Here is a 57,671-nt window from a genome sequence, read left to right as displayed (position 1 = left end):
TTCGTTTGAAAAAACTTCCGGGTTAAAACATAACCGCTCAGGACAAAGAAGATACAGACCGAAAAGTTACCTGCACCGATCAGACCGAGCGGCGTGGTAGAAAAAATATGGTCCAGGCTTCCGAAGTGTGAAGGATACTTATCGCCATAAACCATAGCCGGGGCTAATGCAACAAAAAAGTGCATTATCATGACATTTATTGCAGCTATACCTCGCAGTCCGTCAAGATAGGTTATTTTCCCGGTCATTTTTATCACTCATGATATAAGGGGATCAGGAGTATTATTATTAGATAGATTCTGCTCCTGAATAACGAGAGCCACAGATAAAATAAGTCTTTCCATTTGCTTCAGTACTTTATTAATGCGTGTTAATGGACGGTGCTCCGGGCCAAAGCAGACATATAAAAAATTTGTAATAAATAAGAATAAGAGAAGACAAAAATTAGATATTAAAAAAGCTCCGGGATTACTTTCATCCCTTTAAGACCTGGCTTTGGCTTTCAGTTTCTTCTTATTTTTCCGCACCCTTAGGTAGTATTCCCGCTGTCATTGTTGGCTATAAAAACCCCGTTATTTAGAATACCGCCAGGGACGTTCATTATTCTGTCTTCTACCCAGATTCTGCAGTTCTCAGAAATTAAACATCCTTCCTCTTTCTGGAAGATTGAAGTGTGTTTGTAATAGTCGAGTTTTACAATATCAGGGGTTTCCTCGTATATCCCGCATTCTTTGAATTTTTTATTCATATAAACGTCGAATGTACCGTCATCATGGAGGACGAAATGGGTTGTTTTATTGCTGTATTTTCTGGACATGTTGGATCACACATTTTAACTGTTAAACTGCTGCACGACCTGCTTTTTTAGCCATCTGTAACCATCTTTATCAATCTGTTTTTTCAGCCATTTTTTTCAATGTGCTTGTCCGGCTCACACTTTCAGCTTCGTGCACAGGGTTTTATTATTTAGGGGAGTTCTATTTAGGGAGATAGAACAACCTTTTTTATTATCCTTATAGCACTTAAAACGCAGCAGACCAAAAGATAATAATAAGTTTCAACCCGTCTAATCCTGATTTTTATTCGACCAGCATAATGTGCAGACAACAGATATGATTAATATAAAATTGAGGAAGCATAAAATTTAATCAATATGTTTACTAAAAGGAAAAAGGAGAAGAGCAACTAAAAAAGAACTAAAATAATAACTAAACGTGTAACTAAACAGATAATTAAAAAGTAATTAAAAAGTAATTAAAAAGTAACTGAGATAGCAACCAAACTAGTAACTAAAAGAAACTAAATAAGTGACTAAAAAGCAACTAAGATCATTACTAAACAGTATCTAAAAGAAACTAAATAAGTAGCTGAACATTTAAATAAACATGTAAGTAAACAGGTAACTGAAAAAATAACTATTATCTTAAATAAATGGCCCCCCCGACCCATTTATTTAATAATCAGCTATTTTTATGTTTATCCTGTTTCCGATGTACTTATTTCCTATCATCCCCGGAGGAACTGCTGGAAGCTTCACACCAATATCACAGTAAGAGAATGTATTTCCTGTAATGGTCGGGCAGGTCGCACCCTCGTAAATATAGAGTCCGATTCTGGCTTTTGTAATTGTATTGCCCTTGACCACGTTATCCCAGGTTTCACACAGGGTTACCGTTCCGTTAGTTATCTGATTATTCATAATAGTATTCTGGCTGCAGGTTAGCCCTGTGATGCTGACACCACAGTTATAGAAATAATTATTACGGACAGTATTATTATTGCCTGCACCCTGGAAATCGACCCCATTCTTCTGGATATTGAATCCGTTGATAACCGCTCCCCCCTGGGTTACCCTGAACCCGTTCATTTTTGGGTACCCTGTCCCATATACGTTGATGAATTTCCCGGAGATGGAAACATATTCATTATAGGTTCCACTTGCTACTTTGATCGTATCTCCGTCGCTTGCTGCATTCACAGCGCTCTGGATAGTCTTGTATTTGGCTGTACTGCCTACATAAAGGGTTGCAGCAGAGGCTGTCCCTATTAGCAGGGTTGTTATTAAGATCGCTAAAATTAGTTTTCTCAACATGTTAAGTACTCTCCTGTTAAATAAAGAAAGATGGGCTACAATTTAAAGTTATTGACGAAGTTCCCCTCCACATGCAAGTACTCTCCTGTTAGATAAAGAAAGATAGGCTGTAATTAAGAATTATTTTTATTATTCTGGCTAGAAAAATTAATTTTTTATATAAAGTGATCCTGCCCCCATTTCAATAAATAATCAGCCTTCCCATAATAAGGAAATATTGTGTTTCAATTTATATAATAACTGCTGTAGCACACAAAAGTTCTATATACAATTACCGTTAATTGAAAAACATGAAAGGATTTTCTATCAATATCGAAGATGCTACTCTGGAAAATGAAAATTTCCGCAAGGTTCTCTACACCTCAAAGCACAGCCAGCTGGTATTAATGACCCTTAAGCCAGGGGAAGACATTGGAATGGAAGTCCACGAAGAAAACGACCAGTTCTTCCGTTTTGAGGCAGGACAGGGCAAGTGCATAATTGACGGCAACGAATACGAACTCAGTGACGGAGTCGCAGTTATCGTACCCGCAGGTGCTGAGCACAATGTCATCAATACCTCAAACACTGAAGAACTGAAGCTCTACACAATCTATTCCCCGGCACACCACAAAGACGGGATCGTGCGCGCCACAAAAGAAGAAGCAGAAGCAAATGAAGCAGACTTCGACGGCGTGACCACAGAATAAGGCTTAAATTAGAATTTTTTAAGCATTAAATACACAGAATAAAACGCTTTCTAAAAATAAAGCGTTTTTACCTTTTTTATTTAGATTTTTTATTTATATATTTCTTCAAGCTTTTTCCGTAAAAAGAAGAAGTCAGACCCGTTCTCAAGCGCCATCCCTGCAATTGCAGTTGCGCCAGGGCTTGCAAAAAAGCCTGTTTTTGGGAATTGTATTAATCACTGTGCTAGTAGATCTAGCTCCCGAATCCCGAAAAACTGCAGATTTCAGGAGAGTAAAAATGGCAAACTGCTCCAGAAAACTGCAGATACGGAAAGGTTTAGAATGGCAAAATGATTCGGGGAGGAAAATGCCGTTTTGCGAACAAATCAAGTAAATTTGATTTGCTATTTAATAAAAATACGTTTTTATACATAAATATTTCGCATATAGTAGAGAATTTAGATAGAAAATAAGAAAAATAAAACAAGTAAAAGTGAAAACATAGTTATATAATAAGAAGAAAATAGCCAGAAATAAATAACTCTATTGTTGGGAGATTACCCAATATGTCACATTTAATAGTTCCAGAACACGTTCTGGATGATATTAATGAGTTTATACGTACAAATTATACGAATTTTCATCATTCTCTGCCACACTCCTTAATTATTTCTCAAGCTTTCTGTCTAAGGTTTAAAGAATATGGAAATGACTTTGGTGTATCTGTAATAGCCGATGCTGTAGAATATGTAAAAAAATCATCAATAGAAAACAAAAAAGTTAAGCCGGAAAAAGAAAAGCACGATTACTGAAATTGTTTTACGGATACAGGGAAATTACAGGGCAAGCACACTTTGAATCATTTGAAAAAGAAGAAGAAGAAGAAGAAGAAGAAAAAGAAAAAGAAGAAAAAGAAAAAGAAGAAAAAGAAAAAGAAGAAAAAATGGAAGAAATTAAAGAAATAATCCATAATTTTGCGCTGGAATTTTTCAGGGATGATCAAGGATAATTATATTGATTTGTGGCCTGGCAAAAAAGCGGATTGGTAAAAATGTGTTTCCTACGCCGTTTGAGACCAGAGCCATGGTCTTATCGGTTTTCACAATTCCTGTCCTGTATTTTTGCCCGTAATAAGAAGGCACATACGGCGCCCATAACCCGAAAAATGTAATCTGCCCGCCATGAGTGTGACCGGAGAGGACAAGATCGACTTTATCTGTAGTTAATTCTTCAGCCAGATCGGGTGTATGTGAAACAAGAATCACGAAATCATTTTCTTCAGCATCTTTTACCAGCGGGTCAACATAAGGCTCAGAGTTAAAATACCAGTCCGTACTCCAGTCTACGCCTGCAATTTTGATCTTATCTTCCCCAATCTCAAGCCATTCCGCTCTGTTGCTCAAAACAGTGATCCCTGCATTTTCCATGCATTTTACCGTGAGATTGTAATCTGTCCATTCATCGTGGTTTCCCGTAACTCCGAAAATCCCCATATCTGCTTTGAGTCTCGAAAGCTCTTCAAAACAGGGACCAATATACCCCACATCACCGGAAACATAATCGCCGCCCAGAATAATAATATCCGGTTCCAGATCATTTACTTTTCTTACCAGGTCTGCAACTCTTTCCCTTTCGAAATACGGGCCGTGATGGATATCGGAAATGAAGACTATTTTCTTGTCCTCGAAATTTTGCGGCACATCACTGTCGCTAATTGTGGTTGTTTTTTCGTTTATCCAGTAAGGCTCAATAAAAATATAAACGAAAAATGCTGCAAGACATACAAAAATTATTACGAAGATTTTTACAAGTTTCAGAAGTTTCTTTTTTAAATTTTTCATAATATAACACGTACCCTTTTGCCTGTTTGAAAGAAAGAATTTGTAACAACATTCAGAAGACAGAAAGAAGACGGAAAGAAAAAGGAAATAAGGTGGAAAGGCGGAAAGAAGACAGAGAGAAAACGGGAAAGATGGAAAGAAAGCGGGAAGAAGACGAAAAGAAAATGGAAAGAAAATGGAAAGAAAGCGGAAAGAAGACCGGAAGTTATGGGAAAAGCAAAAACACCCTGCCAGTGCTGTTAAATAATCCTGAACTGGAAGGTGAAACGATCCCTTGCATAATAATTCTCAATGGTTTTGCCCGGTTCACCCTCGAAATACGGGATTATTTTGAGCAAAACCATTGATTATGCCAGACGTTGATTATGCCAGACGTTGATTATGCCAGCTCCAATGCTTTATTCACGCATTCTTTATCATTTAATGTTTTATTCTTTCATGCCTTTTAACAGAACAACCACTACCGATAGGGCTACAACCACTATCACGATGCTCAGTATGGTATTTCTGTTCTTATCAGACCCGGCTTTTTTTGCGAAATCCCCCAGTTGAAATCCGTCAGTGGACCTGCTTTCAGAGGGGACCTGATCGCTCTCTTCTTCCAGTACCTCCTGGGTGGTATTGCCCGTTATCACAAACGAAGCATACCCTGGAACTTCTGAAGTGAAGTAGAGATATTCATCGCTCTCTCCTGTCAGTTCGGTGGATAGGGGAACCCAGACCTTTTTCTCATATCTGTTAAGCGTTATGGAAGCCGGGACTATGTCCATTTCCCGGACCCATTCTTTATTTACCCTGAAGCCCAGGGCACGGTTATCTATTTTGTTTGAGGTCGAATATCCTGCGTTTCCTACCCAGACATTAAAGGATTTGTAAACTTCGTCATCAGGCAGTTCCGATACAAGGACGGATTTTTCCTTTAACTGCTCAACAATGGTTGTGGTCCTGCCTGCGTTTTCAACTGCATGGAAGGCAACATAAACAACACAGGTTGCATTGTTTTTAAATTCAAACCTGACAGTTTCACCGCCTGAAATGGTTGCCCGGGAAATCTCTTTTGCTTCAACATTTCTCGGAGGTTCCGGAGAGACGCCGCCTCCGCCTCCACCGCTGCTACCTCCGCTGCTTCCACCACTACTACCTCCACTACTACCTCCACTGCTACCACCACTGCTGCTTTTATTGTCATCAGGTGTCAGAGAGGGACTAGGATCCGGGGTGGGAGTTGGTATAGGGGTTGGCGTGGGGGTTGGCGTGGGGGTTGGTGTAGGGGTTGGTGTAGGAGTTGGTGTAGGAGTTGGTGTAGGAGTTGGTGTAGGAGTTGGTGTAGGGGTTGGTTCGGGAGTTGGTGTAGGGGTTGGTTCGGGAGTGGGAGTGGGCTCAGGACCCGGAGTGGGAGTAGGTTCAGGGTCCGGAGTAGGAGTGGGTTCAGGGTCCGGAGTAGGAGTGGGCTCGGGATCCGGAGTAGGGGTCGGCTCGGGAGTAGGCTCGGGATCCGGAGTGGGCTCAGGATCCGGAGTAGGGGTCGGCTCGGGAGTAGGCTCGGGATCCGGAGTGGGGGTCGGCTCAGGCGTGGGTTCAGGAGCCGGAGTGGGCTCGGGATCCGGGGTGGGAGCCGGCTCAGGGTCTGGAGCGGGGTCTTGCTCAGGAGCCGGTTCGGGATCTGGTTCGAGAGTCGGCTCAGGATCTGTCTCGGGCGCAGGTTCTGAAGAAGGTTCAGGAGCAGGCGCGGTGTCATCATCTGAAACCGCCAGAGGCCCGTTATCAGCATAAAAAGCTGCAGCAACCGCACCGACGGCAATAACCTGAAGTGCAATGGCTACTGTAAATAAAATGGAGAATATTCTTTTTGCAGTCAGAATAACACCCCTATATTTTTGAATTCCGTTATGTTCGCACTATATAAATTAATATTTATTTTTTCCTCATATAACCGCTGGTTCCACTACATGGATTTTCACTTCCAGTGGTATGTAAAAAACGCTTCAGTTTATAGTCTTAATGGATGAAAAAACTGTAAATTTCTCAGTTAGATTTTTGATGTTAGTTGTTTTGTTTGAGAACCACTATCGATTAGTCTTAGTATATCAGTATGTTGTTTACTTTCAATCCTTGTTTTAATGGATCTTGCTCGCGAAAATTTGGGGACGAGTAATTATTTCGTTGAGTGTGAATGGACCCCCTGATGCGTATCAATCACCATGGATATCTGGCCATTTTTGCTTTTGCCTTTCTTACAGCTTCTGCCAGCCTTTCCATGCTCAGGAAACCACTCTGGCTGAGAACTGCACCGAGATATCCATCATTTTGATTGAACACAGGGTAATGTAATGGGTCCATTGTATACCAGCTAACATTTATTTCTTCTGGATAACCTGTCCTTTTTATGTTCATGCTTATTCACGTTTTATAGTTCACGTCCGTGAACTACCACTCAGCTAAAGACTGAAAGCTTCCTGTTTCATTCCTCCCTCTATCGAGGGTAAGTCTACAGGCTCTATTGGGGAGAAAATACGTTATTGAGTGATGGACATTTTTCGTCTAGCATAGGAAATGTCAAAGGAACCAGCAGAATATTATATACGGAATCAGGGTTTAAGTTGAAGCTTATATCCCGTGAGCTAAAGGCTCAGTGATTTTACGCGTCTTCACATAAATATGAGCAAAATCTGTGAAACAATTTTTCATAAAAATAAGAACCCCTTACCACTTTTTTACCTACCAATATACATATAAGGAAAGCATACCAAATTTTGCACCTAAGTGGTATTATGCTGGATATGCTCAGAGGTATTACGATTGATGACGTGACAACACGGGACATGGATGATGCAATCTGGGTGGAAGTCACGGAAAATGGGGGCTGGCACGTCGTGGTCATGATTGCGGACGTCGCAAAGGTCGTTCCGAAAAATTCAGAGCTTGATAGATTTGCAATGTCTCGGGTCGAGACCAGGTATTATGCAAACGGCAACAGCCCGATGTTACCCAGGCGGCTCGCAGACGGGAAGCTATCCCTATGGCCGGGAGAGGAGAAGTATGTCCTTGCCGTGGATATTATCCTCAATAGAGATTTGTCGATCCTCGAAACAGGGCTTTTACGGACTATAATGACAAGCGAAGCCCGGCTAGCATTCTCTGACGTCCCCCGTATTCTCTCTGATAGAGAGCACCCACAGCATGCTCTCATCAAGCTCATAAGCCAGCTCACAAGCGGCCTTTTAATGCAACGCCGTAGCCATGGAGCGCTCGCATTCTACGACCTGGGGAGGGGGCTGGTGACGAGTGAAGAAGGGTCGGTGCGGCAGTTGAGATGCAGAGGGGATACCATAGGCTACGTTATCATCCAGGAGCTGATGATTCTCGCTAACATGGCCATAGCAGAGTATGCGGTCAGAAATGACATCCCTATTCTTTTCCGTAACCATACAGCCCGGAGTGCCACCCCTGAGCGGGAGAACTTGCTGAAGTTGCTCGAAAGCATGGCTTTTATTCCTGAGGTAAACATAGCTGCCGTCAGGCATACCACGTACATGATGCTCAATAGAGCGGAATACGGCCCCGTAATCATGGGCCATTTCGGACTGAACCTCGGAGCGTATACACACTTCACCTCACCCATCCGAAGGTATGCTGATCTCGTGAATCACCAGCAGATCCGTGCATACATCCGAAAAGAGCCCTTGCCCCATTCTAAAGAAGAGATTCAGGCAATTGCATCGCATATCAACATGAGGCACATCGAAAACGACAGGGCTAAAAGCGAATACATGAAGGAAAAGGCATATAAAGAAGCTGAGTTGGCTATCCGGGGTAATCGGATCGAAGATGCAAACGATACAGACTTCGAGCGCATCACCAAAGTACTGATCCGGGAGGGTAAAGACTGCCCCGAGGCTTATTTCGATGCCTTTCTGAAACGCCTTGCCAAGCTGCCGGTTATCTGCGCAGGGCTGGTACTCCTGCAAGCTCCTGATGGCGAAAAATGGACTGAGCTTAAAATAGCGCTGCTGGAGGATATCGCAACCGCGCCTCAGAAAGCCGTCTCGGTCTTCGACATCGCACAACATATATCGGGCTGGCAGATGCCAGTATACGAAGTGACAGAAACTACGCGAAGCAACCTGCCTGCATTCACCGCCATAAGTGCAATTAGAATCGGTGACAGAGAGTACCGGTCCGCTGCATACGAAGACCTGACAAAAAAAGGTGCCATGCAGCAAGCGTCCGCAGGCCTTCTAGCAACTATTCTGGGCTTACCTGCTCCGAACTTGAAGATCAGGATAGAAGATTCGCCAGCCAGTCAGGAAGAAATAACAATTAATGCGTCAAAAGACCCAACAATTAACACGTCAAAAGACCCGATCTTTGCCCTGCAAGAATACTGTCAGGCAAAAAAACTTCCCTTGCCAGCTTATTCCTTTGAGATGGAAGGCGCAACCAACAGGCCAATCTTCACCTGTACCTGTACTTTTGGCTCCTCGACCAGCACCGGCCAGGCAGGAAAAAAGCAAAGGGCCAAAAGGCTAGCAGCCAGAGCAATGATATACACTTTAGTGACAGGAAGTTGATGCCGGTCTCGAGGTTGTAGTGAAAACTGCCATGGTTTTTTAGTTTCAATCCTTGTTTTAGTGGATCTTGCTCGCGAATAAAAAGTCTCAGCAGTTTGTATTGATTCACGGAACAGATTACAGTTTCAATCCTTGTTTTTGTGGATCTTGATCGGGAATAGGAATAGAGAAGAGATCTTGATCTACGGAAGAGCAAAAATAGTAAGAGCCGTTGAGATCTGCAAAAAGCGGAAATGAATTAAGCCATATCCACCTCTTAAAATAAGGAATGTCTCTTCTGCCAGATGTCACCGTAAACCACAGGTATTTATTGATGCAAATAAGTTATTAACTAATAATGATTTCTTACATAATGATTTCAAATCTATGGAAGTGAATAAATGGCAGAGGCATTAAATTCTGATAAGATAAAACCTTCTCCAACTCTTAACACTATTATTATGGTAGAAGATGCTATACAAAACAGCCCAAATAGTGTTATAACTATTCCGGAACTAAAAAAAGCGCTTCCTCGGCAGGTAAACCACAATACTTTAATGACTATTTTGGAATACCTGGAAAAAAGTAATAAAATAGCTGTTGGGTTAAGAGGGATAACCTGGATTCACAACACAAATCATAATTTAAGGAATGTTGCGATTTACGGACGCGAGCTATAAAACGTGAATAGCATGGAGCGTGTAAGTGTAAGATTAACTCCCGAAGCTGAGGAGGCATACGAATATCTGATAAGTAAGGCTTCGGACTCAAAGCAGGAAGAGACAATTCTTAATGCTTTTCATCAGAAAATAGAGTTAATAAAAAACGATGTTCATTATGGAAATCCAGTTGCTAAAAGATTAATTCCTTCAGAATATAAAACCAAATATGGAGTAAATAACCTGTTTAGAGTGGAACTCCCAGGCTTCTGGAGAATGCTTTACACACTTACAGCTGGTAATTCGGGCGTTGAAACTCTCGTAATAGTGATTGATATAATCGATCATAAAAAATACGATAAAGTATTTGGTTACAAGAAGTAAGTTTTTCCTTTTCTGCCGTCCTTCGGATCCGCTCCATGAAGACACATAGCAGGGTAAAGCCACAAGGAAAAAAAGGTTCCTTGTTTGGGCTCTGACCCGGCGAAAGGTACTTTTTTGGGTTTGGATTAATGAGACTGTTTCAATCCTTGTTTTAATGGATTTTGCTCGCGAATAACCCGTCCATCTGCGAGAGCTTGAATCCTCTCAAGTTTCAATCCTTGTTTTAGTGGATATGCTCTCGAATCTGTTTCTCAAATTAATAGTTTGCTTCTCAATCAGCGCGTTGGTCTCGTAAGACCAAATGAACAAAAACTTCAAAAGTTTTTTGAAGTCATATTATTTTCTAATGAATTTACGACTATTTTCAGGTAGCTTCAGATGGCGGAGACCAAGGTAATATTTCGCCAAATAAGATTAATGAATATGAAATCCCTCTCCAGCCTCTCACCATCCTAAAAAAATTGGGGAGGATATCGAAGCCGGGCGGATGCTCGTCGAGTACGCCAAAATGCTGATTGAAATTTACGGGCAAAAAACTCAAAAGAACATCGCCAAACTTTGGGCAGAATAATTAAAATGCTATGAACATCCAACCATAACAATATGCGAATCTATAAAATCATCTTTTTTGTCACAGCGGTTTCGCAGATTTTCAGCATTTTTTTCTCGTCTTTTAGCGGAGGCAGTAATTTCAATGAACTGCTCATCACCCCAGCCGGGTATACTTTTGCCATTTGGGGAGTGATAACCATGTTTTCAAGCATCTACGCGCTGCTGCATCTCTTTGGCACACGGACATTTTCAAGGCCGGTGTATCTCTGGCTCTCGTCGGTATACGTCTGTTTTACCCTCTGGCTCATGGCGGCTGAGCGGGAATTGCTGCTGTTGACGGTGCTCATTTTCCTCTTTATGTACTTCGCTTTGCTCAAGGCGTTTCCCCAACTATTGGAACAGGGTTTTGCGAATATCCAGGAGAAGCTATTCCTGCAGGGCGGAGTCGGGATGTATCTGGGGTGGTCAAGCGTTGCGGTGCTAGCTAATATCGGCGTGTATGCTTTTTCCTTTGGCATCCAGAGTAGCTCCCAGCTCGGAATCTATCTTCAAATGCTCCTCGTGCTTCTCGCGGCGCTCTCTGCGGGCTACGCACTCTATCAAAGCAAGCGCAACGCCGTGGTGTTCGCCACCCACTGGTGGGCCTTTGTCGGGATTCTCGTGGGACTTTTTTCGAGGGAGCAGACCGAACTCCTGATCGCCTAGACGCTCGTCTGCGTTGTCGGACTGAACGTGTTTTATTTCAAAAAGCGGTTGAGATCTATAAAAAATTAACAATTGAATAAACCAAAAACAAAAACCATTATTATCGCCATTATTTCCTTTTTTGTAGTTGCCCTGGTAGGTTTGTGGCTCTTCACTGTTTTGTGTGGGTTGAAAATAATTGCCTGGTTAAAATATGTTCAGATCAAATTGAGAACATCAAGCTTGAATGTGATTTTCAACAACATCTGTTCCTATATTTTGTGCATGCTACTTCTATACCAGGAAAATTTAAGTTAACCATTCGAAACATTGAAGAGCCGTTTTGGAGCAACTATCAGATTCAGGTCACGTTTCAATCCTTATTTTAGTGGATCTTGCTCGCGAATTATTACTTGTACCCTGTAAATCTCTTTGATTCGAGGTTATAGTATTTTTTCCGTATGTCGAATTATCCATTCTTTTATTTCTTCAATTGACATCTCATTTTCTGTTGTAGCCACTCTAATTATGAATTCTATCATCTCTTCATCTGTAGACGTAAACCTGTATCCTCCATCTTCAATAATAAAATTCATGGCTTCATAACCAGTTCTTTTATTTCCATTGAAAAACGGATGTTTTGCAACAATAGTGTAGACTATTACAGCGGCATTTTCGAAAATAGTATTGGATTCTTTTATCAAATATTCAAACATTAATTCTAAAGTAGCTAAAGAACGTATTGCGGGTGTATAATCATCCGGATCTTTAAATTTATCGTAATCTATAACCTTTTGATGAATTTTCAAAATCTCAATTAAGCTGATCAAAACATCACTTTCTTCCAAGTGCATCTAAAATGTTTTTATCTTCTACCAGCTTCTTTTCTAACCAGGCATCAAAATCATTTATATGAGATTCCTTATGTCCTTGTTTTTCTTCTTTTGGAAACATAGGACTGTAATCTTCTTTCTTTTTAACTTCCCCAATAAGTCTCTTAACTACTGAATTATAAGACTCTTCGGGAGCTAACTTTAACTCTTTAAGTGATTCCTTTACATCCGGATCTATAGCTATAGTAGACATGTATTATAATATGTTATAATAGAATAAATAAATATACCCACATTCCGCAGTAAAGTTTAGAATATTCACAATTGTTCTTGCTATCGATTTTCAATTAAAAGTGGATTTATTGGACTTTTATGCAGTAGGCAAAAGCAGGTAGTGTGTCAATTTTTCTGTAAAATTACAAATTTAAGAAGTTTTTGAGTCAAAAATTCGAGACCGATAGATTGGTTTTGCATACAGTCTCCTAAAAATTAACTTGGAATTACAGCAAATTCGCGACATTGCCCAGAAGTAATAATATGGTGTATTTAGAGACCAAAAAACGATATCATTCAATATTCGCCAAGTTCCATCATGGGCCAAAATTACTTTACTCTGTTTGAAAAACGCTGTCGGGAAAATCATTGATTTTTGAAAAAAATACCGCGGAATGTGGGATATACATTAAAGTTTGCTAATGTTGATTCTATTCAGGCCTGAAAGGCATCACCGGAAAACTGGTTTCAATCCTTGTTTTAGTGGATCTTGTTCGGGAATATCTCCGAATTTCAAAAATATCTGAGTTTCGGAGAGTTTCAATCCTTGTTTTAGAACCTATCCGAAAAGTCAGAATACACGTTGAAAAGCTATGACAGGCTTAAAATGTCTAAGTATTTACTCTATGTGTATATCCCTTACTGTGAATGGTACAATGGATCAAACATTTAATGATACAATGGATCAAACATTTAATGATACAATGGATCAAACATTTTTTGGGTAGACTCTCAACCCACTCTAAAAAATGAAGAGCCATCTTCTTTATTTATATCCCCAATATACTCACGGTATATTACGTACTTGCCATTTGCTTTCTTTATGCATCTAACCCCAAGCCCACTCTTCTTTATCATGGCTTTTCTTTTCTCGGCATCGGATTTATCAAGCCCAAAATAACTGAGTTCGTCGAGCATGTAGGTTTTACCGTTAAAGTTCCTGAAAGTTTTATGCATAGCGACACCGAAGCTATATCTTTTTTGAATGAAGAGTAAAGGCTGTCACTCACTTTCTTTAATCTGATATACAATTTCGCTTCCATCTTCCCCTGTTTTCCAGATACCGTCACTACCTATTATATAATCATCAGTTTCAGAAATGTCAGAATCGTGATCTTGTATTTCTTTAATTGCCTCACCAATTGTAATAGGTCCACTTGCATTATCCGGGATATGAATCAGTTCATCCAGTCCTTTTTTCGTGATTAATGCAAGTTTTTTCAGTGCTTCTATTAGAGTCATTTCTGTCATGGTTTTTATTCCTCCTTCCAGAAGTTCTTTTCTTATTCTGCTATAATACAGTTTAGGTCTCTTCCTGTATGTCTTGTATCTTCACACTTCCTTTCAGGATGTTATTACGCTCAAGATCAGGAAAAGAGTGACTTATCTTTTTTCAGCTCTCCCCTTTTCTCTTCCGGATGTCTCTAAGACTCTTTACCACACTTAGGATATACTATTGGCTGTTATAGAAGTTTCGATAAATATTAGTGTCGGACATCTACACAGGTCACAACACTTTTCGGATAGGCTCTTAATCTCTAACGAGTTTTCTAATCAATTGCAATCTATTAGTGCATTCATGCGTTCGTGTTTTACTTTAATGTTTCAATCTCTAACGAGTTTTCTAACCGATTGCGATTTTAAAAACAATCGGTTCGTAGTTTTCAGTAAATTCAAGTTTCAATCTCTAACGAGTTTTCTAACCGATTGCGATTTCCTCCTGTGGTTTCTAAAACTACATTACCATATAGTTTCAATCTCTAACGAGTTTTCTAACCGATTGCGATTATGTAGTAGGAGGGCAGGGCTTATTTGAAATTCCTGTGTTTCAATCTCTAACGAGTTTTCTAACCGATTGCGATTTGGATATACAGACGGCGCTAGGGAAAGGAATTGTAGTTTCAATCTCTAACGAGTTTTCTAACCGATTGCGATTATTCTCCCTTGTAAGTGGCCATGAGGACTCCAGAGGTTTCAATCTCTAACGAGTTTTCTAACCGATTGCGATCCTAGTATATTCCTCTCTTCTCGCGGATATTGCAAGTTTCAATCTCTAACGAGTTTTCTAACCGATTGCGATGTACTGGTATGCGGGGATTACAACGTTTGGTTTATTCGTTTCAATCTCTAACGAGTTTTCTAACCGATTGCGATATACCCCTTATGAATCCGTACCCCTTACAATAAAATAGTTTCAATCTCTAACGAGTTTTCTAACCGATTGCGATTGTTTTCTTTTTGGATCAAGAGGCCGAGTATCAAGGGTTTCAATCTCTAACGAGTTTTCTAACCGATTGCGATTTTCCCGTTTACCCTCTCGTACAGCACCCCTTTACTGTTTCAATCTCTAACGAGTTTTCTAACCGATTGCGATCTCAGAAATTCAGATATCTTTGAAATTGTCGGAGAAGTTTCAATCTCTAACGAGTTTTCTAACCGATTGCGATTATTATGTTTCTAATCTGCCCATCCTCAACCATGGAGTTTCAATCTCTAACGAGTTTTCTAACCGATTGCGATGTATGATGGTTCTAAGAACTGTGTAGTTTCAAATTGGTTTCAATCTCTAACGAGTTTTCTAACCGATTGCGATGGCAGATGTATACTGTTCAAAAGACTGCCAGGAGAAAGTTTCAATCTCTAACGAGTTTTCTAACCGATTGCGATGCGGCTGCTTTCAGATGATGAGTTAATCGTAGATGTGTTTCAATCTCTAACGAGTTTTCTAACCGATTGCGATCCATACAGTTTTTTCAGTTCTATCCATTTTTACGGAGTTTCAATCTCTAACGAGTTTTCTAACCGATTGCGATATAATTTTTTGATCGAAACTGTCATAACTTATTGTTCGTTTCAATCTCTAACGAGTTTTCTAACCGATTGCGATTTTCCTGTAATGCTTTTGTTATGTTCAACATCCGAAAGTTTCAATCTCTAACGAGTTTTCTAACCGATTGCGATCCTCTGCGCCGTTTTCGACAAGTCGAGGGAGGACAGGTTTCAATCTCTAACGAGTTTTCTAACCGATTGCGATCTTTCAGGCCCTTTCCGTAGTTATTGTCAGTTTCGTTTCAATCTCTAACGAGTTTTCTAACCGATTGCGATGAACCGAGTCATATAATGACGTGGCAAAATTAAGTTTCAATCTCTAACGAGTTTTCTAACCGATTGCGATTTGACAACTCACTTTTTTAAGAACATAGGGAAAAGTTTCAATCTCTAACGAGTTTTCTAACCGATTGCGATTACGCATTCGATCCGCGAGACGAGGACAATACAAAAGTTTCAATCTCTAACGAGTTTTCTAACCGATTGCGATTCGCTTAATTTGAGATCTTTATTATACCATGTTTTAGTTTCAATCTCTAACGAGTTTTCTAACCGATTGCGATCTACAAGCCGGACGTTTACAATCCTGATCATGATATGTTTCAATCTCTAACGAGTTTTCTAACCGATTGCGATTAAGCCCGCTTCGCTTGAAGACTTCCCCGAGAATGAGTTTCAATCTCTAACGAGTTTTCTAACCGATTGCGATAAACAAGGGCAATTCCTGTTACCGGGGTCACAATTTGTTTCAATCTCTAACGAGTTTTCTAACCGATTGCGATGGTGACGTTGAGACTATAGATAAGGACGTTTCATTGTTTCAATCTCTAACGAGTTTTCTAACCGATTGCGATATCACTACGGAATGTGTGCCAACATTGAGATTGACGTTTCAATCTCTAACGAGTTTTCTAACCGATTGCGATCTTGATAAGATCCTGGAAGTAGTTAGCGTTGAGAGGGTGTTTCAATCTCTAACGAGTTTTCTAACCGATTGCGATCAAACTGGGTTTTGTTCTGTAGAATCCTCAACTGAATGTTTCAATCTCTAACGAGTTTTCTAACCGATTGCGATAAGAAATAATACTTTTTATAAATGTGGTCAGATGAAAGTTTCAATCTCTAACGAGTTTTCTAACCGATTGCGATGCCCGAAGGAGGCAGTTTGATGGCAAGACTGCCATAGTTTCAATCTCTAACGAGTTTTCTAACCGATTGCGATATGCAGCAGAGCAGAATAATAATGTTCAGATTTTGGGTTTCAATCTCTAACGAGTTTTCTAACCGATTGCGATTTTCTGATTCATAGATATGAAAGTCTGTTAATTCTCGTTTCAATCTCTAACGAGTTTTCTAACCGATTGCGATTCTTCTCCCTGCGACTCCTGAATAATAACCTGATTGGTTTCAATCTCTAACGAGTTTTCTAACCGATTGCGATCTTGATAAGATCCTGGAAGTAGTTAGCGTTGAGAGGGTGTTTCAATCTCTAACGAGTTTTCTAACCGATTGCGATGGAATAATAACCATGCCCCCACTTATCCCTCCAATAGTTTCAATCTCTAACGAGTTTTCTAACCGATTGCGATACAGCCGAAATAATAGCCTGAAGATCGGAATCATTACGGTTTCAATCTCTAACGAGTTTTCTAACCGATTGCGATCCACGCGTACATTTCGCCAACCTGGGCTAATATCTCCGTTTCAATCTCTAACGAGTTTTCTAACCGATTGCGATCTGTCATGTCGGCGGTTGCCATTCCAACATCGGCCATGTTTCAATCTCTAACGAGTTTTCTAACCGATTGCGATTTTTCCCCATTAACATAATACCGTGCGATATCTATGTTTCAATCTCTAACGAGTTTTCTAACCGATTGCGATACAGCTACAGGAGGCACAGCAAGACAGTATCTATTGTTTCAATCTCTAACGAGTTTTCTAACCGATTGCGATTCTGAATATCCAGACAAAACATCGTTATATATAAAAGTTTCAATCTCTAACGAGTTTTCTAACCGATTGCGATACAGTAATAGTAAATCCACTTTCTACACTATGCGAGGAATTGTTTCAATCTCTAACGAGTTTTCTAACCGATTGCGATGATAATCCAGGAATTCCCAGATTCCACGACAGGTAGTTTCAATCTCTAACGAGTTTTCTAACCGATTGCGATACCCGTTATGGGGTTCTTCAACCTGATCAAAATCAAGGTTTCAATCTCTAACGAGTTTTCTAACCGATTGCGATAGTAATAAATTATCACAGGTTCCCATCACATCTTAAGTTTCAATCTCTAACGAGTTTTCTAACCGATTGCGATTCTGCAATGGGCGGTACGGTAGGCACTATTTTGTTTCAATCTCTAACGAGTTTTCTAACCGATTGCGATGGAACTAGAAATAAGCGTTCAGTCTGGCAAGTTAAGTTTCAATCTCTAACGAGTTTTCTAACCGATTGCGATATGGCTTACACCTTTTCGTGTGTGCTTCTTCATTATGTTTCAATCTCTAACGAGTTTTCTAACCGATTGCGATGTGATACGGGACAAGCCTAATCCTCAGAAGGATAAGTTTCAATCTCTAACGAGTTTTCTAACCGATTGCGATTAATTGAGTTCCTAGACAATACTAATTTTTTCCTTTGTTTCAATCTCTAACGAGTTTTCTAACCGATTGCGATATAACTAATTTTACCTACGTGAAAGTAATATATAATAGTTTCAATCTCTAACGAGTTTTCTAACCGATTGCGATGATACATGGACAGCGAAAACCACTCCTGAAAATAACGTTTCAATCTCTAACGAGTTTTCTAACCGATTGCGATTTTTCAATCCACCCGTAGCCTATCGCGGTTTCAATTTGTTTCAATCTCTAACGAGTTTTCTAACCGATTGCGATTTTGCCGGAAGCGGTACTGTAGGAGAAGTATGCAAATGTTTCAATCTCTAACGAGTTTTCTAACCGATTGCGATATCATTATACTTATCTAATCTATCTCTATTTGTATGTTTCAATCTCTAACGAGTTTTCTAACCGATTGCGATTTACTTTCCCAAAATCAAGAAGAGTATGAAATTTAGGTTTCAATCTCTAACGAGTTTTCTAACCGATTGCGATGGCATGAAAATAAGGGTTTTTTTTCGTAATAACCCTTTCTAAAACCTCAAAAAATAATCATTAATTCCCAAACCTCTTGCGTACAGAGAATATATAAACATCAATGTAAAAAGCTGTTAAACAATGTTTGACTTTTTATCTGGAGTCTTTTGGCCGATGTCTACAATATTTTTTACGCAACGGTCACAAAGGCTATAGATGCGTACTTTATCAGTAGACTCAATTTCTGTTTTGATTTCATCTTCCATTTCTACACGTTGCACTGCAGTAATATCAAGTTCGAATACGCTGTACTGTTTCCATGCACCGTATTTTTCAAGGATTCTATAAACCCTGTTACGAATCTTATTGTCGCTTATATCATATGTAACTACTAGCCTCATCTTTTAAACACCAGAGGATAATACATAGGAAGTTCGTTTGTGATAGCTTTTCGTAGTAATATTGCCTGCATCCTGACCGCTTTTCTTCGGGAAACCTGATACTTAAAATGAGGATGCATAAATTCTTCTTGCATATATTCATCAAACTTAGCGAGATATGTTTTAAACGGATGTTCTTTCAGATGGTTATCCACCTGGAAATCATCATGTGTCAATTCCTTACGGTTAATTAACCTTAACACAAATGCATCACAGAAAACGGGTCTAAACTCCTCCATCAAATCGAGTGCAAGAGCCGGCCTTCCATGTCTGTCAGCGTGAAAAATTCCCAGGTAAGGATCGAGATTGTACTGTCTAAGTGCACTCAAAACCTCATTTTTCATCATTGTATAAGTGAGTGACATGAGAGCATTGATATGGTCTTCAGGAGGTCTTTTCGTTCTTTTCTCAAAAGTCCAGCCGTCGATCAGGCAATTGTTAAGATGCCTAAAATAGAATTCAGCAGCTTCACCTTCGTAGCCTCTCAGTTCATCAGAAGTCTTAACTTCAGCAGTTTTTGATTCGATCTCATCTAATATTTTAAGTTCTTTGATACCTTTCCGACTCAAAAGAGTTCTTGAATTTCGGATTTTTCCGGATATTATCCTCTGGGAGATTGCAAGGCTCTGGAAATCTGTAAGTGCGTATTGCTTTCTTCGAACTTCAGCAATGGTATTACGCTCAGGTATAAAGCTGCCCCTGTATTTCCCGTAAAAATTAAAGTAATTCAGTGTAACCCCGTGTTCGTTTGCCTGGGAAACAAAAGGAGTGGTGAAATTAACATTCCCGAAAATATTGATTGTATTTACCTTTCCTATTGGATAGGAAGCCAGTTCTCCCTCTTCTTTCTGGTAAACAGAAATGCGCCCTCCGTCAATTCCAACAGTTGACCCCTGCTTTGTCACATAGATTACATCGTCGTCCAGAATCCCCTCACTCGCTTTCACTTTATCTTCTCCAGTATTTTTGTTTCAAATGGCATGCAGTACTGAATCACACTGCACTTTTTACACTTATTCAAATTATCTGCAAAATCAGGAATATTATTTAATTTCATATTCTGGATTGCTGAAATTGTATCCAGAACCGCTTCTCTGTGCCAATCTGTTATCTGAATTGCATAGCGTTCGTTAGTGCCAAAAAGATGTAAATATCCAAAAGTTACTGGCTCTTCCAGATAATCTTCCAAGAGCATACAGTAAGCAGCCAACTGAACCTCATCATTTTCATAGTAGGAATCGCCATGCTTACTTTCTACTGGAGTTAAAGTTGTTTTTCCTTCCAGTAAGTCAATTTTACCATGTAATTGGAGTTTTTCAGATCTAAGGTAAATTTCCTTATACCAACCGCCTCTCCTACCTTTGTTTTTATGTTTTGAACGGCCATCTGCAAGGTAAAAATTTATTTCCTGTGTATCATAAAACATGAGATAATAAAGGCGTCTAGCACAGTAAAGGTACTGGTTAAGGTCGGAAACATTGACCAAAGAGTCTTCATCCATAGAATCACTCACTTTGTAGAAAGTAAATTATGAATAACGCAGTCTACATAAATCGCATCAAGACCAATTGCCAAGCATCCATCCTTATAGTTTAAAAGTACAGTGTAGTCGTCAATATTGTAATAATTCTTTGAAATTTTAGAGGTATTTGACATGTATCTACAAAAAAATCCTTTTGACTTAATTTTGTTCACTATTGTAGACATGTCTAAAGAATCTTCAGAGTTGTTTTTTCCAACAACCGGCAGCAATCCATAAGCTTTTTCAGGTTTCCTTTCAGATTCCCCAAAATCTATTTGACTTAGGTTTCTACCAGCAATTTTCACATATCTTGGTTTTTCAAGAATATTCTTAATAATAACATAGCCTGCAACTCGTTCAGAGACATCATCTATTTTTTTGTGGTATTTATCAGGGACAGATCGCTTGAATTGTTTTTTTGGGAGAATATCCATTTCAGCCCATCTTAAAAGAAAAAAGACATCGTAAAGACCAAATTGATCATTTTCAGGATCATAGTACGCTATGTCTAGAGAGCTGCCTCTAAAACTCCCGAGTTCTTCGATAATATCCAGAATTTCAGATTTAGTCGTTTTCTCAAGAAATCCTACAGATTCTAGAATCTCGTGAGAAGTCCGACCTGTATGAATAAAAAAATGTTCTTTAATCAACTCAAGACCTTGGCGGAAATAATTTTCGTTCTTATCTGATGGTAAACCTCCTTTCTGTGGTTGAAATTGACATCCATTTTGACTAATTCTTGCCTCTTTTACACCAATTCCAAAAGCATTTTTGTATATATACTCATAAGCTTCAAGGTAACCATACCTCCATCTAAAGTTCTCAATAATTTTTGGATCATGCATTGAAGATTTTATGTTTTCTTCTAATTCGGCTCTTGATAAGTTCTCAAAACTGCCGAAGTGATTTACTACCTCAGAAGCTGCAAAACAAACTGACCTATATTTTACCCCACTAATTGGATTTCTGAGTCTACCGAAACGTTGTAAAAACTCACTTATACTGTGTGCTGAAAATATCAATCTTGATATTGCAGACTCTCCCTTAAAATCAATTCCAACTTCAATGGCTTTGTTCCCTACAAGAATATCAAATGAATCTTCCATTGAGTCCTTTCTAAAACCACTAACTTCACAAATCTTCCAGTTAGTTTGATTTCGAAGGGCTTCGGCTAGAACTGCAACTTCATGAGCACTATCTAGTGTCGTGTCACCGATGGGAAGTCTTAAGCGTTATATTGAATGATCTTCATAAGTATCATTCATGATTAAATATACTGTGACACTTACCGAAGATGAACGTAGATCTCTTTGTGAACTTGCTTCAAAGGGAAAACATAACTCTCAACAAATTCTCAATGCTCTGATTTTGCTTAATTGCGATAAAAGTGAATTGAATGTTAGCCATTCAACCAATGAAGAAATCTCACGTGTCCTGAATATTAGTATGAAAAAAATTGACCGTGTTAAGAAGAGATTTGTTGAAGAAGGTCTTGAAGTTGCCCTTAACGGGAAAGAAAGCGAGCGCATTTATAATAAAAAAGTTGATGGTGATCTTGAAGCCCATTTAGTCGCCCTTAGTTGCAGTCAACCCCCTGAAGGTTTTGCAAGATGGTCGTTAAGATTATTAGCCGATAAGGCTGTAGAACTTGGTTATTTCGAGGAAATTTCTCACGAAACAGTACGCCGTACTTTAAAAAAACGAAATCAAACCCTGGCAAAGGAAACAATGGGTAATTCCTCCAGAACAAAACAGTAGCTTTGTTGCGAATATGGAAATGGTTCTGGACGTTTATAAACGTCCATTTGATCCACGAAATCCTGTTGTGTGTATGGACGAATCCCCAAAACAATTGATTGCAGAAACCCGGATCCCTATCCCCTGCTCAACAGGGAAGCCAGAAAAGTACGATTATGAATACAAGCGAAATGGAATGTGCAATATATTCCTTGCCTGTGAACCGTTGACAGGGAAAAGAATGGTAAAGATCACTGAAAGAAAAACAAAGAGAGATTGGGCTTATTTTCTCGAAGAAATAGAAGTTCAACATGAAAATGCAGATAAAATTACGTTAGTAATGGACAATCTAAACACGCACATACCTGGATCTCTCTACGAAACATTTCCACCACCAAAAGCAAAGGCGCTATGGGACAGATTTGAGTTCGTCTACACGCCAAAACATGGAAGCTGGTTGAACATGGCAGAGATTGAACTGAATGTACTTACAGGTCAATGTTTAAAAAGGAGAATGGATAACATCGAGTTTGTCAGAAAAGAAGTTTTGGCATGGCAAAATTACAGAAACAACAAAAATTCAAAGGTTAAATGGCAATTTACAACAGATGATGCAAGGATAAAATTGTCACGTCTTTATCCGACTATTGAGGATTGACGCGACACTAGTATAATCGCCAGCCTTTCATTGCCCTTAAAATCCTTTATCCACTCTAAATCCTTTAATAAAAATTCTCCAGCCATAAAACGCGGTGCATGTTTAAACTCAAGCTCAACTTCTGGCATGATGGGACGCTCATCAATAATTAAACTATTGATATTGGTTTGAGCAGAGTCAATGAAATTGCCACCAATCACCTTTTTTATTTTATAGGAAATATTTTCATTCGGTGTTGCACTGAGAAATACAAATTTTCTCAGTGCAGTATCCTCGGTGATCAAAATATCGTGCAAAAGAAACAAAATAATATCTGACTGCTTTAAATCATATAAATGAAATTCATCAAAAACAACAGTATTTATATGATTTTTGAATACAGATTTCAGATACTCATTGAAAAAATATCCTTTAAGTGCATAAACAAATATATCAGGATTTGTAACAATTATGCCTCCACCATCGAGTGCCATTTTACGAACCATGTCTTCTAAAATTTCACCTTTTGTTATTCTGTACGAATACTTTTCCTGTTTCAGCCCAAGGGTTTCAGCTGTCACAAACTCAATTCTTTTATTCGAATTCAATGATTTTTTCAGATTATTTATGGACAAATACTGATCTTTTGCAAGTGCATTTGTAGGATATAAAGCTACAACTACTCCCAAATCATTTCCATTTAATGAGGGTACTGCCCATGAATCTGTTTTTCCAGACCCAGTAGGAGATGTAAGGAAAAGAAAAAATTCATCAAAATTGCGAATTGAATCTCTTGCAATTATTTGATGAGCATAAGGATAACGATCATTGTATAGAGGTTCCGCATTATACCTCGGAATACTGAGCTCCTCAACAATCAATTCCTTATCCTCCTTAAGAAGCGCACTTCAAATGGGAGTATTTCATTACTATCTATTTTTAAGTAATCCCCTGAGAACCTAGATTTCTTAATTATATCAAACGGCTGCATTCTCTTAAAAGAAATATCTCCCAATGGTATCAAATTAGTATCCTCAGCTAAAATTGGGTGTGTAGTTGTGTAAGTTCCATTTGAAACTGAAACATCAACCTCACTCCATTCAACTAAGGCTTTGCAACGTTTTTTGCCTAACCTGATATATGGAGGCATATCCGGTTCAGTGCCATCAAACGTTAGTACGTAAAATAAAAATCTTGCACCGGGTTGAATTTGTTTTCTCGCACCGTACCTAGGGATATTGGCATCACTATCAATTTTAGTAGGCACGTTTGATTGGACATAATCATCTGAACGTGAATTATAAATTTCAGTAGTAAGTTCTGCAAAGTTTATCAGCTTAGCAGGTGTAACATATACACTATTAACGAGTTCTTCGGTGTCTTCAATATAATCTGGATTTTGCTTTGCTGAACCCTTACCTTTTTTTATAGGACGATTTATATAATTTCCTTTTGCATAACCAAGGGCATAGTAAAGTGCAGTGTTTAATATTACAGGTTCAGTGGTATAATTATCTCCAGGTTCCAGGGAAGCAAAGAACAGTTCACTCATCAGTTCTATTATTCCCTTAAACGCTCGAACCTGAACTTGGGAAGGTAGCTTTTGAAGACTACCTACTAAATTTGCTTGAGCATTTCTGGACATTGTGACCCTTTAAGCGTTTACAAATGTTTTTATCTTACCAATTTGTGCTGTGAGTGCCTCTTTCACAACATCATCTGTTAATTCGCTGAGTACCTTCGAAACTTCAGCCTCTCCAACTTTATTACATTCTATTCTATGTTTCGTTGACAGTTCTTCGTATACCTTAATACTGAGACCTTTTATTTCATTAGTATCTAAAGTATCACTATACATCACATTTTTGAGTTCTTCTTCAATTTTCGTACCATTCTGTTCAGCTTTTCTTCCTGCAAGCTTAAGTGCAATCTCTCTGGTTATCTCTAAGCTTGAAGGGCCCTCTCTATGACTTGCATAAACTCCAAGAATGTGATTTTGGACTTTTCCAAAACGAGTACCTGTAGCACCGTATCGTGAATTTCGATCTGTTACATTCAAGAAAAACATTACTTCTTCAATAGTTGCATCCTTCAATGTAACTGCACAGGGAAACAGAGTGCCCTCCTTAAAGAAATCTGGTTCACGAATTGCAGAAGTTGGTTCCTTTGTATAATCGTCACCAGGAGCATTCTGAAAAAATTCTTCTACAATTGCACTTACTGCCCTGATAGTATAAGCTTCATCATACATTACCCTTGAAGTTATACTAACACTTTCTTCAGAAGCCGCACTTCCAAATAAAGCGCATTCCGGACACTTCTGGCACATCTCATTTACTTTCATAGTGCAGCCGTTCCAATCTTTTACAGCTTTTTTCATTTCCTCTGTGATAAGAGTACGCTGAAGTGCTTTAGCTTTTCTTCTATCACTTGCGACCTGTTTTCGGCCAAACAGTTTCCCCACAGTTTCCTCGGTGTTTCCAATTCTTATGGTTGCGGAGTTTGCTTGGGTTCCATCAGTAGTAAAACGAGCTGCGCTTTTTAGTTCTCTCAGTACCAGTATATTTACGTAGTTTTCTTTTGGCTTTTTTTCTAATGTTTCTACCACATAATTCTCCAAATCTTTTTTAAATGCAGTAATGCCATATTCTCCACTCATAATTTTGGCTCCTGTAATTTCTTTTCTAATTTTGCTTTTTCAATTTCTTCTTTTGTGGATTTAAATGCATCATCCCACTGGTATAGGGTTGCTGCATAGAATCCATCAGATAAATCATTCGCCTTTTGTTTGAGCTTTCCTGGATGACCGTCAGCAATTTTATAAAATACCAGATCTACGAACGCTTCTGCAAACATCTGAGTTTTTTGTGAATCATAAAGCCCTGAAACATAATAGAACTGGTCATTTCCAGCTCTTCTCATCATTTTTAGTAGTCTACCAGCAACTGCATCAACATAATCATCTTTTTCATACTTATCTTGTTTTTTAGCTAAAATTGCCTTCACTGATTCACGAAATAGTTTTTCCATGCGGTATGGTTCATATCCCTTGGGAATTGCAACTTTCAATCCAAGATTTGCAAGTTCATGAATCGAACTTACTGCAGTCATATTTCCTCCAAACTTGTCTAATTTTATTGCTTGTTCTATTAGTCCTATTGAATCATCATATACAATTTCATCTCCACTTTTGGAATAACCACGCGCTTTATTGACAAAAATACCAGTATGACCCTGATACTGGCGCTGGATATCTTTTAGCAGAGAACTCCCAGGAAACATATGGTTCCTAATTTTTTGAAGATATTTTGGCATTAAGCCGTCGTCTAATTTGTACTCGTATCCCATATTGATAACAAGTGAAGCAATTTCTATAGAAGTATAAAGTTTAGATAAGGGGATTCTGTCTCCAAATATTTTTTTTACAGGTGCATATGGTGATTCTAATTTTATGAGTTCTTTGAATTCCTCACCCTTGGTCATACAAATTGGGTTTTCACTGATTACCAGACGGCATCCTGTTGTTGCAGCTAAGATCATTCCTATGTAAGTACCCATAAACCAGTACTCGGTATCGTTTTCTCTTGATTTGTTAAATACGATATCATAAGTTGAAAACAGACTTTTAAAACCCTTTGCAGTATACCTTAACATTTTTTGGCCTTGGTCCGAAACAAGATGTTTTGCTAGGTGATGATAATTGGGTTCGTTCGATGACAATACACTTTTTGAAATACTTCCTACACTGGTTTGTGTATTTTCATCAAACATCCCAAGCAATTGAGAAAATATCTCACTCAGTATTGGTGTATAAAAGTGGTCTGGAATCAGTTTATAGTATAATTTATCCTCACCACTTTTTATAGAGTGGCCAATTCTCCTAAGACCCAATTCAATCATTACAGGCACTGAAACTTCAAGTTTTGGCTTTGTTTGAGGCGGACCTATTGGTAGACGATTTGAGAAAGTATATTTCAGCATGCTCATTGCCTGAGATGGAGCATTTAATGATTTTAAGTCATAAAGAGTATCATTTGTTAATTTACATACTCCATGACCTTTCAAATAAGATTCAAACTTAGTGGACCTATTCTTAAATGCTCCATAAAGCATTGAATTATTAAAATCAAGGTTTTCACAAATCCATACGAGCATTTTATCTCTATATGGGTATGAATAATTGGATTCAAGTTCATATAATTTTTCAGCAGGTATTCCGTTTAGATATTCAAATACTAATTTTTCGAGATATCTAACTTTTTCAAGATCAGTAGAGATATTCTTAAACAAAACACCATCGATGTTTCTCTCAAGGATATCATGTGCTATAACATATGAATAATTCCAGAAACCCCCAACAACATGATGATCATCTTTGTTTAATGAATGTTTTGCTAAATTTTGGGCAAGTTCTGGATTTACACCAAACATTTTACATGTCTCAATTACAGAATTCTTTGATTCAAGAGCTTTCAGACGAATAAGAGGGTCAATAAATAGCATTCTTATGCCTGAAATAGCTCTAGAATATGAAATAATTTCAGAACTCCAGCCAATGTCAATATCAAAATCCTGTTTAATATGAAGTCTATACCCTACTTGACTTGTCATCAACCCTGTGCCATTGATCTCAATTTTAGAACATTCTGGCTTTTTTCCATTGATTTCAACTGATTCAGGTATTAAAGTGTATTTTCCTTCTTTACGCTCCTCATTTTTGCATAGAATTGAAATGTCTTCAATACTTGTATCTTTGTCATCAGCTTTGATGCTTGAGATATATTTTGAAGGGACATCAATTACAGTTGCTGGTGGATACTTCATATCCGGCTCTTTACCGTCTACATAAATAGCATGGTCTTTGAGGTCCAGAGTGATTTTTCGATTTTTATTATCCTTTTCTAAAACAGCAGCTGTAATCAGGCCTCTTAATACGTTTTTTAAGCCAGAGTAAAAGAAATAAACATCATCATATTTGTATAAGCCTTTACTCCCATCAACATTTTTACTTTTATAAAGTTCCAGAGGGTCTGAAATTGCCGGATGTGCCTCTTCCAATTTGTTCTTAAATTGATCATATATTTCTTCAATATCGTGCACGTTGCTGAGTTTACACTCAATACCATATTTCCCAATATATAAGATTCCTTTTTCAAAAATTAAAAGGGGAATTAAACCCTTGGTTTCTGCCCACGATGCAACTCCACTATTAACAAGATTTGATAGTATTCCTGTGGACTCCTCAAAAGTATGGTAATAAAAATCCAATTCTTCATTGATACTATCTAACTGTTTTTGCATTGATTCCGAAGTTTGCGGGGTTTCTATACTTGCAAGTGTGTCTGCGAGATAAGTCCACGGTTTATACAATGTATATTTTGGTGAAAGATTTGAATGATAGCCCGTTTTTTGATGGTTTGCAACTGCTACAGACTGATAATCTCTTCCATTTATTCCAGGGGCAAATTCCAAAAGTCCAAATTTTTTCGCCCATTCAAGAGCTTCTATTTCTGAAATGTCAAATTGATCTTTCCAGTCTTTATTGTTTAGTTTATGAAGCTCATGAGCAACAAAAAGAGCCACTGTTTCTTTTAATGCATCTCTATTTAGACAACTATTTTGAAATCCAAGCTTTTTGAGTGCTTCGTTAAGTTCTATTATTGCCCATACACCATTTCTTATATGGCCGATCATCATCTGGTCTACTTTTCCAAATTCAATACTTTTTGCAGGGCCATATGCTACACCTGACTCTTGGAAGAAAGGATCAACCTGTAAGTAATACTCTTCTAGAATAGAATATGAATCAGAGTTCTTTAAAGCAAAATTTTTTTCTATTGCCTCATGTATTTCCTCTGCTGAAATTAAAGGTGTAGGTTTTCTTATGCTCATTTATTCACCTCTGATAATTCAACATCCACACATCCACATCCACGGCTCACAGCACTTCCAACTCCACTGTATCCTGCAAAAATAGATAGCATCAAAATCGCATTTCTTATATCTTGAGGAACATTTTTGGAAAAGGCGTAAGTACATTTTCCTGTAAATCCGAGATTGAAAATAGGTCTGAAATGACCCTTATTTTTGTCAAAAATGGTATTAACCATCACATTATGCGTCTGGTAAGAGTTTGCATCCGGCATTTCCAGAATATACCTTGAAATTTCGTCCCTTTCAAGATCCATTTTTAATTCACCTGGACAGACAGAATTCCACTTCGAAAGTAAAGAATTAAAAACTGCTGTCCGGTGAGGGAACATTTCAAAAGACTTGCTGTTTTTATACTGGATACAGGTGGGCGTCTTGAAGTTTATATTTATTGAAATTGCTTTACCAATCAATTCCGAAACTTTTCTTAAAATTTCCTCAAAACTTTCATCCTGAGATTGGCATTCGACTACTTCTAGATCCCCACCATCTAATTCGATTGAAATGCTCTCTTCAGAAATTGAGAAAATAAGTTGACTTATTAAAGATTTAAAAATGTCAGATTCCTTTGGGTCAATGATCCCTATTCTGGTTTCATATAAGTTTTCAGGGGTAATTATTCTGTAGTTTGGTCTTTCACCGTTTCGAAATCTGCCGTTTAGCCCACTTATTGAAATTGAACCTATGGATGAATCATGTACGTGTTTACTGATCTCCTCATTATTAGACTCAATTTTGGCCAAGAGAGCTGAGTATATCTGATAGCCATTGCTTGCAGGAATCTCAAATTTTGCTTTTGGCTTAAATTTTAGGGATATCTTCTGAGGCATCTATTGTACTTATTAACATTTAACAGATATAAGCCTTTCTATAAAATGCAATAGTTGCAAAATAATGCAAAATATATGAAGTATTTGCAGATAATTGATGCAAAAACTATTCATATGAAATAATATCATATAAAAGAAAGATGAAGACCTATGTTTCTTTACTCGGATATGATACATCACAATTTTATTCACTTATCGTAAAATACGGTATTGAGAAAAACGACAGAATTGTTTTAATAAGACCCCAGGAAGAAAGTGATGGGCAGGGAAAAAAATCGGTACGAGAAATTGAAGATATTGCGAATAAAATTGACAAGTCTATCAAAGTCGACGTCCATAGAGTTAATCACCTTGATTTTAACTCCATGTTGTTGTCGATAATCGATCTACTTGAAAGCATTGAGACAGAAATAATTGCCAATATTTCCGGAGGCTCAAGAGACATATTTTTAGCATTTTCAATTGCGTGCCTGACCCAAACTGGAAAAATAAGCAAGGTTACTAACTATAGTGATGTAGACCGTGAACTTCGAGAAATTCAATTGCCTCACATCGTAAATGCTCTGGATGAAAAACTAAACATATTGCTGGAAGATATTGTTAAACATGAACCCACTATAGCATCAGAAATAGCTGATCGTTTGCAGATTTCTGAAAGTACGATTTCCAGGAATGTAAATAAATTGAAAGGCTTGAGAGCAATTGACGTTGATAATCAAGGGAAAACAAGATATATCTCAACCACAACAACGGGAAAGATCTTTTTAAAAATAAAAAATTGAAATAAAATATTATTTCAGTGCTGACGGTTAGCATGTTGCTACCTCTAAATAAATTTTATAATCAGATTATCGAAACCCTGATCATCAAAATGACGTTTTTTACCTTCCCCTTCAAACTTACTAAATATTCACATTTGATTAATAATTTAAAACAGATAATCTCATCCATACCTCGCCATCGGAGAAGGCAAAGAAAATTCAAATAAAGGCTCAATGTTCTTACTAAAAATTAGACAGTGATAAATATTTATCATGTCTGGGTAAAAAGAAAAAAATACTTGTGAAGACATTCATTTAATTGGCAGACAGACAAAGCTTTCACAGTTGGATCCGCCCGCAGACAAGACTGCTGGCAAAAATATATGGGAATAAAAACCAGGGAACACGGGGGAGAAAGGGGCTCAAGATGCTCTATGGGGATACTGCATCGGAAAAACTCCTGCTCCCTTAACTTCCTTTAAAACAGTGACCTGCTGTAAACTATACCTGCCGTAAGCTAAAATACCCTAAGTTCAGTTTTCAGCCATCAAAAATTCAACCATTTAACCCTTTCTTTAAAACGCTGCAATATCTCCCTTCACAGGGTTGTTAAGATTTTATTGTTTCCTTTTTTATTTTTTTTTCATTTTTTCATAGCTTCAGCCCGGAGGTCAGGAGGGAATTTTTCGATAGCGTACCTCAGGGAGGTCCTGGGCATTTCTTTTTTGTTTCTCATGACGTATTCGAAGACTTCCTGCTGGTGGGGCTTGCTGGCTTCTTTCAGCATCCAGCCGTAGCCTTTCCTGACCAGGTCGTCTTTATCTGTCAGGAGGATGTTTGCAATCGCAAAGACTTCGGGAAGAAACAGGCCTTTTCTTGCAGGCAGGACAAGGGTTACGGCTGCTGCCCGCCTGAACCAGCGGTTGTCAGACTTCGCCCATGTCTTGAGGTTATCAACAAATTCAGGGAATTCTTCTATAAAAGAGCCAACCGCGTGGTTGCAGAGGGTATCGCATTTTGCCCAGTTGTTAACGTAATTTTCGATCCAGCGCTCAAAAACAGGAAAGTCGTCTTCTGTGTACTGGTCTCTTACCTGGTATGCCCAGTCGAAGGCGATATAGGCTTCCTCGCAGTAGTCCGATTTCAGGAGCTCTTCAGCAAGGGAGAACACGTTCTTTTTATCCGCCCTGCCTGACTTCTGCATCTCCTTAAAATAGTCTTTTGCTATCTTTCCGACAATAGAAGTCTTTATTCCGAGACACTTTACTTCCTCTTTAAAAAAACGGGAAGAGCTATTTTTGGTTTTCTCATCAGCGTTTTCGCTGAGGTCCTTTCTAATCCTGGATGTTATATCGGCTTGCACAGTTCTATATTTAATCAAAGGTGTTACTTATATCTTATTTTTCGGCACGTTAGCTGGTCCGGATGGAAGCAGTAAAAAGGTAAAATAACGAGGCAGGAGTTTAACCGGGCCTCCAGAAGTTTAACAGAGTCCCCCAGGGGTTTAACAGGGCTCCCAGGGGTTTAACAGAGCCCCGGCTAAAAAATTGGAAAGGTGTCAAAAGCTTTATTCAGGAAGGAAGCTCAATTTTCCATCATGCTTCAAGTAAAAATTCGCCCTCAGGAGATTTTTGACGCAGAACGCTTTTTTGAAATATTCACTCATCTGGACTACCAGTTTATAGAAGTCCCCATAAAAACCCTTGAGGACGAAAAAAGGTTCCTGAAGCTTAACGAAGCGAAACGGAAAACTAATTTTGAGCATAACTATTCAATCCTTTTGGAAGAAAAACTTGTGGGAGGCTGCGGGATCAGGATTGACCAGCACAGGCCGTGGACAGGGGAAATCGGCTATTTTGTGGATAAGGCTTACCAGGGTATGGGCATTGCAACCGAAGCTGTAAGACAGCTTGAGAAAATCGGTTTTGACGAACTGAAACTGCAGAGAATAACTATCCTGATGGATGTAAGGAACACTGCAAGCGAGAAGATTGCAGTGAAATGCGGATACGAAAAAGAAGGCATAGCAAAAAAGATCCACAGGATAGGGCAGGAGTATTATGACTGCTTTGTGTATGCAAAAACCAGGCAAATAACAGAGTAGAGAGGTCTGCCGCAGAAAAAGATATTAGAGTGGTAAAAGAGGAGCTATTGGAGGAATTTTTAAGGACTGTAAGAAGGACTTTTAAAGGGCTGTAAGAGAGAATTAAAAGGATTTTTAAAAGGATTTTTAAAGGGATTTTTAAAGGGACTTTTAAAGGGACTTTTAAAGGGACTTTTAAAGGGACTGGGAGACAACTATTAAAGGAGCTGTCGGAAGAGCTGCTAGAAGGAACTGTTGCCATTGATGAAAGGGTCAGATCAGCCCGAGAGACTCTATAAGACTGCTTCCGTACCAGACCACCATGAGGTTATTTATAGTGACAAGAATGCCTACGGATTCGATTATTCGTTTTGTAAGCTCCCACCGCCCTTTTGATGCCTTAATTATTGGAGCTACGTAAAAGAGCAGAAGAATGAATGCGAATTTTATGAGCAGTAGATGGTAAATTCCGTAATTTTCCAGAATCATTGCAGGAACAGGGTTATATTCCGTACCGAATGGCAGTGCGTAAAAGGTAGACGCCCAGTCCCCTATCACATAAAAAAGGATGATAAAACGAATATCGTACAGATACGTCCAGAATGAATTCCTAGTGTAACTAACTTCCAACAAAAGTCCTCCCTAAAATACCCTTCTGTTTTTCAGTAGATGCGACTCTATTTTTTAGGGTTATATAAACATAAGAAACTAAGATAGAGACTTAGAAATTTTAGTAAAGAAAGAGTAAAGATGATTAATAATATTTAAAGTGTTTATAAGCTGCCAAATACGAAATAAAGACATAAATAAACTTAAATGAGCAATTAAACAGTAAAATATTAATTTGGCAGATATTTTTGAGAAATATTATAAAAAAGAGATAATTAATGGCTTTCAATCTCGTTTATAGTTAAAATTTAGACATGATATCCAATACATAAACTAAGCTGGCTAAAATATATATTTTTTTCACTAAATAAAGACTTTAAAGCTTTTTTCTATTCAGAATTTTATGTAAGATAAAAGGACTATCTGAGAGATAGAAAAGTTTAAAAAGGGGAGCTTAAACCAAAAGGAACTCTCCGGCAAAAAATTTAACAATCCCGAAAAATCCAGAAATATCACTGATGTTAACCGGAAATATATAAGCCGAAAACATATGAGCTGGAAACTAATGAACCGAAAAAATATAAGCCGGATATATGAGTTGAAAACATATGAGCCGTTACGGTTGTCAGGAGAGGGAAAAAGATCCTCGACTCCGTATATCTTTCAAGAGAGAAAGGAGAACACGTGGCAATCATAGGGCCCAACGGTTCGGGCAAGTCTTCCTGATAAAAACCCTGACAAAAGAGTACCACCCTCTGGCAGGAGCCGAAGGGCTTGTGCTGAAAATCATGGGAAAAGAAACATGGCACGTTTTTGACCTCAGGAAACTTCTCGGGATAGTGTGATTGAAAAGAGGAAACTATTCCTTAATCACCTGGTAAGTCATGTAAGACTAATTGACTTAAAGTATCCGGATAAGGAATTAAATATATCTCGTTAAATTTGTTGCTACGATTGCCGAGCGGATTGAAACGGTTTTTACACTTTGCAGACAGATTCTATGACTCAGTTTACTAGTCGCGGAAACATGACTCTGCCTGCAGAAGAATTTCCATCAGATGAAAGCCTGATAGTAATCCCCTTTTTCCAGAACTTTTACTGGAAGGGAGAAAAGTTCTGAGAGGTTGGCATCTGTCAGTACTTCATCTTTTTTTCCGTCTTTGAGGATTTTTCCATCTTTTATAAGGATCACACGGTTAATTTCAGGAATAATATCTTCAAGGGCATGTGTGACAAGGATAACACTTTTTCCTGAATCTGCAATTTTCCGGACGCTTTCACGGAAGCTGTGGAGAGCTCTCAGGTCAAGGCTGGTTGTTGGCTCATCTAAAATAAGGGCTTCAGGGTCGTGCACAAGAGCTCTCCCTATAAGTACCCTCCTGGCTTCCCCTGAGGAGAGTTCGGACATCAGCCTGTCTGCAAGGTGGGAGATCTCAAGAAACTCAAGAACTTCCCTCGCTCTGGTCTCCATTTCAGGAGTAACTTCATGATTGTAGTAGATGCCTATGCTGCTGAAAAACCCGGAAAGTACGACATCCAGTACACTGACCTCGCGGCAGTATGTTTGCTGAAGGTCTCCGGAGACAATTCCCAGTAATTTCCTTAGCTCAAAAACATTCCAGGTTCCTTTGCCCATAATATTCAGAACCAGTCCGTCAACTGATGCAAGAGGATGATATTCCTTTGTAAAGGTTTTGATGAGAGAAGATTTTCCGGAGCCATTGGGCCCAATAATTGCAACATGCTCTCCCTGCTCAATTGAGAGAGAAACCGAATCAAGGATCTTTTTTCCACTCCTGATAACATTTACGTTTTTTAGTTCAAGCAGGAAAGAAGAATCGTTCTTCCCTGGGGAGATTATTTGGCGAGTCATTTTATCATCTATTCAGAAGCTAATCTAAGAAGCTATATTAAAATTAAACCATTTATACAATTGGAGATGGTCAATACTAACTTCAAATTCAGATACTAAATTTTTCTGAATTTAAGATTTACATATTGGCCTTACATGGCATCTCGCTAATAATTACGCATGTGACATGTGAACTACCACTCAGTCTTTAGCTGAGTGGCTTCTTGGTTCATTCCTCCCTCCATTGAGGGAAATCAAGGACTCACGGACAAAAACTGTCGGTCAAGCGTATACTAACTTTATCGTACTTTAGACTCTTACTTTAGACTCTTACTTTAGACTCTTACTTTAGACTCTTTATACTATATTATCTACGACCAGCTCTTTTATTCCCGATGAGAAAACTCTAGTAATCCGCAGGTGCCAGCGCGTACATTCGGATTCAGGTGTTTCAAGCTCAATCAGGTTATAACACTGAGAAGTCTTTCCTCGAATTTTGGAGGAGCAAACCGTTCCAGCACTGATGATAAACATATCGTTTAATCTCCACACCCAGGGGATATGCCAGTGCCCACAGAGTACAAGGTTTACACCCGAACGGTCCAGAAGTTCCAGGACGTCTCCTGCGTCTACAAGCACATTATTTCCTCTGCCAGTTTTTGGAATTGGAATAAGGTGATGGTGTAGAGCGAAAACCTTGAAACTGCCTGTTGAAAAAGTACTCTCTATCCAGCCGTAGTTTTCCCTTCCTATGTGTCCGTCATCAAGTTCCGGCTGAGACGAATCAAGCCCTATTACAGTAACATCACCAAAGTACCCAGAAGAAGACCTGGCCTTAAAAATATCCTCAAAGAAAAGATAACCTGCATTTTTGGAGTCATGATTTCCAGGAACTATTACTTTGTTTTTGCATTCAATCTTATCAATAAAGTTTTTTGCCCCATTATATTCGGCTGCAAACCCGTTTTCCGTCAGGTCGCCGGTAATTATTACTATATCCGGAGAACTTTCGTTTATGATTTGAAGCATGGAATCTGCAATCTCAGGCATATAGTATGCTTCTGAGAAATGAATATCGGAAAGATGTACTATTTTTATAATATCTGATTCCTCTGTCTGCTCATTTGCTATTCTGACTTTTCTCAAAATTAGAATGGATTGAGCCATATATAGGTTTATTCGATTTAGTCTATATTTATATCAGAAAATAAGGAACTAGGAGATTACCTATATAGTTAGTGCAAACAGGTTTCTTGTTTCTTAATACAAAAACCAAAAAATTATGCGGTAAAGGAAATTATATAAAAATGCAATGATTAGAGTTTCTATACTTTTCCTCAAAAACAATAGGCACACCCATTTTTAGAATTAGCCAGCAATTCAAGGACAAGCCTCCTGATAAGTCACGACCAAAAAACAGGAAAAGGGAAATAATCCCCTTTAATTAATTCAAATTTCAGGCAGGCTCTTCTCACTTCGGCTCTATTTACTTTTTCCCATTGACCAGTGAAAGCACTTCGGAAGGGATGTAAACTTTACCTGTCGCCGGAGCATAAACGACTATTCCTTCGAGCTCATAAGTTACGCCTTGTTTGATGAGAATATTTGTGCTTACCGGTAGTTCGGCATCTCCTATCCTCAGCACAGGGTTTAAGGAGCTTGTCAGGTCCAGCAGATATTCATTTTCATCCAGTTTCCCGTCTCCGTTGTCTCTGGAGAATACCTCACTCACTTCAACAAACAGGTACCTATTTGTTTCCTCCAGGTTGAAACCGGCTTTTTCAGCGATATATCCTGCAATTTCTGTGTTATCCAGGTGACCTGCAGGGTGGTCAGGACCATAAGCCCAGAGAGGGACATCTTCACCACAATGTCCATGAGTAGTCCACCCGATAACAGTATGATTTTGATTGATTACTTCGCTGATTGAATAATCGAGGGAAAGGCCCTCTCCATTGTTATAGATTTCAAGTATTTCAGTTACTTCATCATCGGTAGCATCAATTCCCCACCAGGTTTTTAGCTGAGCTTTAATATTTTCGGAGGAAACATCTGTTCCTATTTTTTCCGCAATACCTGCAGAGCTGAGCTTCATGCTTTTGAGAGGATCAATGACATCTTCTATGGTTGTAGAAGTATAATTAGAATCAGAATCACTACCAATGGTCATCCCGCCTGTATTGTGGTCAGGGAAAGCGAGGACAAGGGTATGTCCATCTTGTTCTGCAAATTCAACTGCAACCTTAACAGCTTCATCAAAAGCCAGGAAGTCCGTAACAGCATAAACAGGGTCATTAGCGTGATTTGCCCAGTCTACCTGGCTACCTTCCACCATAAGGAAAAAGCCATCTTTGTCCTGTGAAAGCAGTTCTAGGGCTTTTCCGGTCATTTCTGAAAGAGAGGGTTCTTCAGGTACAAGTTCGGTACGATCAATATCCGGTGCCATGTGACTGCTGGCAAAAAGGCCCCATGCTTTTCCGGATGACAGATTCAACATTTCATCTCTGCTGTCAACATACTGGTAACCCTTATCAAGAAGCACTTCTGTCAGGTTTTCTCTATCTGTCCTTTTTCCACCTTCTTCTTCAGGCACTAGATGGCGGGAACCTCCTCCGAAAACCACATCAACATTTTCATAGACCATCTGTTCCATGATCTCGTTTTCGTTATCCCTGTTATCCACGTGAGAAGCAAAAGCTGCAGGTGTAGCATGGGTGACCCGGGAAGTTGCTACAAGCCCTGTAGCCTTGCCTTCAAGCTTTGACCCTTCAAGCACTGTTGCAAGCGGTCTGTATTGCATATCTTCAGAAGGGTTTTCCAGTATACTTAAAACTGAAGCATTGCTCGGTCCGACACTTACAAAGCCGTTGGTTGTCTTGTATCCGGTAGCAAAAGCACTTGCAGCTGATGAAGAATCAGTAATAACTGAGTCTGTACTGTAAGTAGAGACCGTTCCTGCGACCATTTCATCAAGCATTAGAGGACTTCCACTGTACCATCTGGCAAGAGTCTGGACACTCTGAGAACACCCATCTGGAACCAGGATTATCACGTTTTTAATTTTAGCTTCCGATTCTGGACAAGATTTACATTTTACGGAATCAGTGAGACAGGTATAATTACCTGAAAAATCTTTGCTATTTGAATCATCTTCCACAGCTGCTGCAGAACCAGCATTTCCCAGTAGCAGAAGCCCTACGAGGAGGGTTAGTAGAACATTTGTTTCTTTAGTATCCATTAAAACTACCTCAAATTGAGAACATGCTTTTAAGAGCAGGCTCTATTTCGGACTATACTCAAATTTTTTATCTCAAATTTGAAGAGGTAGCCAGCCGTATTTGAATTTTTCACATATAAAATATATATTGGGCAGTATGTAATGGAGGAAAAGTAAAGCTATATAACCCTATTGTTCGGTATCTGCCGTTTTCCTGAATATTTACCTTATATATTTCCAGCCATACATGGATAAACTATACAAACTGTTCACAAAATAATGTTGTAGCCTGATAAGGATTTCGTCCAATAACTGAGAAATAGTCACTAAAAATATGAAATGACAGTAAACAATTGTGTAAAAGAAAGAATGATTTCACACAGAGTATATATTGAAGAAAGAAGTCCACCAGCAGAATTGCCTATATATTTATAAATTAAGTATATAGAATAGTGCGAAAAACTCTATATAACTTGAAAAATGATGAGTAGTGCAGTTGATATTAGGTGGAAGATATGGATAGTATACGATTATTCAAAAAAGCTACAGATACAATCAGTACAATCTTTCTTTATATATTGCTGCTGGCATTAATTGTGGGAATGGCAAAAACCTTACTTGACATTCGCTTTATTATTTTTGAGTCTCTTGAAAGCGGCTTCAATCACATGGTAACAAGTGTGCTAACGGTCTTCATTGTTATTGACCTTTTCAAAGCTTTTGTTGATTATCACGAAAATGACAGAATCAAGCTCACGGATATAACAGATGCTACAATTTTAATAGTCCTGCGTGAGATCGCTGTGGGCCTTTATTCCCAGGAATTAGGGTCTGAATTTATATTAAGTTTGTCTACCTTGCTGCTAGTACTGGGTATAATGAGAGTACTGGCTGTAAAATATTCTCCGTCAAAACCTCATACACCTTATATATTTGTACCGGAAGAAAGGCAACCTATAAAAGCAGACTTGAAAACCATAATTGATAACTTCAATCCTGTTTACGACAATAATTAATTTTTTGCATGTGCTATAACCAAATATGAAATAAGTAGTATTAAACCTGCATAATGATGACCACACATGAACGCGGCTCTATCCGGTACAACGCGGGAGAAAAAGAAATCAAAACAAATAATCCAATAATTTATAGAACATGATAAGATGGTGATAAGCATGACATCACAAGAAAAGAAGAAGGTCCTCTTTCTGTGCACCCATAACTCAGCCAGGTCCCAGATGGCGGAAGGCCTTTTGAGGGCTATTCATGGAGATAGATACGAAGCTTACAGTGCCGGCATCAAGGCCACAAATGTTGACCCTCGTGCTGTAATGGTCATGAAGGAGATAGGCATCGATATATCCAGTCAGCTCTCCAAAACTCCCAAAACACTCCAGAATATCATTTTTGACATTGAAGTCACAGTCTGTGATAGTGCCAGAGTGTCATGTCCGATATGCAGCACGGATCTGGACCTTCCGACAGAAATTCCCAGAGCAAGAGAAGTAATTCACAAAAGTTTTGAAGACCCCGCCACAGCCGTGGGATCAGAAGAAGAGCAGCTCGAAGTTTTCCGTCAGGTCAGAGACGAGATAAAATACTGGATTATTCAGACATTTGGGAAATGACCCGAAGTTAACGGATTATAGGAATAACTTTGAATAATATCTATGACGTGCTCCCAAAAAGATTTTAAATATCCAGCATAAAAAATAACACTTCTTGATTTTTTGCATCTTAACTTAATCAATATGACATGGCTTTTTATTTTTCAAACTCTAGAAAATAGCTTAATATTTAACTGATGCTATCGAATGTTTATGCATTTCTCGTTTAACTTTTTTACAGGAAATATATTAAATGGCAAAAGATTATAGAATTTCCACTGGAAATGAAGGGGTTTTGAAGTTGATAAATACTACCTATATACTTTCATCAATAGATCGTGTTTGTTGATTATAATATATACCAGCTCCCAATGTAAAAATCATATTAAGGGACATTATCTGTTCTTAGATATTATTGGCGTAGGCAGAAAATAATTAGACAATATAATAATCATCAGCTAAATTGAAAAAGATCTAACTTGACTGTAATTATTAAAGTAAACCATTTACTTTAATATCAGGAACTGGCCCAATATCCTTTTTACAAAAATCATATTTCTTTGCATTGAAAATATTCTTAAAACAAATACTGAGGAAAACAAATACTGAGGAAAACAAATACTGAGGAAAACAAATACTGAGGAAAACAAATACTGAGGAAAACAAAATACTGTGTAAATTATTTAAGAATACAGAAGAGAAGACTAAAGATAATGATTTTCAGAACATATTGCGTGATTTGGGTTTAAACGCAATATATACTTTCGTTAGCATCTTTGAGAAAAATATCTTTTAATATATTTGATGTTCTAAAGAACGAATATATGAATAAAAAAGATTATTGAATCCCAAAATTTTCAGGTTCAAATTTTCTTTACATTCATATTGATTGAAACTTCTGCGATATCGGCACTATATTCGGCTACCCTGCGCAGGCTCTCCAGAATCATGCTAAGTGCGATATTACGGGAACCTCCATCACCCCGGGACTCTAGAGAAATACCGAGCTGGGAAATATTTTTGGCATCCATAACAATTTTGTTTATAGCCCTGAGATCTTCTTCCTGCATCGAATGTATTGACCTTTCGAAAACCTTTCGTGAGAGTTCAGCCATTTTAAAAATTGGGTCATCAGCGTTTATATTTGCATCCATTTTCAGGGCATTTGTAGCTATTTTGACTGCGTGATCTCCCATACGCTCGATGCTCTTTGTAATAAGCCTGTAGCCCAGGCAATCTTGCGGATTCCCAATCTCAATTTTTTCAGCAATTTCGGCTTCATTAAGTGAAATATTGAGCTGGCGGACAGCAAGAAGATAAAAACGATCTACGCCATCATCTCTCTGGATCACATCTTTAGCAATTTCCACATTATGATCCCGAAGAGCTGCCATTGAATCCACAAGCATGGAAATTACAAGTCCATACATATTTTTGATTACTCTGCCAAGAGGAAGATCATTGTAATTAAGCAAGCACAGGAAGACCATTTCATTACTGGATTCTTCCACAAGCTCGAGACCTATGAGTTTCTGGCGCACAGAGTCTTTGATAAACTTGCGGTCATAAGCAGTGAAACCTTTGTCAGTAGCCAGTGTAATAGAATCATAACCCGCCAGATAATAAGAGATAAGAATCCTTAGATTGTTTTCCACACTATCCGGGAGAATATAGTCGATTGTTGCTTTGCGGGTAGTCTGTTCTCTTGAGATCTCACCGGGAGAAACAAGTATGGTTCTATTAGGCATGGTTATAAGATTAAGCGTGTCTCCGGCTTCAATCCCAACATCCCTTACCCATTTCATAGGGAGGGAGACTACATAAGAAGAATTTCCGGTAAACTGGACTTTTCTCATATCTTTAGTAATAAAAATCCCCCTGAAGAGGTTTTAACTGGTTTGTAAATATGTATAAAGAGCCGTTCTTAAAAACAGAATTATGTCCCTAAACCTGGATTTTTAGTTAACCACGCGATTTTCTGATAGGAGAAATACTTCTGAAATCCTTGCTGAGGCACTAACAAAGTTTTTTGACTCATCCCAAAAATAATTGAATTAGTAGACATCGGGCAACCAAAAAATCGGTTCAGTTAAGTTTGACATGCTCAGCCGTCGTGAGGTAAACCACGCTCTCACAAATATTACAGCAATGGTCAGCAATCCTTTCAATATAGCGAATCAGGAAAAGCAAATATGTGGCTCTGGAAATAATGCTTGTATCTTTTGCCATCATTTCTATCAGCTCAACCCAGACTGCATAAAAGAGTTTGTCTACCTCATCATCCCGGGCTGCTGTTTCCCTTGCGAGTCTGGGGTCATGATTTTTAAAAGCCTTAATGGAATTCTCAAGCATATATGCTGTAATATCTGCCATTTTTTTTGTGTCTATAAGAGGCTTTATATGGCCGCCTTCAATTTTTCCGGGTATTCTGGCAATATTGATCGAGAGTTCCAAGATTCTTTTAAGATCTGCTTCAATCTTAATTGCGGACACGACAAGGCGGAGGTCACTTGCCATAGGCTGCTGAAGCGCAAGAAGATCAAAAATAGAAGACTCAATCCCTTCCTCAAGTTTGTCCACTCCGGGCTCAAGGGCAAGAGTCTTATTGGCAAGCACAACATTGAGGTCCATAACTGCTTCCATTGAGTCTTTAAAGATCAGTTCAGACATTTCTCCTAAAGAAAGTATGGACCTTTTGAGGAGGTCTAACTGCTGAAAGTATTGTACTCTAATCATTTTAATCATCCGAACCTGCCAGTAATGTAATCTTCAGTGCTTTTTTCCCTGGGATTTTGAAAAGATTCGAGCCGATCTGAGGTTTCATTCCAGGTCGGGGCCGAACGAAGGCAACCTTCAATTGGAATTTCACCTTCGACCCTGCAATTTTTGATAAGATCATTCATCCTGTTTAAACAACGGATGGAGGTGGATTTACCGCAGCCGGAAGGACCTATAAGAGAACCGAAGAAGAGAAGCAATAATCCGAACTGCCTGTTAACTGGCGTTGGATACCAGAATTTTCCTGTGAGGAAGTCAAGAAGGGACGTTTCTTTAAAGAGAAGTAAACTGTTCCTGAACAAAAAAAGGCATATAAGGAAAAGGATGACGACCTTAAGGGCGCTTACTGAGAAAAGCGCCGACTCAATCGTCTTCTCCTTATAATTCCTGCTAAACATGTTTTACCTTAAAGTGGTTTTATTGTAACAGCTTGTAGGTTTTTATTACTGATCTGCAGGGAAGTACCCTACTTCAGTTACCAGGCTCTGTCCTGTTTCGCTGAGTACAAAGTCAACGAATTCCTTCGTAAGGCCTGAGGGTTCACCATTGGTGTAGAAGTAAAGAGACCTTGAAAGAGGGTATGCACCGCTAAGCACATTTTCAGAGCTCGGGACTACAGGACCATTTCCACCATCAAGGTTCAGAGCTTTTACACTTTGATCAAGGTATGCAATGCCTATGTAACCGATTGCATTGGTGTTTTGAGAAACCTCTCCGACTATTCCCCCTGTTGCAGGCTGGGTAAGTGCATCAGGTCTGTATTCATCTCCCTGTAAAACCTCTTCCTTGAAGTATTCGTAAGTCCCTGAACTGCTGTCCCTGGAAATTACCACAATCTCTGCGTCCTCTCCGCCTACATCCTGCCAGTTACTAATTGTTCCATTGTAGATGCCGCGCAGCTGGTCAAAGGTAAGTTCAGAAACAAGGTTCCCGGGGTTTACAACAACTGAAATGCCGTCATAAGCAATTGTTGTCTCCACAGGGGTGATGCCGTTAGACTGAGCAGCTTCTATTTCTTCAGCTTTAATTTCTCGCGACGCTGTAGCAATGTCAACCTCACCGTCAATTAGAGCTGTAATCCCAACACCTGAACCGCCGCCGGTGACAGTTACACTTTTGTCAGGGTTTTCAAGCATGAATTCTTCAGCTTCAGCCTGAGCAAGGGGGAGAACCGTATCTGAACCTTTCAGAGAAATACTCTGTGACTCGGTTGAGGAGGTTTCAGCTTCAGGGGCTTCGTCTGAGGTGACTTCAGCTTCAGTGGCTCCAGCGGAAGAGGTTTCCTCAACCTGGGACTCACCACTATCATTTCCAGTGCATCCAATTCCCAGAAATACAAGTCCAAACACCAGTAACGTAAGGACTGCGTATGTTTTTAATTTATTTACCATGTTACACATACTCCATTAAAAATACAACAAATCAACAATTTACATCCTAAATGATACAGTACACTACACAATTGAAAGTTCATATATAAAGATTCTCGACATAATCTATTTTGCACTAAATATGGATATAGGCATATATAGTAAAACAATATAACATATAGAAATTGTATAAAAAATCAACAATGGATGTACAGCATAAAAAAATAATTAATACTGTCCGGGATGAGAGATTCAAAAACCCATTTCTTAACATCGCACCTACAAAAGCTTCATAGCTACTTTTCTGATAAGTAGCTTTACTGTTCATTTCCAATGGAGCTTTAAAGAAATAGTTTATGAGTTTTGGATAAACTTACAAAACCCAGAGTTATAATATAACTCCCATATAACGTTATGATTTGAGTTTACACTTTACCAACCCTGGTAAAAACATATAAAATATCCAATCATAATAAGTACTAGTATTAAAACATATAGATAGTTAAGTAATATACAAATATAAGTAAAACTATCCAGTTATAAGAGAGAATAATTAGCCTATTATCACCCTCACCACATCATAAACCATTTAGAATTTTCTTCTTAAAATAATAATCTTCTTTTAAGTAATAGGCGCAAACAGGGCTTTTTTTATCAAGATATTTATCAAGATATAATAGTAACCTGTTGTTAGAGTTTTGATAACAAAAAATTTGAAGGCAAATTTCCGCCAAAAGAAGAGGAATTTTTCGAACCTGATTAGTAGACGCTGATTTCTTCGAACTAAAAACTTAAAGGCTCAAGAAGCTCACAGGCTTCAATTTGCAGGAGGCGATCTTAAGTTAAAAACTGACATACTTCCCATGCAAACTGCGGAGAAGCTTTTTCCCTGGCTGCACGCTTACTGAAGGCGTTACGAGCCAGGACTTTTTGAGGGGTATCAGTGCGCCCTTTCCCTGCATCTCTTTCTGCAGAGAATTGACCAGTATCTTTTGGCGTCAACGCTATATTAAAGGCAGCGTTGACATCGGCATGGTCAACGTGCCCGCAGCAGGGGCACTCAAACCGCTTGCTCTGTCGGTTGCCTGTATGTCCGCAGCGGCTGCACTTCTTGCTCGTCGCATAGGGATCAATATAGACTACCTCTACCCCCCCGCAACCTGGCCTTATATTCAATAAACTGCTGGAGCTGGAGAAAAGACCAGTTGTTCAGGGAATATTCATTTGAACAAGTAAGTTTTTTGTCTTTGTTTTGATCAGGCTTACCTTTTCCTGCACCATTGGATTTGCTATTGAGTTTCCGAATTCCTTTCAGGTTTTCAAGTTTAATTCCACTTCCATTATATAGAGCCAGGTCCACAATCTTCCGGCTTATTTTATGGTTCAAATCCTTTACAATGTTCTTTTCGCGTTTTTTGACAGCTTTTAGTTGTTTATTTTTACCGCTATTACTGAGACGGTTCATTATGTTCTGGTATTTTTGATGTATATGGTAACGCATTTTTCCCAGCTTCCAGACTTTACCTGAATCAGGGTCTGCTACAACTGCTATATGCCCCATGGTATTTCGATCGACTCCTATATAGTACCCGAAACTTTCTGGTTCTTCATCTGGAAATACCACTGCTACATAAGCATAGACATTGTCAATTTCTATCTGGGAGACTTTGTTAAAGTTGTTAGAAAAACGATAGTTTAACAGGAGTTTCAAGCAGGGAATAAAAAGGGTTCTTTCATTCCTGTCGACAGATACAGCCTTCGAAGGTATGATTAATTTCACATTTTTTATGGATCTGAGGTTCTGGTTCTGGGAATATTTCTTGATGATCTGGCCGGATATTATTGATTTCAATCCTATGTGCTTGACATCTTCTGGCGAAAAAGATCCAGAAACCGTAAGTGGATCAGGCATGGATAAAGAATCAAGAAACTTAGGAACAGAGAGAATAGTTGAGAATTCACGAAAAGACTCAGAAGAAGTAGAAAACGAGGATGATAGCGGAGATGAAAGAGGATAAATGGGAAATTGAGGATCAGAGGAGGCATTGTTTTGTACAGGGGAAGGATTCGGGCTGGTTTTTTGAGTTTGATGTTTGATACAGAACTCAACAACCTTTTGCGCCTTTCTTAATTCCTCTGAGAAATCTTGATTGTGCTTGACTTTATAGGTCAGTATCATCCAGGCTACTGCTCCAGTGTCAATATTTATTATTCATATTTCAATTTTGTAAGTACTATGGCATTCAGATTTTAAGAAATGAGCTATGCAATAAATTATACACATCTCCAGGCATCACGGATATGCATTGCATTAATTCCAAGACTTTGAGGGGCGTAGATATCATTTTCCGGAGTGTCTCCAATTGATAACACTTCCCAGGGTTCCAGTTTAAGACCATCGAGAGCCATTTTGAAAAGCCTTGTATCAGGTTTTTTAATTCTGTGGTCTGAGGACATGATAATAAAATTAAAACGATCATATAATCCCAGGAAGTGGAGTTCCTGTTCAGTAAAAACTCTCTGAGCATTTGAAACAATGCATTTAGGAACGTTCCGATATTTATCAAGCAGACGAAGGCTCTGGGGGTAAGCCTCAAGTTTCTTTAAAGATGAAGTCCTGAAAACCTTTGCAGCTTCAATACCGAGCCAGAATGGGTTGATTTCTCTAAAAGCATTTTCTGCACAAATTTCGGCAAAAATTTCTTCTATACGGATATCAGGGTATTTCTGCCCGGAGTTGCCCAGTCTACCTATTACCTTCCACTTGTATTCTTCTCTGAGCCTATCAGGTTCGATTCTTACTCCCTGATAGAGTAACCATTTGCTTACTTTTTCGTTTGTTTCCCAGCTTCCCTCATCAGTTCTAATATCAATGAGAGTTTTATAACAGTCAAATATTAAACCTTTAATTTTTCCATTTTGGAGCATGGAAATTCTCCATATTATTTTTAAATTTTATGGATGTTACTTTTGCATGTAAGAAACTTACATTACTACAAAGATCAGCCCTTAAGTATATAGATTTTGCCAATATATTATATTTAACACATATACCCCTATATATTTAAGAACTGGATAGGCAAAAAGAAAAATAAGGATTAAAATGTTGAAAAAAGAAGTTTTAGCTTAATAGAGTTGTTTAACATCCATCGTAAACAATTTTACCGGGCACTGACTTACAAGGCACTTACTTCTTTCTTTTCTTAGAAATAAAAAATGTATATAGGGTTTTAGCTCAATACTTTAATCAGATAGCTTTAGTCAGATAGGTCTTGACCAGTTTCCATACCTTATTTTCAGGAGATTTAATTTGGTAATAGCTTACACTGTCAGATTAACGATTTTTTCAATTCTAGAAACAAGAGGCTTTTCAGACCTCATATACATATAAGCGGGCAGCCCGGATCTGGAAAAGTTCTGAAAAAAGCTCATTGTCAGACTGTTAACTCTGGGAAATTTTCTAATTCTTTCATTTGCAAAGAGAGCTATCAGCCTGTCAAATGTCCTTACATTGGTGGTAAAACTTTTTTCTTCCCGCGCATTTCTATCCATAGAGAAAACCAGTTCAACCCAGGCGTTCAGCTCCTTAGTAAGGTGTCTCAGGGCTCCTCCTTCAACTACTATATATGACCGACCATTTTTGATATTATCAAAATATTCCCTGAAAGAATCCCCTTTTGCAAGAGTGTAGACTGCTCCCATGCCGCCTGTATGGCTGTCCGTGGTGGCGGCAAGCCCTTTCCCATATTTTCGAGCAAGTGCAGCCGTAATGAGGTTTTTTTCCGTTAAGTCCTGCATGTTATACTCTACTACAGGAAACTGTTTTATTAGTTCAGGCACAGGCCGGAGATTGGGTCGGTCTCCTGGAGCAAACCAGAAAGGATGGTTGTATACGTGCGGAAGATTGTGAGCTCTGAGGTAACGAATAAAGCTTTTGAAATCATGTTCCTGGTTGGCGATAGCCTCAAGTTCTCCGAACTCTTCCGGGTCAAGCTCAAAAACATTAACGTGAATAGTATGCCCTACATTTTCAGGGTCTTTGATTGAAATCTCAACGCCTGGGACAAGACCCTCCTTATCCCACCCCAGCAGATCATATGCTTCAACAGTATCATGATCTGTAAAGGTCACAAAATCAAGCCCCTTAGACTTCGCTTTTTCAAAAAGAACTGCGGGGTGCATTGCCTGTGCCGGAGGGACGTCATAGGAACAGGACGAGTGAACATGCAGGTCTACTTTTTTCCATCCCTCAAGGAGCAGAGTTTCTGCAAGCTCAGAACTTACCGTTGACTTAGAATTGTTTTCGGGTGTTTTTTGCATTAACAAACACGACCATTTTATTCCGCTCTTTTGTACGAAATTTTCTAGAAAAATTCTTATCCAGTGAAAAGAATGGAGACAAAAATATAAAGAGATTTCGCTGAAAAAGTATATTTTTTTAATAAATATAGACATTCAGAGTAAAATAAATTTATTTTCAAAAAATAATTATATGAAAAATATGAAATTGAAGGGGCATATGAAAGGAAAAGTAAGAAAAAAGAAGACAATAGGTATTTTCAGGGCAGAATATCCTGTAAAAATGCTTTAAATTTGAGAAGCTGAGATTAGAAGTATGTAGTTAAGAAGCAAATACCAGTAGATAAAACGATCATTACATAGAAAGAAGAAAACTATATATACAGGAGAAGACTATCAATAGTTGGTAGCGTGGGACCAGAAAAACGAACACCCAAAATATACGAACAGACCAGAAAACGTGCCATCAGTGAAGAGCTTATAAAAATCTCCCATGTTACTTCCTTCTAGATGGATTTTACCTCAAATCTCTTCTTTTTATTTTTCAAATTAGACAGACTGCTCGAAGCTTATAGGCTCATTTTCGAAGCTGCTATAAATCTACAGGAAAGGGTTTAACTTAAGAAAGTTTAACTTAAGAAAGTTTAACTTAATAAACATATTTATTTTTAGAGATTACGCCAGGGAAGGGCGATAAGAATATGAAAATCTTACTGTTCATATGCGGAGAAGGGCTTGGACACACAGGGCGTTGCCTCTCTCTGGGGAAAGAGTTCCTGGCAGCAGGGCATGAGGTTAATTTTGGAGCTTATGGTTACTCAAAGGGTCTGGTGCAAAAAACAGGTTATTCGGCTTATGAAATTCCTTCGGAAATAAAATTGGCCGGAGAAGCAGGGACCTTTGACATAAGGAAATCCATTAAAGAAACACTGAATAACCTTTCCCCTTCCGGGTTCAGAAAAATCCTGAGGTTGATAGAAAAACTGGATCCAGATGTAGTGCTTTCGGATGGGTACTATACAGGCATCCTTGCTGCGCAGAAAAGGAAAGTCCCTGTTTATTTCATAGGGCATCAGTTCAATATGGAAGAATTTTTTTGGAAAAAGGGACTCTTTGCAGGAATTGCAGGGATATTTGTCAAAAGGTTTTACAATTACGTATTCAGCAGTGTTGATGGGATAATAGTCCCTGATTACCCGCTCCCTTACTCTGTGAACCGAAAAAACTTCACTATCTCCAGGGCTGTCAATGATAATATATTTTTCAGCGGCCCTCTTATCCGGTGCAGATACCAGGAAGCTGGAGAAAAAGCTTTCAAGCGCCCGAATGTACTTTCAACAATAGGGGCTTTCGGGTACAGGGCCGCCGTATTCAGGAACGTACTTGAGGCTGCAAAACTGGACCCCAGTATCTATTATACCTTTATCTCAGGGCCTGAAATAGATCCGGAGCAGTTTTCAAAAGTTCCGGAAAACGTTGAATTCACGGGTTTTACAGAAAATCCTTTTCCTTATTATAAAGGCTCTGATCTTGTTATTACTGCAGGCGGGCACGGAACCATTATGGAGAGCCTTGCCTTTGGGCTTCCCATACTTTCCTTTCCGGACGAAAAACATGCAGAGCAGGAGAATAATGCCTCAGTCCTCGAAGAGGCGGGGTATGGAAAGAGGATGAGCTATCTGACACCCCCTGAGGTTATCCTGGCCTGTATCCGGGAAATCTTTGAAGATGAAAATTACAGTAAAAAAACCCGAAGGCTAATGGAACTTGCCGAAGTTCTGGACGGACCTGCCGCAGTCCGAAAATTTCTTGAAGAAAAACATAGAGGGTAACCCGCGAAAAAAAACCAGAGAAAGAAGAAGCCCTGAAAAAAAAGCAAATAGAAATAAACACATTAAGAAAAATGAAAAAATTTCCGTAAAAGCGTCCGGAAAATAGCCGGCTCGGGGAAAAATGTAATCCTTGTTACTCACAACCTTCAGGACGCTATCCCGGAAATAAGCCGTATGGTCCTTATAAAAGAAGGAAAAGTCTTCAGGGATGGAAAGAAGGAAGAGGTCCTGACAGACGCAAACCTCTCGGGGCTTTTTTCTTTACCGGTGAAAGTCCTGAAAAAGAAGGCTACTATCAGGCACGGAGCTAAAAGGAACAGGAAATTAAAAAACCTTGTTTTCAGCTAAGAGTTATTAGCTCTCCCGGTAAGGATATTTATTAATAGTCCCTGGTTGAGCCTGTATTATGACTGCAATGGGCATAATCGGCTGCAGGGTATTCGAGGACGAAATTGTCCACGTGCTTTCAGGTGACCCTGAAGTGGAAAGGGTTTACCTCGTAAAAAACAACGAAAATATAGGCTTACAGGACAAACTTAAAAATCAGGGTCTTAAACCTCTGGCACTGCCTGTCCATGAAATAAAATCCTGCCTCAAGAAAAGTGATGGGTTCAGTGTCATCGTCCAGCTTCAGGAGATAGGACTTCATTCAGACCCTTCCAGGCTCAAAAACAAAACATATACAAACCTGAGCCTTATGTCAGGTTTTACGGACGGAATTCTCCTTTTTTACGGGCTCTGTGGGCATGCTTTTTCAAAGATGCGGAAAGATTTTGCATATACAGGGTGCTCTCTACAGCTTCTTCAGGACAGAAGCACAGGAGGAACAGCCCGGCCTCTTGACGACTGTATTGCAGCAGCCCTTGGAGGCAATTCCCGCTATCGGGAAATTCTTAAAAGCTATAGTGATACCTTTTTTTTAACTCCGATGTGGGCAGTAAACTGGAAAAGCGCTTTCGGGACATTTGAAGGAATGATAGGGGGCTTTGAGTTCACCCCGGAAAACCTGAGAGAACTCGGGTATCGAAGAGTAGCACGAGTCAATACAGGGCTCTCCTACGAACCTGATTTTGAAAAAAAGATAGAGGAATTTGCTCTTAACTTCGGTTTTGAGATTATAGAACTTGAAGGCAGCACTGAAATTGCACAAAAATCATACAAAATGATGCAGAATATGCTGCTCAGGCCGCTTAAAACTTGAGAATGTTTCAGGCCAGCTTTGAAATTAGAAATTGTCCTGAAAGCATTATACCGGGTTATTGAAATATACCTGAGGATTAATCAGTGTATTTTTTTAACGCTCAGATATATAAGCAGTGCAATATATTTCTCATAGAGAGATATCTATTAAAAATAGGAAAATATTATTCCGGACACATGCTGGTTGCATGAATTGTTTCAGGGACCTCCCTATCAGTTTTTAAAAAAGAAATAGTAAGTTGCACGTGCCAGAGGAGCTTAAATGCCGGTAATAACCATATTAGGGTGCAGGATGTTCGAAGACGAGATAATGCACCTTCTGGAAAACGATCCCGAGATTGAAGAAGTGCTTGTAGTTGAAAATGAAGACTGCGTGGGCATAATGAAAAAGATGGCTGAAACAGGACTTGTATATACTGCTCTTTCCCCCGAGAAAATCCCCGAAAAGTCTTCAGAGGCAGGAAAAGGCCTGACCCTGATAGTTTATATGCTTGAGCTTGCCCTCCACGCAATCCCTGAAAACCTTAAAAAGACCGTTTACTCAAAAGTCGAGCTTATGTCTTCCTGTTCGGACGGGATTCTGCTATTTTACGGGCTCTGCGGAAACGTGCTCGGGAAAATTGAAGAGGATTTCAAAGACCTTGGCTGCCAGGTCTGCATACTGAAAGAAGAAAACGGAGAAATCGTTGACGACTGCATAGGCGCCGTTCTGGGTGGGAGGAAACAATACCTTGAAGTCCTGAAAAGCTGCAAAGGAGTGGGGACCTTTTTCCTGACACCCATGTGGGCTGTAAACTGGAGGGAAATGATAAGAACCTCAGGCCTGAGCCAGAACCCTGACGATATATCCATGTCAAAGTTCGTCTTTGATTACGCAGGCTACAAAAGAGTTGCAAGACTGGACACGGGACTTGCTTATGAAAAAGATTTTGATGCCTGCGTAAAAGAATTCTCAACACTCTTTGAGTTTGAAGTTACGGAACTTGAAGGGACTTTACACCTGATAGAAAACTGTTACGCAAAAACAAAAGCCTCGGTATTCGAAGCCTGCCCTCGCTCGCAGGCCTGAAGCCTCTTATCCGAAAAGCTTTTTCCCGGCTCTATTTTCCCGTCTTAGCCGGGCTTAAGTTTCCCGGCCCTTATCCTGTTTATTTCCTCCTTCCTGCTTATACCCTTCCTGCTTATACCCTGTTCCTGCTTATACCCTTCCTGCTTATTCCCCCTCCTGCTTATTACCTCTCCCTGTTCCTGCTTATTCTCCCTCCTGCTTATTCTCCCTCCTGCTTATTTCCTTAACTTCCCGTCTTCATCAGTTTCCTTTATCAATTTATAGAGATAATAAATATTAACAGCAAACTAAAAATTAACACAGAATCTAACAGTAAAAAGCCTGAGGGGGAATTCAGGAATTGGGAAACCATTTCATAATTATTGCAGGAGAAGAGGCAGGGCCTGCATCAAACAAAATGGGCGGGATCTGGAACGTCATTGACGAAGAAGCGCATACTCTGGCATCACTTTTTGATTCCGGAAAAATTAAAGCAAAAGAAAATACGGAAATCCTTGTCGCAGGCCCTTATTTCGGGCACAGGGGCGCAGACTGGAACCGTGGCCTGAACAGAATTACTGATATGGAAGGGCTTGCCCCTCTGAGTTCGGACGGGGAGCTGGAAAAATGCCTGAAAACTCTTGAAAGCGAAGGCATTAAGGTCTTCACAGGAGAGGAAATGGCAGGAAAGATCAGGATAGGCTACATGCAGTTCCAGACCTCGGATTATGGGAAAATTCGCTCATCATATATGGGAAAAGAGATGACTCTCGAAAGCCGCATCAAAGCCGAAGCCTATGAGCTTCTGGGGCTTGATTCCCTCAAATATGAAAGCCTTCCAAACGGTGCGGAATATACCCATTACCTTTCCCTTTCACACTCAATTTCAGAGCTTATCCGGCTTCTTATCGGTTCGGCTCCAAGAACTGCAGACACCTGGGCAGAAGAAGGTGCTGGCAAGGACCTTATTCCCTGTCCCGGGATTTCCCTTCACTGCCACGAGTTCGGGACATTTTATGCGCCTGCAAGACTTAAAAAACTGGGGATCCCGATAAATACCGTTGCGACTCTGCATGCAACCCTTCCGGGCAGGGCTGCAGGATACAGCTCCATCCAAAAAAGGAGAAACAATGACAGTACATGGCCTCCTGGTGTGCCTGAAAACCTTGCCTCACTCGAAGCCCTTGCCCTGTATGCGGATACCGTTACTGCGGTAGGGGAGTCTACCCGCCAGGAAGCCAGGCTTTTTTACGGGATAAACGGGATTGTCATCAGAAACGGGATAACCATTGAGTCCGAAAAAATAGACTGGAATAGAAAAGAACTCTGCCTCTCAGGGATCAGAAGCTTCCTCTCCGAAAACCTGTACAGGTATTACGGAGGGGAAAAAATCGAGCCCGAAAAGATCATCCCTATTTTCACAATCTCCCGCATAGAGGTTGAAAATAAAGGATACCCTGACCTTCTGGACTCCCTTGTGGCTCTTGAACACATAATAAGGAACAGCATTCTGGAAGGGCATATGGAAGAGAAAATAAAGGTCATCTGCTTCCTTGTAACAGCAGAAGGCCCGAAGGCTGACCTTCCCGAAGGATTTCCTGTGCACCTGCCAAAAGATGTGCTTGTGGGAAACGAACTCAGGCTTCAGCAGATGATAGAAGAAAGAGGGCTGGATTTCCCAAAACTTGTAAGAGGGAAGCATTCAGTTGCTGCTGTCCTCTACCCCCAGATAATCTCAGAAACAGACGGAGGGCTGGGTATGGGAGTAAGGGACTTTATGGCAGGCTGCTGTGCCGGGGTCTTCCCCTCTCGCTATGACCCTTTCCTGCTCACAGGGCTTGAAGCAGGAAGAGAAGGGACACCAAGTGTGGTAAGCCGGGTCTGCGGCTTCAGTGATGCCATAAAAACCATCGAGTCCCTGATAGAGGGCCTGGGTGGAGTGATAGTGGTGGACAACATAGACCTCTCCTATTACGAAACGGTCCTTGAATATGCCCTGGCAATCAGTTACTTTACCAGAAACTTCGTAGACGATAGAGTAAAATACAAACTGCTCTGCAGGGAGGCTTTTCTCCTTGCAAAGGACATGGATTGGAGAAAGCCAGCTGAGCAATATTATGAATTGATCAGCGGAGCTCGCTTCTGTATGCGGGAAAATGAAAACCCCGCAAAAAGCAAAAACTAAACAGGGACAGGCGGAAAAAACTGGCTGAAAGAAAAGGTTGAAGAAACTTATTTAGGACTTACGCACTTGAGGTAAAAACCACATTCAATTGGCTTTATGGTTAAATTTATGTTTTATACAGTTGAGGGTTTATTGCTATTGATTTCTCAGTTCAACTGCGTAAGTCCTATTATTGAAAAAACTGGCTGAAAGAAAAGGTTGAAAAAATTTATTGAAAAAAATGGATGAGAGAAGAGGATTAAAAAAAGATTGAAAAGCTGGCTGAAAGAAGAAGGTTAAAAGAAACAGATTGAAAACAGCAAGCCGGAAGGAAAAATTGAGATACATATATTGAGGTCTCAGGATGTCAGAAATAAGAAAGCATTATTTCCTCTGCGAATACTGTATAATTGCCGAAGAGAGGGCAAAAAGGCCTTCAGACTTTGCAGTGGCATCCGGGGGTTCCGGAAAAAACGGTTCTGGAAACTGTGTATTCTGCGGGGGAAATGAAGAAAAAACACCTCCTGCAACTGCTGTATATAAGAATGGGGAAATCTTTGCCGATACAGGGGAAAAAAGAATATCCGGCTGGGATTTCCGCTGTTTTCCAAACCTTTACCCTGCACTTTCTCCTTTTTCAACCCTGCCGGAGTCCCGTGAAAAAGACCCTGAAGTTATTCCGGGATTCGGCTTCCATGAAGTGATAGTTGAGTCTCCTGTGCACGGGAAAAGACTTGAGGACTTTTCGGATGCCGAAATCTCAGGTCTGATGAATGTCTACAGGGACAGGGTATGCCACTACGCGGCTCATGAGAAAATCTCTTACGTATCCCTTTTCAAAAACTCCGGAAAAGAGGCAGGCGCTTCCCAGGACCATCCTCACAGCCAGTTAATAGCCCTGCCGGTTTGCCCTCAGCTTGTTGAAAAGGAGCTGGCAGCCATAAGAGGTTTGAAAAACTGCCCTTACTGCACTCTCCTTGAAAAAGAAAGAGTTTCCCCGCGCTTTATCTTCGAAAACAGCGGTTTTATAGCTTTTGCCCCTTATTACTCAACCGTGCCTTTTGAGGTATGGATTCTTCCGAAAAAACACATAAATTTTCTTGGAGGGCTCGATTCGGGGCTCCTTTTTGCCCTTGGAGAGATTTTAAGGGATGTGATCGGAAGATATTCAAAAGTACTTGGAAACCTGTCCTATAATTATATGTTCTATCAGCTTTTTGAAACTCCGGAGTACCACCTGAACCTCAGGCTTCTTCCCAGGCTTTCCACAGCTGCGGGATTTGAACTTAACACAGGGATTTACATTAATACCGTTTCTCCGGAAAAGGCAGCTTCATACCTGAAAGGAAATGAATGAGCCATCTGAAAATAAGTTCAGAATATATAAAAACGGGGTGAAAGGCTCAAACCCTAAACATGTAGAAAAAACCAGAGATATGTTTATGTATAATAAATAAGGAATAAAGTTAGGGAAATATAGAGATTACATCTTTAACAGGAAAAATTGCCCTGTAACAGGTAGTTATATTTAGATAAAATTATTTAGATAAAATTGGTTGGACAAAATCTTTTGGACAAAAATCCTGTTACAAATAGAGTGCGAGAAGGATTTTTTAAGAGGGGAATGCGCACGGAAAAATTAAGTAGGAAAAGGCACAACCTGAGTTTACCAATCCGGAAAATAAGTCTGTTCCGGTAAACTGGAAGGTTTGAACAGGACGGGCTGGGGGAAGCCTGTAACTTTTGAAAAACCGTGGTATCCTTCACTTAGACAAAAAGGAAAAAGTGAGTTTATGAAAAAAATTCGAATAGGAATGTTTAGTTGGGAAAGTTTGCATTCAATACGTGTTGGAGGGATCGCCCCTCACGTGTCCGAACTCTCCGAGGCCCTTGTAGCTGAGGGGCATGAGGTTCACCTATTTACCCGAGGTCAAGAAAATAATGATGATATAATTAACGGAGTCCACTATCACAGGATCGCATGCGACCGGACTGGAGGAATAGTGGAACAGATGAACAGGATGTGTGACGGCATGTACTGCCGTTTCCTGGATGTCCGGGAAAAGGCAGGAGAGTTTGATGTCCTCCACGGGCACGACTGGCATCCTGTAAATGTTCTCTGCAGAATTAAAGCCCAGTTCGGGCTGCCATTTGTCCTGACCTTCCACAGCACGGAATGGGGGCGCAACGGAAACCGCCACGGAGACTGGTGGGAGGCAAAAGAGATCTCACACAGGGAATGGCTTGGAGGCTATGAAGCTTCCGATGTAATTACGACTTCCAGAGTTTTGAGAGAGGAAGTCCAGCACATATACAAAATTCCCGATTACAAGATGTGGGAAATCCCTAACGGAATAAATGTGGGAAAAATAAAAAGACAGGTTGACCCTGGAAAAATAAAAAGAAACTATGGGATACACCCCTGTCTCCCTGTGGTGCTTTTCACCGGGAGGATGTCCTATCAGAAAGGGCCTGACCTGCTCGTTGAAGCCGCAGCAAAAGTCCTGAGGAAGCGCGATGCCCAGTTTGTTCTCATAGGAGAAGGAGAGATGCGGACCCATTGCGAATACCAGGCTCAAAAGCTTGGGATTGGGAATTCCTGCAATTTCCTCGGCTACGCACCAGACAATACCCTTATAGACTGGTACAATGCCTGCGACCTTGTATGTGTCCCGAGCCGGAATGAACCCTTCGGAATAGTTGTGCTTGAAGCATGGGACGCACAAAAACCGGTCGTTGCGAGCGATGCAGTCGCTCTTGTCGAAAACTTCAGGACAGGAATCATTGCTCATAAAGAGCCATCTTCCATTGCCTGGGGTCTCAACTACGTACTTGAAGGACTCGGCCGCAACAGGATGGGAGAAAAAGGTTACGACCTCCTGAAAAAGAGATACAATTGGGAGACAATAGCCAGAAAGACCATTGAAGTATATGAAAAAGTTATGGAAAAAATGAGTATTTAAAGAATTATAAAAAATTTAAATTTTCGGAAAAAATTAAATACTGAAAACTCTGAGCATTTTAAATCTGGAATATTTAATATAAGTAATTGAAAAAAGATTTAAAATGTTTGAAGAAAAGTGTAAGAGGAAGATGTGGTGTAAAGAAAGAAGTTATATTGCATCGTCCTCATCATCTTCATCGAATTCTTTATAACTGTCGCTGCCTACCATTGCTGCTGAGATAGAATCAATCCCGTCAAGCCATTCTGCAACAATTCCGTATGGAAGATCAGCCATTACCTCTTCCGGCAGGGTCTGCCCTTTGAGCACGATTGCACCG

General features: G+C 39.4%; 56 protein-coding genes, 2 pseudogenes and 1 CRISPR repeat array (2 of these 59 only partly in view). Of the genes and pseudogenes, 23 read left to right on the top strand and 35 right to left on the bottom strand.

All coding sequences use genetic code 11. From position 1 onward, the window contains the following. The 3 genes from MSMAS_RS04090 to MSMAS_RS04080 all read right to left on the bottom strand — a co-directional run. On the bottom strand, positions 1 to 248 hold the 5' end (the start) of the coding sequence (locus MSMAS_RS04090; RefSeq protein WP_048046333.1) for an acyltransferase family protein. It extends 928 nt beyond the left edge of the window; the window shows 248 of its 1,176 coding nt (coding positions 1–248); it begins with the start codon at positions 246 to 248; its stop codon lies off the left edge, out of view. 281 nt (positions 249 to 529) lie between these two features. Continuing rightward, positions 530 to 817: a hypothetical protein gene (locus MSMAS_RS04085; RefSeq protein ID WP_048037955.1), complete on the bottom strand. Its 288-nt coding sequence runs from the start codon at positions 815 to 817 to the stop codon at positions 530 to 532. Positions 818 to 1,453: 636 nt separating this feature from the next. Continuing rightward, on the bottom strand, positions 1,454 to 2,092 hold the full coding sequence (locus MSMAS_RS04080) for a NosD domain-containing protein (protein ID WP_048046332.1): 639 nt from the start codon (positions 2,090 to 2,092) through the stop codon (positions 1,454 to 1,456). A gap of 290 nt (positions 2,093 to 2,382) precedes the next feature. On the opposite strand from MSMAS_RS04080, the gene MSMAS_RS04075 reads away from it, so the two are divergent. The 3 genes from MSMAS_RS04075 (at position 2,383) to MSMAS_RS18620 (ending at position 3,769) form a co-directional block, all read left to right on the top strand. Next, a complete protein-coding gene (locus tag MSMAS_RS04075; protein ID WP_048046921.1) occupies positions 2,383 to 2,781 on the top strand; it encodes a cupin domain-containing protein in 399 nt (132 codons plus the stop codon). Between the two features lie 545 nt (positions 2,782 to 3,326). Beyond that, positions 3,327 to 3,572, top strand: coding sequence for a hypothetical protein (locus tag MSMAS_RS04070; RefSeq protein ID WP_011032490.1), 246 nt, complete (start codon positions 3,327 to 3,329; stop codon positions 3,570 to 3,572). A gap of 2 nt (positions 3,573 to 3,574) precedes the next feature. After that, the gene (locus MSMAS_RS18620) at positions 3,575 to 3,769 is read left to right on the top strand and encodes a hypothetical protein (protein WP_048038962.1); all 195 of its coding nucleotides are present in this window, start codon (positions 3,575 to 3,577) and stop codon (positions 3,767 to 3,769) included. On the opposite strand, the gene MSMAS_RS04060 is transcribed toward MSMAS_RS18620, so the two are convergent. Continuing rightward, entirely contained in the window at positions 3,750 to 4,601 is an 852-nt protein-coding gene (locus MSMAS_RS04060; protein ID WP_080929488.1) for a metallophosphoesterase, read from the bottom strand. The genes MSMAS_RS18620 and MSMAS_RS04060 overlap by 20 nt on opposite strands. A gap of 92 nt (positions 4,602 to 4,693) precedes the next feature. Here MSMAS_RS04060 and MSMAS_RS04055 point away from each other — a divergent pair, with 92 nt between their 5' ends. Further along, entirely contained in the window at positions 4,694 to 4,948 is a 255-nt protein-coding gene (locus tag MSMAS_RS04055; RefSeq protein ID WP_048037950.1) for a hypothetical protein, read from the top strand. Positions 4,949 to 5,029: 81 nt separating this feature from the next. Here the strand turns inward: MSMAS_RS04055 and MSMAS_RS18060 are convergent, their stop codons facing one another. Together MSMAS_RS18060 and MSMAS_RS19400 are read right to left on the bottom strand one after the other, a co-directional pair. Next, positions 5,030 to 5,638, bottom strand: a complete 609-nt coding sequence (locus tag MSMAS_RS18060; protein WP_175413402.1) for a PGF-pre-PGF domain-containing protein — start codon at positions 5,636 to 5,638, stop codon at positions 5,030 to 5,032. Further along, positions 5,521 to 5,790: a hypothetical protein gene (locus MSMAS_RS19400; protein WP_048045580.1), complete on the bottom strand. Its 270-nt coding sequence runs from the start codon at positions 5,788 to 5,790 to the stop codon at positions 5,521 to 5,523. Before MSMAS_RS19400 ends, MSMAS_RS18060 begins: the two co-directional genes overlap by 118 nt. A 29-nt stretch (positions 5,791 to 5,819) precedes the next feature. On the opposite strand from MSMAS_RS19400, the gene MSMAS_RS19160 reads away from it, so the two are divergent. Beyond that, on the top strand, positions 5,820 to 6,374 hold the full coding sequence (locus MSMAS_RS19160; RefSeq protein WP_162009644.1) for a hypothetical protein: 555 nt from the start codon (positions 5,820 to 5,822) through the stop codon (positions 6,372 to 6,374). A gap of 423 nt (positions 6,375 to 6,797) precedes the next feature. On the opposite strand, the gene MSMAS_RS04035 is transcribed toward MSMAS_RS19160, so the two are convergent. Continuing rightward, positions 6,798 to 6,995, bottom strand: a complete 198-nt coding sequence (locus MSMAS_RS04035) for a hypothetical protein (RefSeq protein WP_011032495.1) — start codon at positions 6,993 to 6,995, stop codon at positions 6,798 to 6,800. Between the two features lie 98 nt (positions 6,996 to 7,093). On the opposite strand from MSMAS_RS04035, the pseudogene MSMAS_RS19905 reads away from it, so the two are divergent. The 4 genes and pseudogenes from MSMAS_RS19905 to MSMAS_RS04020 all read left to right on the top strand — a co-directional run. Further along, a pseudogene (locus MSMAS_RS19905) lies at positions 7,094 to 7,205 on the top strand (IS200/IS605 family transposase); the annotation flags it as partial. Positions 7,206 to 7,372: 167 nt separating this feature from the next. Continuing rightward, complete coding sequence (locus tag MSMAS_RS04030; RefSeq protein ID WP_015411176.1) at positions 7,373 to 9,172, top strand: RNB domain-containing ribonuclease; 1,800 nt, start codon at positions 7,373 to 7,375, stop codon at positions 9,170 to 9,172. A gap of 380 nt (positions 9,173 to 9,552) precedes the next feature. Then, the gene (locus MSMAS_RS04025) at positions 9,553 to 9,831 is read left to right on the top strand and encodes a hypothetical protein (protein WP_048039367.1); all 279 of its coding nucleotides are present in this window, start codon (positions 9,553 to 9,555) and stop codon (positions 9,829 to 9,831) included. 12 nt (positions 9,832 to 9,843) lie between these two features. Then, positions 9,844 to 10,194 carry a hypothetical protein gene (locus MSMAS_RS04020; RefSeq protein ID WP_015411177.1) on the top strand — a complete coding sequence of 117 codons (351 nt, stop codon included), beginning with the start codon at positions 9,844 to 9,846 and terminating at the stop codon, positions 10,192 to 10,194. A 611-nt stretch (positions 10,195 to 10,805) separates the two neighbouring features. Here MSMAS_RS04020 and MSMAS_RS19155 read toward each other — a convergent pair. Continuing rightward, positions 10,806 to 10,958, bottom strand: a complete 153-nt coding sequence (locus tag MSMAS_RS19155; RefSeq protein ID WP_015411178.1) for a hypothetical protein — start codon at positions 10,956 to 10,958, stop codon at positions 10,806 to 10,808. On the opposite strand from MSMAS_RS19155, the gene MSMAS_RS04015 reads away from it, so the two are divergent. Further along, a complete protein-coding gene (locus MSMAS_RS04015) occupies positions 10,945 to 11,451 on the top strand; it encodes a hypothetical protein (protein ID WP_155395332.1) in 507 nt (168 codons plus the stop codon). The genes MSMAS_RS19155 and MSMAS_RS04015 overlap by 14 nt on opposite strands. A gap of 422 nt (positions 11,452 to 11,873) precedes the next feature. On the opposite strand, the gene MSMAS_RS04010 is transcribed toward MSMAS_RS04015, so the two are convergent. The 8 genes from MSMAS_RS04010 to cas3 (MSMAS_RS03975) all read right to left on the bottom strand — a co-directional run bounded on the left by MSMAS_RS04010 (position 11,874) and on the right by cas3 (MSMAS_RS03975) (position 21,651). After that, positions 11,874 to 12,284: a type II toxin-antitoxin system death-on-curing family toxin gene (locus MSMAS_RS04010; protein WP_230628143.1), complete on the bottom strand. Its 411-nt coding sequence runs from the start codon at positions 12,282 to 12,284 to the stop codon at positions 11,874 to 11,876. After that, positions 12,265 to 12,516 carry a DUF7557 family protein gene (locus MSMAS_RS04005; protein WP_011032502.1) on the bottom strand — a complete coding sequence of 84 codons (252 nt, stop codon included), beginning with the start codon at positions 12,514 to 12,516 and terminating at the stop codon, positions 12,265 to 12,267. Before MSMAS_RS04005 ends, MSMAS_RS04010 begins: the two co-directional genes overlap by 20 nt. A gap of 752 nt (positions 12,517 to 13,268) precedes the next feature. Beyond that, positions 13,269 to 13,493 carry a hypothetical protein gene (locus MSMAS_RS04000; protein WP_011032503.1) on the bottom strand — a complete coding sequence of 75 codons (225 nt, stop codon included), beginning with the start codon at positions 13,491 to 13,493 and terminating at the stop codon, positions 13,269 to 13,271. Positions 13,494 to 13,538: 45 nt separating this feature from the next. After that, complete coding sequence (locus MSMAS_RS03995; protein ID WP_011032504.1) at positions 13,539 to 13,787, bottom strand: hypothetical protein; 249 nt, start codon at positions 13,785 to 13,787, stop codon at positions 13,539 to 13,541. 277 nt (positions 13,788 to 14,064) lie between these two features. After that, positions 14,065 to 18,490: a CRISPR direct-repeat array (repeat unit 37 nt; unit sequence GTTTCAATCTCTAACGAGTTTTCTAACCGATTGCGAT). Between the two features lie 116 nt (positions 18,491 to 18,606). Further along, positions 18,607 to 18,873, bottom strand: a complete 267-nt coding sequence (gene cas2, locus MSMAS_RS03990) for a CRISPR-associated endonuclease Cas2 (protein WP_048041808.1) — start codon at positions 18,871 to 18,873, stop codon at positions 18,607 to 18,609. Continuing rightward, a complete protein-coding gene (gene cas1d / locus MSMAS_RS03985; RefSeq protein WP_048041809.1) occupies positions 18,870 to 19,859 on the bottom strand; it encodes a type I-D CRISPR-associated endonuclease Cas1d in 990 nt (329 codons plus the stop codon). Before cas1d ends, cas2 begins: the two co-directional genes overlap by 4 nt. Further along, positions 19,856 to 20,413, bottom strand: a complete 558-nt coding sequence (gene cas4, locus MSMAS_RS03980; protein ID WP_050035455.1) for a CRISPR-associated protein Cas4 — start codon at positions 20,411 to 20,413, stop codon at positions 19,856 to 19,858. Before cas4 ends, cas1d begins: the two co-directional genes overlap by 4 nt. An 8-nt stretch (positions 20,414 to 20,421) precedes the next feature. Continuing rightward, the gene (cas3, locus tag MSMAS_RS03975) at positions 20,422 to 21,651 is read right to left on the bottom strand and encodes a type I-D CRISPR-associated helicase Cas3' (protein WP_080942065.1); all 1,230 of its coding nucleotides are present in this window, start codon (positions 21,649 to 21,651) and stop codon (positions 20,422 to 20,424) included. A gap of 46 nt (positions 21,652 to 21,697) precedes the next feature. Between cas3 (MSMAS_RS03975) and MSMAS_RS18050 the strand changes: the two genes are divergently transcribed. Beyond that, positions 21,698 to 22,829 (top strand): IS630-like element ISMma9 family transposase gene (locus tag MSMAS_RS18050; protein ID WP_076611411.1). Its coding sequence is split into 2 segments (ribosomal slippage): positions 21,698 to 22,131 and positions 22,130 to 22,829, totalling 1,134 coding nucleotides; the frame shifts between segments, so codons are not numbered across the junction. On the opposite strand, the gene cas3 (MSMAS_RS03960) is transcribed toward MSMAS_RS18050, so the two are convergent. The 5 genes from cas3 (MSMAS_RS03960) to cas6 are packed head-to-tail and all read right to left on the bottom strand — an operon-like array spanning position 22,808 to position 29,569. After that, positions 22,808 to 23,689, bottom strand: coding sequence for a type I-D CRISPR-associated helicase Cas3' (gene cas3 / locus MSMAS_RS03960; protein ID WP_048046329.1), 882 nt, complete (start codon positions 23,687 to 23,689; stop codon positions 22,808 to 22,810). The genes MSMAS_RS18050 and cas3 (MSMAS_RS03960) overlap by 22 nt on opposite strands. Further along, a complete protein-coding gene (gene cas5d, locus MSMAS_RS03955) occupies positions 23,686 to 24,453 on the bottom strand; it encodes a type I-D CRISPR-associated protein Cas5/Csc1 (protein ID WP_050035458.1) in 768 nt (255 codons plus the stop codon). The genes cas3 (MSMAS_RS03960) and cas5d overlap by 4 nt, the downstream gene beginning before the upstream one ends. 9 nt (positions 24,454 to 24,462) lie before the next feature. Beyond that, positions 24,463 to 25,467: a type I-D CRISPR-associated protein Cas7/Csc2 gene (gene cas7d, locus MSMAS_RS03950; RefSeq protein WP_048041818.1), complete on the bottom strand. Its 1,005-nt coding sequence runs from the start codon at positions 25,465 to 25,467 to the stop codon at positions 24,463 to 24,465. Then, positions 25,464 to 28,700, bottom strand: a complete 3,237-nt coding sequence (cas10d, locus tag MSMAS_RS03945; protein WP_048041820.1) for a type I-D CRISPR-associated protein Cas10d/Csc3 — start codon at positions 28,698 to 28,700, stop codon at positions 25,464 to 25,466. Before cas10d ends, cas7d begins: the two co-directional genes overlap by 4 nt. Continuing rightward, positions 28,697 to 29,569, bottom strand: a complete 873-nt coding sequence (gene cas6 / locus MSMAS_RS03940) for a CRISPR system precrRNA processing endoribonuclease RAMP protein Cas6 (RefSeq protein ID WP_048041821.1) — start codon at positions 29,567 to 29,569, stop codon at positions 28,697 to 28,699. Before cas6 ends, cas10d begins: the two co-directional genes overlap by 4 nt. 140 nt (positions 29,570 to 29,709) lie before the next feature. Here cas6 and csa3 point away from each other — a divergent pair, with 140 nt between their 5' ends. Further along, positions 29,710 to 30,351 carry a CRISPR-associated CARF protein Csa3 gene (gene csa3 / locus MSMAS_RS03935; RefSeq protein ID WP_048041823.1) on the top strand — a complete coding sequence of 214 codons (642 nt, stop codon included), beginning with the start codon at positions 29,710 to 29,712 and terminating at the stop codon, positions 30,349 to 30,351. A gap of 622 nt (positions 30,352 to 30,973) precedes the next feature. On the opposite strand, the gene MSMAS_RS03930 is transcribed toward csa3, so the two are convergent. Beyond that, positions 30,974 to 31,693 carry a DNA alkylation repair protein gene (locus tag MSMAS_RS03930; RefSeq protein ID WP_011032517.1) on the bottom strand — a complete coding sequence of 240 codons (720 nt, stop codon included), beginning with the start codon at positions 31,691 to 31,693 and terminating at the stop codon, positions 30,974 to 30,976. 234 nt (positions 31,694 to 31,927) lie between these two features. Between MSMAS_RS03930 and MSMAS_RS03925 the strand changes: the two genes are divergently transcribed. Further along, positions 31,928 to 32,434 carry a GNAT family N-acetyltransferase gene (locus MSMAS_RS03925; protein ID WP_011032518.1) on the top strand — a complete coding sequence of 169 codons (507 nt, stop codon included), beginning with the start codon at positions 31,928 to 31,930 and terminating at the stop codon, positions 32,432 to 32,434. A 252-nt stretch (positions 32,435 to 32,686) separates the two neighbouring features. On the opposite strand, the gene MSMAS_RS03920 is transcribed toward MSMAS_RS03925, so the two are convergent. Further along, complete coding sequence (locus tag MSMAS_RS03920) at positions 32,687 to 33,043, bottom strand: hypothetical protein (RefSeq protein ID WP_011032519.1); 357 nt, start codon at positions 33,041 to 33,043, stop codon at positions 32,687 to 32,689. A gap of 587 nt (positions 33,044 to 33,630) precedes the next feature. Here MSMAS_RS03920 and MSMAS_RS19985 point away from each other — a divergent pair. Further along, positions 33,631 to 33,867 carry a hypothetical protein gene (locus MSMAS_RS19985; RefSeq protein WP_011032520.1) on the top strand — a complete coding sequence of 79 codons (237 nt, stop codon included), beginning with the start codon at positions 33,631 to 33,633 and terminating at the stop codon, positions 33,865 to 33,867. A gap of 209 nt (positions 33,868 to 34,076) precedes the next feature. Here the strand turns inward: MSMAS_RS19985 and MSMAS_RS03910 are convergent, their stop codons facing one another. The 3 genes from MSMAS_RS03910 to MSMAS_RS03900 all read right to left on the bottom strand — a co-directional run bounded on the left by MSMAS_RS03910 (position 34,077) and on the right by MSMAS_RS03900 (position 38,112). Beyond that, complete coding sequence (locus MSMAS_RS03910) at positions 34,077 to 34,895, bottom strand: ABC transporter ATP-binding protein (RefSeq protein WP_011032521.1); 819 nt, start codon at positions 34,893 to 34,895, stop codon at positions 34,077 to 34,079. A 336-nt stretch (positions 34,896 to 35,231) separates the two neighbouring features. After that, positions 35,232 to 36,041 carry a metallophosphoesterase family protein gene (locus MSMAS_RS03905; protein WP_080503020.1) on the bottom strand — a complete coding sequence of 270 codons (810 nt, stop codon included), beginning with the start codon at positions 36,039 to 36,041 and terminating at the stop codon, positions 35,232 to 35,234. Positions 36,042 to 36,360: 319 nt separating this feature from the next. After that, entirely contained in the window at positions 36,361 to 38,112 is a 1,752-nt protein-coding gene (locus MSMAS_RS03900) for an alkaline phosphatase (RefSeq protein WP_048046328.1), read from the bottom strand. A 494-nt stretch (positions 38,113 to 38,606) separates the two neighbouring features. Here MSMAS_RS03900 and MSMAS_RS03895 point away from each other — a divergent pair, with 494 nt between their 5' ends. Then, positions 38,607 to 39,107 (top strand): phosphate-starvation-inducible PsiE family protein, encoded by a 501-nt coding sequence (locus tag MSMAS_RS03895; RefSeq protein WP_011032524.1) that lies wholly within the window; start codon positions 38,607 to 38,609, stop codon positions 39,105 to 39,107. Positions 39,108 to 39,266: 159 nt separating this feature from the next. After that, positions 39,267 to 39,719, top strand: a complete 453-nt coding sequence (locus MSMAS_RS03890) for an arsenate reductase ArsC (RefSeq protein WP_048046327.1) — start codon at positions 39,267 to 39,269, stop codon at positions 39,717 to 39,719. A gap of 842 nt (positions 39,720 to 40,561) precedes the next feature. On the opposite strand, the gene MSMAS_RS03885 is transcribed toward MSMAS_RS03890, so the two are convergent. From MSMAS_RS03885 to MSMAS_RS03855, 8 genes and pseudogenes are all read right to left on the bottom strand, one after another. Further along, the gene (locus MSMAS_RS03885) at positions 40,562 to 41,554 is read right to left on the bottom strand and encodes a phosphate signaling complex PhoU family protein (RefSeq protein ID WP_011032526.1); all 993 of its coding nucleotides are present in this window, start codon (positions 41,552 to 41,554) and stop codon (positions 40,562 to 40,564) included. A 229-nt stretch (positions 41,555 to 41,783) separates the two neighbouring features. Further along, positions 41,784 to 42,443 (bottom strand): phosphate signaling complex protein PhoU, encoded by a 660-nt coding sequence (gene phoU / locus MSMAS_RS03880; protein ID WP_011032527.1) that lies wholly within the window; start codon positions 42,441 to 42,443, stop codon positions 41,784 to 41,786. Between the two features lie 104 nt (positions 42,444 to 42,547). Further along, positions 42,548 to 42,874 (bottom strand): annotated as a pseudogene (locus MSMAS_RS19145) (hypothetical protein); the annotation flags it as partial. Between the two features lie 45 nt (positions 42,875 to 42,919). Beyond that, on the bottom strand, positions 42,920 to 43,867 hold the full coding sequence (locus MSMAS_RS03870; RefSeq protein WP_048046326.1) for a PstS family phosphate ABC transporter substrate-binding protein: 948 nt from the start codon (positions 43,865 to 43,867) through the stop codon (positions 42,920 to 42,922). 816 nt (positions 43,868 to 44,683) lie between these two features. Then, complete coding sequence (locus MSMAS_RS19390; protein ID WP_230633340.1) at positions 44,684 to 45,022, bottom strand: transposase; 339 nt, start codon at positions 45,020 to 45,022, stop codon at positions 44,684 to 44,686. Further along, entirely contained in the window at positions 44,976 to 45,758 is a 783-nt protein-coding gene (locus tag MSMAS_RS19385; protein ID WP_230633339.1) for an IS200/IS605 family accessory protein TnpB-related protein, read from the bottom strand. Before MSMAS_RS19385 ends, MSMAS_RS19390 begins: the two co-directional genes overlap by 47 nt. A 362-nt stretch (positions 45,759 to 46,120) precedes the next feature. Then, on the bottom strand, positions 46,121 to 46,774 hold the full coding sequence (locus MSMAS_RS03860) for an HAD family hydrolase (RefSeq protein WP_011032531.1): 654 nt from the start codon (positions 46,772 to 46,774) through the stop codon (positions 46,121 to 46,123). Between the two features lie 393 nt (positions 46,775 to 47,167). Beyond that, positions 47,168 to 48,166 (bottom strand): PHP domain-containing protein, encoded by a 999-nt coding sequence (locus tag MSMAS_RS03855; RefSeq protein ID WP_011032532.1) that lies wholly within the window; start codon positions 48,164 to 48,166, stop codon positions 47,168 to 47,170. A 680-nt stretch (positions 48,167 to 48,846) separates the two neighbouring features. Between MSMAS_RS03855 and MSMAS_RS03850 the strand changes: the two genes are divergently transcribed. The 7 genes from MSMAS_RS03850 to MSMAS_RS03825 all read left to right on the top strand — a co-directional run bounded on the left by MSMAS_RS03850 (position 48,847) and on the right by MSMAS_RS03825 (position 57,352). Then, positions 48,847 to 49,977 carry a UDP-N-acetylglucosamine--N-acetylmuramyl-(pentapeptide) pyrophosphoryl-undecaprenol N-acetylglucosamine transferase gene (locus MSMAS_RS03850; RefSeq protein ID WP_048039823.1) on the top strand — a complete coding sequence of 377 codons (1,131 nt, stop codon included), beginning with the start codon at positions 48,847 to 48,849 and terminating at the stop codon, positions 49,975 to 49,977. Between the two features lie 174 nt (positions 49,978 to 50,151). Further along, positions 50,152 to 50,325, top strand: a complete 174-nt coding sequence (locus MSMAS_RS19380) for a hypothetical protein (RefSeq protein WP_226987682.1) — start codon at positions 50,152 to 50,154, stop codon at positions 50,323 to 50,325. 58 nt (positions 50,326 to 50,383) lie between these two features. Then, positions 50,384 to 51,178 (top strand): DUF1638 domain-containing protein, encoded by a 795-nt coding sequence (locus tag MSMAS_RS03845; RefSeq protein ID WP_048037918.1) that lies wholly within the window; start codon positions 50,384 to 50,386, stop codon positions 51,176 to 51,178. Positions 51,179 to 51,439: 261 nt separating this feature from the next. Continuing rightward, on the top strand, positions 51,440 to 52,246 hold the full coding sequence (locus MSMAS_RS03840) for a DUF1638 domain-containing protein (RefSeq protein ID WP_048046325.1): 807 nt from the start codon (positions 51,440 to 51,442) through the stop codon (positions 52,244 to 52,246). A 340-nt stretch (positions 52,247 to 52,586) separates the two neighbouring features. Further along, on the top strand, positions 52,587 to 54,410 hold the full coding sequence (locus tag MSMAS_RS03835; protein WP_080927454.1) for a glycosyltransferase family 4 protein: 1,824 nt from the start codon (positions 52,587 to 52,589) through the stop codon (positions 54,408 to 54,410). Positions 54,411 to 54,753: 343 nt separating this feature from the next. Further along, positions 54,754 to 55,746, top strand: coding sequence for a galactose-1-phosphate uridylyltransferase (locus MSMAS_RS03830; protein WP_048046324.1), 993 nt, complete (start codon positions 54,754 to 54,756; stop codon positions 55,744 to 55,746). Positions 55,747 to 56,182: 436 nt separating this feature from the next. Continuing rightward, positions 56,183 to 57,352, top strand: a complete 1,170-nt coding sequence (locus MSMAS_RS03825) for a glycosyltransferase family 4 protein (protein WP_048037966.1) — start codon at positions 56,183 to 56,185, stop codon at positions 57,350 to 57,352. Positions 57,353 to 57,502: 150 nt separating this feature from the next. On the opposite strand, the gene MSMAS_RS03820 is transcribed toward MSMAS_RS03825, so the two are convergent. Further along, positions 57,503 to 57,671 carry the final stretch of a DUF2150 family protein gene (locus MSMAS_RS03820; protein WP_011032539.1) on the bottom strand. It continues 467 nt past the right edge of the window, so 169 of the gene's 636 nt are visible here — the last part of the coding sequence; the start codon falls outside the window, past its right edge — the gene reads right to left on this strand; the stop codon is at positions 57,503 to 57,505.

The sequence above is a fragment of the Methanosarcina mazei S-6 genome, assembly GCF_000970205.1.
Classification (GTDB): domain Archaea; phylum Halobacteriota; class Methanosarcinia; order Methanosarcinales; family Methanosarcinaceae; genus Methanosarcina; species Methanosarcina mazei.
The sequence above is the reverse complement of the archived record's forward strand: the minus strand, read 5'-3'. Positions and strand labels throughout refer to the sequence as shown.

Excerpts from the sequence above, each read along its gene's own strand:
- MSMAS_RS03870 (WP_048046326.1), bottom strand. The coding sequence starts at position 43,867 with ATGGTAAATAAATTAAAAACATACGCAGTCCTTACGTTACTGGTGTTT.
- MSMAS_RS04030 (WP_015411176.1), top strand. The coding sequence starts at position 7,373 with ATGCTGGATATGCTCAGAGGTATTACGATTGATGACGTGACAACACGG.
- MSMAS_RS03845 (WP_048037918.1), top strand. The coding sequence starts at position 50,384 with ATGACTGCAATGGGCATAATCGGCTGCAGGGTATTCGAGGACGAAATT.
- MSMAS_RS03895 (WP_011032524.1), top strand. The coding sequence starts at position 38,607 with ATGGATAGTATACGATTATTCAAAAAAGCTACAGATACAATCAGTACA.
- MSMAS_RS03855 (WP_011032532.1), bottom strand. The coding sequence starts at position 48,166 with ATGCAAAAAACACCCGAAAACAATTCTAAGTCAACGGTAAGTTCTGAG.
- cas6 (WP_048041821.1), bottom strand. The coding sequence starts at position 29,569 with ATGCCTCAGAAGATATCCCTAAAATTTAAGCCAAAAGCAAAATTTGAG.
- csa3 (WP_048041823.1), top strand. The coding sequence starts at position 29,710 with ATGAAGACCTATGTTTCTTTACTCGGATATGATACATCACAATTTTAT.
- MSMAS_RS03885 (WP_011032526.1), bottom strand. The coding sequence starts at position 41,554 with ATGAGAAAAGTCCAGTTTACCGGAAATTCTTCTTATGTAGTCTCCCTC.
- cas10d (WP_048041820.1), bottom strand. The coding sequence starts at position 28,700 with ATGAGCATAAGAAAACCTACACCTTTAATTTCAGCAGAGGAAATACAT.
- MSMAS_RS04005 (WP_011032502.1), bottom strand. The coding sequence starts at position 12,516 with ATGTCTACTATAGCTATAGATCCGGATGTAAAGGAATCACTTAAAGAG.
- MSMAS_RS19385 (WP_230633339.1), bottom strand. The coding sequence starts at position 45,758 with ATGCCTGATCCACTTACGGTTTCTGGATCTTTTTCGCCAGAAGATGTC.
- MSMAS_RS19400 (WP_048045580.1), bottom strand. The coding sequence starts at position 5,790 with ATGACAATAAAAGCAGCAGTGGTGGTAGCAGTGGAGGTAGTAGTGGAG.
- MSMAS_RS03825 (WP_048037966.1), top strand. The coding sequence starts at position 56,183 with ATGAAAAAAATTCGAATAGGAATGTTTAGTTGGGAAAGTTTGCATTCA.
- MSMAS_RS03830 (WP_048046324.1), top strand. The coding sequence starts at position 54,754 with ATGTCAGAAATAAGAAAGCATTATTTCCTCTGCGAATACTGTATAATT.
- MSMAS_RS04010 (WP_230628143.1), bottom strand. The coding sequence starts at position 12,284 with ATGCACTTGGAAGAAAGTGATGTTTTGATCAGCTTAATTGAGATTTTG.
- MSMAS_RS03840 (WP_048046325.1), top strand. The coding sequence starts at position 51,440 with ATGCCGGTAATAACCATATTAGGGTGCAGGATGTTCGAAGACGAGATA.
- MSMAS_RS03850 (WP_048039823.1), top strand. The coding sequence starts at position 48,847 with ATGAAAATCTTACTGTTCATATGCGGAGAAGGGCTTGGACACACAGGG.
- MSMAS_RS04075 (WP_048046921.1), top strand. The coding sequence starts at position 2,383 with ATGAAAGGATTTTCTATCAATATCGAAGATGCTACTCTGGAAAATGAA.
- MSMAS_RS03890 (WP_048046327.1), top strand. The coding sequence starts at position 39,267 with ATGACATCACAAGAAAAGAAGAAGGTCCTCTTTCTGTGCACCCATAAC.
- MSMAS_RS04035 (WP_011032495.1), bottom strand. The coding sequence starts at position 6,995 with ATGAACATAAAAAGGACAGGTTATCCAGAAGAAATAAATGTTAGCTGG.
- cas7d (WP_048041818.1), bottom strand. The coding sequence starts at position 25,467 with ATGAGTGGAGAATATGGCATTACTGCATTTAAAAAAGATTTGGAGAAT.
- cas2 (WP_048041808.1), bottom strand. The coding sequence starts at position 18,873 with ATGAGGCTAGTAGTTACATATGATATAAGCGACAATAAGATTCGTAAC.
- MSMAS_RS04025 (WP_048039367.1), top strand. The coding sequence starts at position 9,553 with ATGGCAGAGGCATTAAATTCTGATAAGATAAAACCTTCTCCAACTCTT.
- MSMAS_RS04070 (WP_011032490.1), top strand. The coding sequence starts at position 3,327 with ATGTCACATTTAATAGTTCCAGAACACGTTCTGGATGATATTAATGAG.
- MSMAS_RS04085 (WP_048037955.1), bottom strand. The coding sequence starts at position 817 with ATGTCCAGAAAATACAGCAATAAAACAACCCATTTCGTCCTCCATGAT.
- MSMAS_RS03905 (WP_080503020.1), bottom strand. The coding sequence starts at position 36,041 with ATGGCTCAATCCATTCTAATTTTGAGAAAAGTCAGAATAGCAAATGAG.
- phoU (WP_011032527.1), bottom strand. The coding sequence starts at position 42,443 with ATGATTAAAATGATTAGAGTACAATACTTTCAGCAGTTAGACCTCCTC.
- MSMAS_RS19380 (WP_226987682.1), top strand. The coding sequence starts at position 50,152 with ATGGTCCTTATAAAAGAAGGAAAAGTCTTCAGGGATGGAAAGAAGGAA.
- MSMAS_RS03910 (WP_011032521.1), bottom strand. The coding sequence starts at position 34,895 with ATGACTCGCCAAATAATCTCCCCAGGGAAGAACGATTCTTCTTTCCTG.
- MSMAS_RS03860 (WP_011032531.1), bottom strand. The coding sequence starts at position 46,774 with ATGCTCCAAAATGGAAAAATTAAAGGTTTAATATTTGACTGTTATAAA.
- cas4 (WP_050035455.1), bottom strand. The coding sequence starts at position 20,413 with ATGGATGAAGACTCTTTGGTCAATGTTTCCGACCTTAACCAGTACCTT.
- MSMAS_RS04000 (WP_011032503.1), bottom strand. The coding sequence starts at position 13,493 with ATGCATAAAACTTTCAGGAACTTTAACGGTAAAACCTACATGCTCGAC.
- MSMAS_RS04060 (WP_080929488.1), bottom strand. The coding sequence starts at position 4,601 with ATGAAAAATTTAAAAAAGAAACTTCTGAAACTTGTAAAAATCTTCGTA.
- MSMAS_RS03995 (WP_011032504.1), bottom strand. The coding sequence starts at position 13,787 with ATGACAGAAATGACTCTAATAGAAGCACTGAAAAAACTTGCATTAATC.
- MSMAS_RS03900 (WP_048046328.1), bottom strand. The coding sequence starts at position 38,112 with ATGGATACTAAAGAAACAAATGTTCTACTAACCCTCCTCGTAGGGCTT.
- cas5d (WP_050035458.1), bottom strand. The coding sequence starts at position 24,453 with ATGTCCAGAAATGCTCAAGCAAATTTAGTAGGTAGTCTTCAAAAGCTA.
- MSMAS_RS19155 (WP_015411178.1), bottom strand. The coding sequence starts at position 10,958 with ATGCTTGAAAACATGGTTATCACTCCCCAAATGGCAAAAGTATACCCG.
- MSMAS_RS04020 (WP_015411177.1), top strand. The coding sequence starts at position 9,844 with ATGGAGCGTGTAAGTGTAAGATTAACTCCCGAAGCTGAGGAGGCATAC.
- MSMAS_RS04080 (WP_048046332.1), bottom strand. The coding sequence starts at position 2,092 with ATGTTGAGAAAACTAATTTTAGCGATCTTAATAACAACCCTGCTAATA.
- MSMAS_RS19985 (WP_011032520.1), top strand. The coding sequence starts at position 33,631 with ATGAGCCGTTACGGTTGTCAGGAGAGGGAAAAAGATCCTCGACTCCGT.
- MSMAS_RS03925 (WP_011032518.1), top strand. The coding sequence starts at position 31,928 with ATGCTTCAAGTAAAAATTCGCCCTCAGGAGATTTTTGACGCAGAACGC.
- MSMAS_RS04015 (WP_155395332.1), top strand. The coding sequence starts at position 10,945 with ATGTTTTCAAGCATCTACGCGCTGCTGCATCTCTTTGGCACACGGACA.